General features: G+C 70.8%; 50 protein-coding genes and 1 tRNA gene (2 of these 51 only partly in view). 21 read left to right on the forward strand and 30 right to left on the reverse strand.

The window, feature by feature from the left end; translation table 11 throughout:
- The 3 genes from ACFQRJ_RS01030 to ACFQRJ_RS01040 form a co-directional block, all read right to left on the reverse strand.
- On the reverse strand, positions 1–805 hold the 5' portion of the coding sequence (locus ACFQRJ_RS01030; protein WP_377016107.1) for a transglutaminase N-terminal domain-containing protein. Its footprint begins 275 nt before the window's first position; the window shows 805 of its 1080 coding nt (coding positions 1–805); its start codon is at positions 803–805; its stop codon lies off the left edge, out of view.
- Entirely contained in the window at positions 798–3152 is a 2355-nt protein-coding gene (locus ACFQRJ_RS01035; RefSeq protein ID WP_377016109.1) for a circularly permuted type 2 ATP-grasp protein, read from the reverse strand. The genes ACFQRJ_RS01030 and ACFQRJ_RS01035 overlap by 8 nt, the downstream gene beginning before the upstream one ends.
- 69 nt (positions 3153–3221) lie before the next feature.
- Positions 3222–3905, reverse strand: coding sequence for an AIM24 family protein (locus tag ACFQRJ_RS01040; RefSeq protein WP_377016111.1), 684 nt, complete (start codon positions 3903–3905; stop codon positions 3222–3224).
- A gap of 208 nt (positions 3906–4113) precedes the next feature.
- Here ACFQRJ_RS01040 and ACFQRJ_RS01045 point away from each other — a divergent pair, with 208 nt between their 5' ends.
- Positions 4114–6309: a protein kinase gene (locus ACFQRJ_RS01045; protein ID WP_377016113.1), complete on the forward strand. Its 2196-nt coding sequence runs from the start codon at positions 4114–4116 to the stop codon at positions 6307–6309.
- 192 nt (positions 6310–6501) lie between these two features.
- Positions 6502–7317, forward strand: coding sequence for a DsbA family protein (locus ACFQRJ_RS01050; RefSeq protein WP_377016115.1), 816 nt, complete (start codon positions 6502–6504; stop codon positions 7315–7317).
- 241 nt (positions 7318–7558) lie between these two features.
- Here ACFQRJ_RS01050 and ACFQRJ_RS01055 read toward each other — a convergent pair whose 3' ends face one another.
- The 3 genes from ACFQRJ_RS01055 to ACFQRJ_RS01065 all read right to left on the reverse strand — a co-directional run bounded on the left by ACFQRJ_RS01055 (position 7559) and on the right by ACFQRJ_RS01065 (position 9469).
- On the reverse strand, positions 7559–8347 hold the full coding sequence (locus ACFQRJ_RS01055) for a hypothetical protein (protein ID WP_377016117.1): 789 nt from the start codon (positions 8345–8347) through the stop codon (positions 7559–7561).
- A 5-nt stretch (positions 8348–8352) separates the two neighbouring features.
- Positions 8353–8826 carry a hypothetical protein gene (locus ACFQRJ_RS01060; RefSeq protein WP_377016119.1) on the reverse strand — a complete coding sequence of 158 codons (474 nt, stop codon included), beginning with the start codon at positions 8824–8826 and terminating at the stop codon, positions 8353–8355.
- A gap of 163 nt (positions 8827–8989) precedes the next feature.
- On the reverse strand, positions 8990–9469 hold the full coding sequence (locus tag ACFQRJ_RS01065) for a hypothetical protein (RefSeq protein WP_377016121.1): 480 nt from the start codon (positions 9467–9469) through the stop codon (positions 8990–8992).
- A gap of 675 nt (positions 9470–10144) precedes the next feature.
- On the opposite strand from ACFQRJ_RS01065, the gene ACFQRJ_RS01070 reads away from it, so the two are divergent.
- Positions 10145–10216 (forward strand) — tRNA-Thr (locus tag ACFQRJ_RS01070).
- A gap of 300 nt (positions 10217–10516) precedes the next feature.
- Here the strand turns inward: ACFQRJ_RS01070 and ACFQRJ_RS01075 are convergent.
- A complete protein-coding gene (locus tag ACFQRJ_RS01075; RefSeq protein ID WP_377016123.1) occupies positions 10517–11791 on the reverse strand; it encodes a hypothetical protein in 1275 nt (424 codons plus the stop codon).
- Between the two features lie 318 nt (positions 11792–12109).
- Positions 12110–13909, reverse strand: a complete 1800-nt coding sequence (treS, locus tag ACFQRJ_RS01080) for a maltose alpha-D-glucosyltransferase (protein ID WP_377016125.1) — start codon at positions 13907–13909, stop codon at positions 12110–12112.
- Positions 13910–14035: 126 nt separating this feature from the next.
- Between treS and ACFQRJ_RS01085 the strand changes: the two genes are divergently transcribed.
- On the forward strand, positions 14036–14722 hold the full coding sequence (locus ACFQRJ_RS01085) for a hypothetical protein (protein WP_377016127.1): 687 nt from the start codon (positions 14036–14038) through the stop codon (positions 14720–14722).
- A gap of 81 nt (positions 14723–14803) precedes the next feature.
- Here the strand turns inward: ACFQRJ_RS01085 and ACFQRJ_RS01090 are convergent, their stop codons facing one another.
- Positions 14804–15487, reverse strand: coding sequence for a uracil-DNA glycosylase (locus tag ACFQRJ_RS01090; RefSeq protein WP_377016129.1), 684 nt, complete (start codon positions 15485–15487; stop codon positions 14804–14806).
- Between the two features lie 77 nt (positions 15488–15564).
- Here ACFQRJ_RS01090 and ACFQRJ_RS01095 point away from each other — a divergent pair, with 77 nt between their 5' ends.
- The 6 genes from ACFQRJ_RS01095 to ACFQRJ_RS01120 all read left to right on the forward strand — a co-directional run bounded on the left by ACFQRJ_RS01095 (position 15565) and on the right by ACFQRJ_RS01120 (position 21917).
- On the forward strand, positions 15565–15894 hold the full coding sequence (locus tag ACFQRJ_RS01095) for a DUF3263 domain-containing protein (RefSeq protein ID WP_377016131.1): 330 nt from the start codon (positions 15565–15567) through the stop codon (positions 15892–15894).
- Positions 15895–15990: 96 nt separating this feature from the next.
- Positions 15991–16611 carry a LytR C-terminal domain-containing protein gene (locus ACFQRJ_RS01100; RefSeq protein ID WP_377016133.1) on the forward strand — a complete coding sequence of 207 codons (621 nt, stop codon included), beginning with the start codon at positions 15991–15993 and terminating at the stop codon, positions 16609–16611.
- Between the two features lie 382 nt (positions 16612–16993).
- Positions 16994–18643: a chaperonin GroEL gene (groL, locus tag ACFQRJ_RS01105; protein ID WP_377016135.1), complete on the forward strand. Its 1650-nt coding sequence runs from the start codon at positions 16994–16996 to the stop codon at positions 18641–18643.
- A 279-nt stretch (positions 18644–18922) separates the two neighbouring features.
- Complete coding sequence (locus ACFQRJ_RS01110; RefSeq protein WP_377016137.1) at positions 18923–20005, forward strand: TRAP transporter substrate-binding protein; 1083 nt, start codon at positions 18923–18925, stop codon at positions 20003–20005.
- Complete coding sequence (locus ACFQRJ_RS01115; RefSeq protein WP_377016139.1) at positions 20005–20586, forward strand: TRAP transporter small permease; 582 nt, start codon at positions 20005–20007, stop codon at positions 20584–20586. The genes ACFQRJ_RS01110 and ACFQRJ_RS01115 overlap by 1 nt, the downstream gene beginning before the upstream one ends.
- Before the next feature lie 2 nt (positions 20587–20588).
- A complete protein-coding gene (locus ACFQRJ_RS01120) occupies positions 20589–21917 on the forward strand; it encodes a TRAP transporter large permease (RefSeq protein WP_377016141.1) in 1329 nt (442 codons plus the stop codon).
- Positions 21918–21977: 60 nt separating this feature from the next.
- Here the strand turns inward: ACFQRJ_RS01120 and ACFQRJ_RS01125 are convergent, their stop codons facing one another.
- The 4 genes from ACFQRJ_RS01125 to ACFQRJ_RS01140 form a co-directional block, all read right to left on the reverse strand.
- Positions 21978–22808, reverse strand: a complete 831-nt coding sequence (locus tag ACFQRJ_RS01125) for an energy-coupling factor transporter transmembrane component T family protein (protein WP_377016143.1) — start codon at positions 22806–22808, stop codon at positions 21978–21980.
- A gap of 31 nt (positions 22809–22839) precedes the next feature.
- Positions 22840–24660: a DUF3744 domain-containing protein gene (locus tag ACFQRJ_RS01130; RefSeq protein ID WP_377016145.1), complete on the reverse strand. Its 1821-nt coding sequence runs from the start codon at positions 24658–24660 to the stop codon at positions 22840–22842.
- Complete coding sequence (locus ACFQRJ_RS01135; protein ID WP_377016147.1) at positions 24657–25211, reverse strand: ECF-type riboflavin transporter substrate-binding protein; 555 nt, start codon at positions 25209–25211, stop codon at positions 24657–24659. Before ACFQRJ_RS01135 ends, ACFQRJ_RS01130 begins: the two co-directional genes overlap by 4 nt.
- Before the next feature lie 81 nt (positions 25212–25292).
- Positions 25293–26132 carry an S-adenosyl-l-methionine hydroxide adenosyltransferase family protein gene (locus ACFQRJ_RS01140; RefSeq protein WP_377016149.1) on the reverse strand — a complete coding sequence of 280 codons (840 nt, stop codon included), beginning with the start codon at positions 26130–26132 and terminating at the stop codon, positions 25293–25295.
- Positions 26133–26225: 93 nt separating this feature from the next.
- Here ACFQRJ_RS01140 and ACFQRJ_RS01145 point away from each other — a divergent pair, with 93 nt between their 5' ends.
- Positions 26226–27044, forward strand: coding sequence for an endonuclease/exonuclease/phosphatase family protein (locus ACFQRJ_RS01145; protein WP_377016151.1), 819 nt, complete (start codon positions 26226–26228; stop codon positions 27042–27044).
- Between the two features lie 152 nt (positions 27045–27196).
- Here ACFQRJ_RS01145 and ACFQRJ_RS01150 read toward each other — a convergent pair whose 3' ends face one another.
- A complete protein-coding gene (locus tag ACFQRJ_RS01150) occupies positions 27197–28222 on the reverse strand; it encodes an LLM class flavin-dependent oxidoreductase (protein WP_377016153.1) in 1026 nt (341 codons plus the stop codon).
- Positions 28223–28327: 105 nt separating this feature from the next.
- Here ACFQRJ_RS01150 and ACFQRJ_RS01155 point away from each other — a divergent pair, with 105 nt between their 5' ends.
- Positions 28328–29299 (forward strand): MsnO8 family LLM class oxidoreductase, encoded by a 972-nt coding sequence (locus ACFQRJ_RS01155; protein ID WP_377016155.1) that lies wholly within the window; start codon positions 28328–28330, stop codon positions 29297–29299.
- An 11-nt stretch (positions 29300–29310) separates the two neighbouring features.
- On the opposite strand, the gene ACFQRJ_RS01160 is transcribed toward ACFQRJ_RS01155, so the two are convergent.
- From ACFQRJ_RS01160 to ACFQRJ_RS01190, 7 genes are all read right to left on the reverse strand, one after another.
- Positions 29311–29670, reverse strand: a complete 360-nt coding sequence (locus ACFQRJ_RS01160) for a hypothetical protein (protein WP_377016157.1) — start codon at positions 29668–29670, stop codon at positions 29311–29313.
- Between the two features lie 46 nt (positions 29671–29716).
- Positions 29717–31111, reverse strand: a complete 1395-nt coding sequence (locus ACFQRJ_RS01165; protein WP_377016159.1) for an FAD-binding oxidoreductase — start codon at positions 31109–31111, stop codon at positions 29717–29719.
- Positions 31112–31389: 278 nt separating this feature from the next.
- Positions 31390–32286, reverse strand: coding sequence for an ectoine hydroxylase (gene thpD, locus ACFQRJ_RS01170; protein WP_377016161.1), 897 nt, complete (start codon positions 32284–32286; stop codon positions 31390–31392).
- Positions 32287–32526: 240 nt separating this feature from the next.
- Entirely contained in the window at positions 32527–33543 is a 1017-nt protein-coding gene (locus ACFQRJ_RS01175; RefSeq protein ID WP_377016163.1) for a cation diffusion facilitator family transporter, read from the reverse strand.
- A complete protein-coding gene (locus ACFQRJ_RS01180; RefSeq protein WP_377016379.1) occupies positions 33540–33917 on the reverse strand; it encodes an ArsR/SmtB family transcription factor in 378 nt (125 codons plus the stop codon). The genes ACFQRJ_RS01175 and ACFQRJ_RS01180 overlap by 4 nt, the downstream gene beginning before the upstream one ends.
- Positions 33918–34058: 141 nt before the next feature.
- The gene (locus tag ACFQRJ_RS01185; protein WP_377016165.1) at positions 34059–34502 is read right to left on the reverse strand and encodes a rhodanese-like domain-containing protein; all 444 of its coding nucleotides are present in this window, start codon (positions 34500–34502) and stop codon (positions 34059–34061) included.
- The gene (locus tag ACFQRJ_RS01190) at positions 34499–35956 is read right to left on the reverse strand and encodes a DEAD/DEAH box helicase (RefSeq protein ID WP_377016167.1); all 1458 of its coding nucleotides are present in this window, start codon (positions 35954–35956) and stop codon (positions 34499–34501) included. The genes ACFQRJ_RS01185 and ACFQRJ_RS01190 overlap by 4 nt, the downstream gene beginning before the upstream one ends.
- A 271-nt stretch (positions 35957–36227) precedes the next feature.
- Here ACFQRJ_RS01190 and ACFQRJ_RS01195 point away from each other — a divergent pair, with 271 nt between their 5' ends.
- The 4 genes from ACFQRJ_RS01195 to ACFQRJ_RS01210 all read left to right on the forward strand — a co-directional run bounded on the left by ACFQRJ_RS01195 (position 36228) and on the right by ACFQRJ_RS01210 (position 41344).
- The gene (locus ACFQRJ_RS01195; RefSeq protein ID WP_377016169.1) at positions 36228–37244 is read left to right on the forward strand and encodes a LacI family DNA-binding transcriptional regulator; all 1017 of its coding nucleotides are present in this window, start codon (positions 36228–36230) and stop codon (positions 37242–37244) included.
- 116 nt (positions 37245–37360) lie between these two features.
- Positions 37361–39424, forward strand: a complete 2064-nt coding sequence (locus tag ACFQRJ_RS01200; protein ID WP_377016171.1) for a glycoside hydrolase family 2 protein — start codon at positions 37361–37363, stop codon at positions 39422–39424.
- Positions 39425–39501: 77 nt separating this feature from the next.
- Positions 39502–40257: a class I SAM-dependent methyltransferase gene (locus ACFQRJ_RS01205; protein WP_377016173.1), complete on the forward strand. Its 756-nt coding sequence runs from the start codon at positions 39502–39504 to the stop codon at positions 40255–40257.
- Between the two features lie 46 nt (positions 40258–40303).
- On the forward strand, positions 40304–41344 hold the full coding sequence (locus ACFQRJ_RS01210) for a GNAT family N-acetyltransferase (RefSeq protein ID WP_377016175.1): 1041 nt from the start codon (positions 40304–40306) through the stop codon (positions 41342–41344).
- A gap of 10 nt (positions 41345–41354) precedes the next feature.
- Here ACFQRJ_RS01210 and ACFQRJ_RS01215 read toward each other — a convergent pair whose 3' ends face one another.
- Positions 41355–42365 (reverse strand): alpha/beta fold hydrolase, encoded by a 1011-nt coding sequence (locus tag ACFQRJ_RS01215; RefSeq protein WP_377016177.1) that lies wholly within the window; start codon positions 42363–42365, stop codon positions 41355–41357.
- Between the two features lie 133 nt (positions 42366–42498).
- Here ACFQRJ_RS01215 and ACFQRJ_RS01220 point away from each other — a divergent pair, with 133 nt between their 5' ends.
- The 4 genes from ACFQRJ_RS01220 to ACFQRJ_RS01235 all read left to right on the forward strand — a co-directional run bounded on the left by ACFQRJ_RS01220 (position 42499) and on the right by ACFQRJ_RS01235 (position 46413).
- Complete coding sequence (locus ACFQRJ_RS01220; RefSeq protein WP_377016179.1) at positions 42499–43533, forward strand: zinc-dependent alcohol dehydrogenase family protein; 1035 nt, start codon at positions 42499–42501, stop codon at positions 43531–43533.
- Between the two features lie 77 nt (positions 43534–43610).
- Entirely contained in the window at positions 43611–44630 is a 1020-nt protein-coding gene (locus ACFQRJ_RS01225; protein WP_377016181.1) for an RNase H family protein, read from the forward strand.
- Positions 44630–45859 (forward strand): DUF418 domain-containing protein, encoded by a 1230-nt coding sequence (locus ACFQRJ_RS01230; protein WP_377016183.1) that lies wholly within the window; start codon positions 44630–44632, stop codon positions 45857–45859. Before ACFQRJ_RS01225 ends, ACFQRJ_RS01230 begins: the two co-directional genes overlap by 1 nt.
- Entirely contained in the window at positions 45856–46413 is a 558-nt protein-coding gene (locus tag ACFQRJ_RS01235) for a DUF4031 domain-containing protein (protein ID WP_377016185.1), read from the forward strand. Before ACFQRJ_RS01230 ends, ACFQRJ_RS01235 begins: the two co-directional genes overlap by 4 nt.
- A 39-nt stretch (positions 46414–46452) precedes the next feature.
- Here the strand turns inward: ACFQRJ_RS01235 and ACFQRJ_RS01240 are convergent, their stop codons facing one another.
- The 5 genes from ACFQRJ_RS01240 to ACFQRJ_RS01260 form a co-directional block, all read right to left on the reverse strand.
- The gene (locus tag ACFQRJ_RS01240) at positions 46453–48078 is read right to left on the reverse strand and encodes an ATP-binding protein (protein ID WP_377016187.1); all 1626 of its coding nucleotides are present in this window, start codon (positions 48076–48078) and stop codon (positions 46453–46455) included.
- Between the two features lie 3 nt (positions 48079–48081).
- Entirely contained in the window at positions 48082–48801 is a 720-nt protein-coding gene (locus tag ACFQRJ_RS01245; RefSeq protein ID WP_377016189.1) for a response regulator transcription factor, read from the reverse strand.
- 54 nt (positions 48802–48855) lie between these two features.
- Positions 48856–49407 (reverse strand): lipopolysaccharide assembly LapA domain-containing protein, encoded by a 552-nt coding sequence (locus tag ACFQRJ_RS01250; RefSeq protein WP_377016191.1) that lies wholly within the window; start codon positions 49405–49407, stop codon positions 48856–48858.
- A 213-nt stretch (positions 49408–49620) separates the two neighbouring features.
- On the reverse strand, positions 49621–51276 hold the full coding sequence (locus ACFQRJ_RS01255; protein ID WP_377016193.1) for a DNA repair helicase XPB: 1656 nt from the start codon (positions 51274–51276) through the stop codon (positions 49621–49623).
- 134 nt (positions 51277–51410) lie between these two features.
- Positions 51411–52286, reverse strand: a complete 876-nt coding sequence (locus tag ACFQRJ_RS01260; protein WP_377016195.1) for a hypothetical protein — start codon at positions 52284–52286, stop codon at positions 51411–51413.
- Between the two features lie 305 nt (positions 52287–52591).
- On the opposite strand from ACFQRJ_RS01260, the gene gndA reads away from it, so the two are divergent.
- Positions 52592–54055, forward strand: a complete 1464-nt coding sequence (gene gndA, locus ACFQRJ_RS01265; RefSeq protein ID WP_377016197.1) for an NADP-dependent phosphogluconate dehydrogenase — start codon at positions 52592–52594, stop codon at positions 54053–54055.
- A gap of 134 nt (positions 54056–54189) precedes the next feature.
- Here gndA and ACFQRJ_RS01270 read toward each other — a convergent pair whose 3' ends face one another.
- The 3 genes from ACFQRJ_RS01270 to ACFQRJ_RS01280 form a co-directional block, all read right to left on the reverse strand.
- Entirely contained in the window at positions 54190–54459 is a 270-nt protein-coding gene (locus ACFQRJ_RS01270; protein ID WP_377016199.1) for a hypothetical protein, read from the reverse strand.
- Positions 54460–54635: 176 nt separating this feature from the next.
- Positions 54636–54926, reverse strand: a complete 291-nt coding sequence (locus ACFQRJ_RS01275; RefSeq protein ID WP_377016201.1) for a hypothetical protein — start codon at positions 54924–54926, stop codon at positions 54636–54638.
- Positions 54927–55134: 208 nt separating this feature from the next.
- Positions 55135–56445 carry the 3' portion of a helicase-associated domain-containing protein gene (locus tag ACFQRJ_RS01280; protein ID WP_377016203.1) on the reverse strand. It continues 852 nt past the right edge of the window, so 1311 of the gene's 2163 nt are visible here — the last part of the coding sequence; the start codon falls outside the window, past its right edge; its stop codon occupies positions 55135–55137.

The raw sequence follows: 56445 nt of genomic DNA on the forward strand, positions 1-56445 counted from the left end.
CTTCGGCCGACGGGGCGGTGCGGAGGTATCCCGAGACGTATCGGGCGGCGAGTCCGGCGGCACGCACCGCGGCCACCCCGACGTGGGAGAAGTCCTGGCAGACGCCGTGCCGGGCGGCCAGGACGTCCTCGAGAGTGGAGGTGACGGTGGTGGCACGGGAGTCGTAGGTGAACTCGGTGTGGATCAGCGCGGTCAGCTCGGCCAGGCATTCCCCGATGGGGCGCTCGGGGGTGAACACCCGCTCGGAGATCTCGCGCGCCGCGGTGCCGCCCGGGATGCGAGGGGAGGAGTGGACGAAGTCGATGCTGGAGGCCGGCAGCAGGGGACCCCAGTTCTCCGGTGTGCACAGTTCCCAGGGGCGGGACATCGGCTCGAGGGGATAGCGGCGCTCGGCGACGGTGACCCGGGCGTGCGAATGCACGTCGAGTCGTTCGTGCCGCTCATCGACCAGGAGATAGGTCGAGGAGTTGCCGTAGAAGTCGGTGTGCGCGGTCAGCCGGGCCGGCGCCGGGTCCACGACGACCTCGTGGGACAGCACCCGCTGATGGGGCGTGGCCCGGGGCTCGACGTGGGCGCGGCCGTAGTTGCGCGAGACGGGCTTGGCGTACCGGTAGGAGGTGAGGTGGTGGACGCGGTAGTGGGCCGCCTCGGCCGGCTCCTCGGTCTCGGTGCGCAGCGGGATCTCCGGGGCAGGCGGTGGCGCCGCCGGTGACGCCGCTGGTGATGCGGAGGCCGGCGCGGCTCCCGGTCGCAGAGGTCCGCGTCCGTCCTCGGACTGTTCGGGCCGGTCGGTCTGCTCAGACATCATCGACTCCCCACAGGGACGTGGACTCCGAGGGACGGAAGAAGCGGTTCTCGATGGCGGTGGCCAGCTCGCGCAGCGAGGCGATCGCGGCGTCGGTCTCCTCGAGCAGGGCTGTCGGGGCGCCGTCGGAGGTGTCGGCGCCGCCGGCGTCCTCGGCCGGTCGCAGCAGGTCGCGCGGGGCCCAGGAGGCGATGCGGGAGCGCAGCGCGGTCAGCGGCGCGCGGAGCTCGGGGGAGGGGGTGACCTCGGGCAGACGGTCGAGGGTGGCGTGGAGCCGGTCGAGCTGGAAGGCGATCGACCGCGGCAGGGTGACGTCGCTGAGTAGCAGCTCGACCAGCAGCTCGGACTGGACGGCCGCATGGTAGGAGCGCCGGTAGGAGGCCCCGGACTCGGTGATCGCGGCGACGGCTCCGGCGATGCGGACCTCGGCGGCGCGAGTGCGGCGTCGGCCGAGGGTGGCGCGCAGGAGCGCGAGCAGGCCCATGGTCCGCTCGATCTTGCGGCCGGCCTCGGTGAGGTCCCAGCCGAAGTTGCGGGGCATCGAGTCCGCGACCGCGCCGGAGAGGGTCAGGCAGCCGTCGACGATGTCCGTCAGCCCTTCCTCGAGCGGCTGGGTCTCGGGGCCGGCGAGGGTGCGCAGCCGCTCCCGCATCCGGGCGATGACGGGCCAGACGTCGTCGGAGATGAAATCGCGCAGGGTGCGGGTGGTGTGAGCGAGCGCGGCGTAGGACTGGGCGAGTGAGCCCGGGCGGCCGAGATCCGTGAGCAGGCTGGTGATCTCGGTGCGCACCGCCTCGGGATCGTGCGGATCCAGGGCGAGGAACCCGGGATAGGTGGTGGTCACGTCGGTGACTGCTCTCAGCAGCACGGACTGCGCGACGCGCGCGGTACGGCCCCGCTCCGAGCCGAGATCGTTCGAGGTGTCCAGCACGGTGCGCAGCAGCCGGGCGGTGGAGTCGACCCGTTCCAGGTAGCGGCCGAACCAGAATAGGTCCGAGCCGATCGAGCGGGTCATGGCCGGGTAGGCGCTCAGCACGCCGCGCGGAGCGCTCGCGGCGGTGGCCTCCGGCAGCTCGGACCCCGGCGGGTCCTCACCGGGTCCTCCCGGCAGGGCCGAGGTCTCCGGGACCGCGACCCAGACGTCTTTGAGGGCCTCGGGCCCCTCGTCGTCGGTATGCGCCACGCCGCCGGGCAGCACGTCGAACCCGTCCTCGGAGGCGATCACCAGCAGACGGATGCGTACCGGCCGCTCGACGAGCTCGTCACCGCCGTCGGGGTCCAGGGAGAGCCAGCCGGCCCGCTCCGCCGCCGCGGAGGCCGGTGGCGCCGCGGTATCCGGCGTCGCTGCCGTTCCCGGCGCGGGATCCCCGCCCGCGGTCGGGCCCGCCGGGCGCAGCTGGAGATCCTCGTGGAGGATCTGACGGCACAGGTCCGGCAGTGCGGCGCGCAGCGCCGGGTTCTCGAGCAGACCCGCACCGAAGGGGTTGAACACCTCGACGTCGCCGCAGCGGGCCGCTTCGACCAGACCGGTCACGCCGCCCAGCGGCGTCGGCCCCAGGTCCAGGGGATCCAGCAGCGGGGAGGGCAGCAGACGGATGATCGCGTCGACCGCGTCACCGGGATCGGATTCCAGCCCCGGCAGTCGCAGTGCGAGGGTGCCGGAGCCCGTGCGCAGGTCCCCGGCCGAGACCACCGGGGCGCCCAGCAGGTTGGCCAGCCAGCTGTGGTCGAAGGCGCGCAGGGGATCGTCGGCGTCATCGGTCAGAACCACCGTGCGCCCCGCTCTGCCGTCGGTGCGGGTGCGGTGGTGCAGGCCGGTGCGCACGGCGTCGAAGAAGGGGTGCAGACGGCGCAGCGGGGTGGTGCGGTACAGCGTCGGCGCGCAGCGGGAGAGCACCCGCCGCATCTCGAGCGCGGTCCCGGCGCCGCCCGGCACGTCGACCGAATCCTCCAGCACCACCCAGGTCCCGTCGGCGCCGCGGGTCAGCGTGGAGGTCAGGGCGAACAGGTGATGGGCGCCGCGGGAGGGAATGCCGACGGCCGCCCGCAGATAGGCCGGGTCGCGCAGCAGATCGCCGACCGGGGCGACGTCCGTGCCCAGCACGGTGCGCGGCCCGTACAGGTCGGCGTAGAGGGCGTCCAGCAGACGTGCCCGCTGGATCAGCCCGGTCGAGATCTCCTCCCACGCCTCGGCGTCCAGGACCACCGGCACGGGGTCGACGACGGGCGCGGAGACGGAGACGTCGGCGGCGATCATCGACGCCGCCGACGTCGCGGCCCGTCGACGACCGACGGGGCCCAGGGCGGCCAGCTCGTCGACCAGCGCCTGCGGGGGTGCGATGCTCACCGGGCCATCGTAGGCGCGGCGAGCTGTGCGGTGGACGGTTCGACCGCGGTGATCAGGACGAGCAGATGATCAGGACGAGGAGGAGCTGACCACCGGCATGCCCTCGGAGGGCTGGACCACCACAAAGCCCGGGCCGTGGAAGCCGAGCTGGAAGGACTCGCCGGAGCCGCGGCCGATCAGCGATCCCATCTTGAAGTCGTTCTTGATCTGCGGCTGGAGGTTCGCGGACCAGCACACCGCCGCCTGCGGATCGACGAACGTGGGCTGCTGGGAGCAGTCCAGAAGCATGGGCGGGCCGTCAGAGGTGACCGCGACCATGCCCTGGCCCTGCAGGAACAGGTTGAACAGGCCGCCGGCCATGAAGCCCGCACCGCCGAGGGACTTGATGTCCCACTGGATGGAGCCGTCGAAGGCCAGCATGTTCTTCGTGTTCAGCGTCAGCGCCTCGCCCTCGAGCTGGATCAGGAAGATCTCGTTGGCCTGGCGGGCGTAGAAGATCTCGCCGTGGCCGGTGGTGCGCATCATGTTCGCGCCCTCGCCGGTGGCCATCTTCTTCAGCAGCTTCATGCCGCCACCGGAGCCCTGGTAGGAGAAGTCCATCTGGCCCTGGTAGGCGACCATCGCGCCGGCGGCCGAGATGATCTCGGGCGCCTGCGGGTTCAGCGCGCAGCGCAGCAGCTTGGAGGACTGCAGCGCCCACCGGTCGTTGGTCTGTCGTTCCTGGTTGGAGGCGTCGAACAAGTTGGAGCGCATGGAGGCCCTTCCTCTCGGCAGCCGGGCGGTTGCCCGGGGTCGCAGGGCGGCGCCCACCGCGCCGCAGGGGGATCTTCTCACGCGGGACGGCGGGCGGGAATGGATTCCCGGACTTCCCCGTGCGGTGCCTCGGCGCCGCTGTGCGGGCTCTGTGCGGGTCCGGTGAGGATGACCCGGAGGTCAGGCGGCGCCTCGTAGCATGGCGCTCATGGCTCAGACCGATTCCTCCCGCAGCGCCCGCCGTGACCCGCGGCTGATGGCGCTGGCCGAGGAATCCGGCTACGAGGTCCTGGGCCGGATCGGCGCGGGCGGCATGGGCATCGTCTACCGGGCCCACGACGCGGACGGACGGGACGTCGCCCTGAAGCTGCTGCGTCACGAGATCTCCGATGACCCTCGAGCCCGTGAGCGCCTCGCGCGCGAGGTCGCCGCCCAGAAGCTGGTGCGCAACGAGAACATCGTGCGGATCCTCGATGCGGAGCTGGACTCCTCCGACGCCTTCGTGGTCACCGAGTTCGTCCCGGGGCCGACGCTCGAGGATGCCGTGCGCGCCCATGGTGGCCTGCACCCGGAGGCAGTGCGGGAGCTCGGCCTGGTCATGGGCGAGACCCTGCGCGACATCCATCGCGCCGGTGTGATCCACCGCGACCTCAAGCCCAGCAACGTCCTGCTGCGCGGCGCCTCCGAGGAGGACCTGGCGGTCTTCGATCCCGACGGGGACCGGTTGGACCCGGTGATCATCGACTTCGGGATCGCGATCGCCGCGGAGGAGTCCCGCCTGACCTCGACCGGTCTGGTGATGGGCACGGCCGCCTATCTGGATCCCGAGGTGATCCGCACCGATCGCGCCGGGGAGGCGGGGGACTGGTGGGCGTGGGCCGCGCTGCTGGCCTTCGCCGCGACGGGCCGCGAGCCCTACGGCAGCGGCCGGGCGGACCTGGTGTTCCTGCGCGCCGAGCGCGGCGAGATCGACCTCGAGGGCATGCCGAGCGAGCTCGGCGAGTTGCTGCGATCGGCCCTGCAGTCCGATCCCGCGCAGCGGCCGGATCCCGACGACCTGCTGGCGCGGCTGGCCGAGCTGGATCTGAGCTACTACGACGACCCGGGGCCGACGGAGGCCCTCGATGCGAACGGTCGTACGGCGGTCCTGCCCGTCGTCGGCGCCGATGCGGCCGGGCAGACCGATGCCGAGCAGGAGGCCGCCGGGCAGACGGACGCCACCGCGCCGGTCGGCAGCTCCGCGGGCGAGGGCACCGGCCCTGCGGGTACCGCCCGGCAGGCCCCGCCGGCCGGCGGCGCACAGGGTGACCCGGCCACGGAGGTGCTGCCGGCGGTGCCGGACGGTGAGCGGGCGACGCAGAGCCTCCCGCGCGTGAGCACTCCCGTCGAGGCACCCACGGAGGCGCTGCCCCGCGTCGAGTCGCCGTCCGAACCTGCCACTGAGACGCTGCCGGTGACAGGGCCACCCACCCGCCGGTTCCCGGCCGTGCCCGCCCCGGAGCAGAGCGCCACCGGCCCGGGGCAGGGCCACGCCGGGCCGGCGGGAGCCGCCGGACGCCCCGTGCAGCGTGCCCCGCAGCAGTCGATCCCGCCCTCTCCGACGAGGCAGGCATACGCCGAGCGGCCGTACCCGCCGCAGGCATACGCCCAGCAGCCGTATCCACCCCAGTCATATGCCGGACAGCAGGTCGCGGCGCCGACGCAGCCCGCTGATCACCCGCAGCCCGCAGGCCAGCCGCAGTACCCGGGCCAGTCGCAGTATCCGGGTCAGTCGCCGTACGGCGCCGGCGCGCCGCCCATGCCCGTGCCGCCGCCCCGCAGGCCGCTGCTGGTGTGGATCGGGCACCTGCTGATCATCACCCTGGCTGCGGTCGCCCCGTACGTGTCGCTGGCCCTGATGCTGCTGCTCGGCGCGCTCGCCCGCACGTGGGAGAGATCCCACCGGTCCGTCGAGCGGAAGCGTCTGCGCGGCTCCACGGGCGCGGGTCCCCGGTGGGCCGCCGGTCTCTCCGCACCGTTCGGGTTCGTTCTCGGGCTGCTGGAGATGGCGCTGCAGGCGCTGTTCCCTCTGATCCTGGGTGTGCTGGTGGGCGTGGCCGTGGATGCGGCATGGACCCTCGCCCAGGGCACGCCACCGCCCGACGGCGTCGCGTTCGCCATCGCGATCACGGTGACGCTGCTGATCACGTGGGTCGGCCTCGGCAGCCGCACCACCCGCACCGGCGCGCACCGGATGCTGGACGCGGCCGCGCCCGACCTCGTCTGGAGCGCCGTGGTGGTGGGCCTCCTCCTGCTCCTGCTGGCCGCAGTGGTCACGACCCTGCTCGCGCGAGAGGGAATGGTGGACTACTTCCCCTTCCCGGCCGGGCCACGGCTGGACGACATCGGCCTCTGGCGCGGCTGAGTCGCGCAGGCGAGACCGAGCGCACCGACGGCGCCGAGCGCACCGGTGATGCCGAGCGCACCGGCGGCGCCGACGTGCATGCGCTCGCCGGCAGCAGCCGCGTCGGCGTGATCAGCAATGCTCAGACTCGGGCAGTTAAACTCCCTGCGACCTGTCTTCCACCGCAGCCCCGGTCCGGGGGCAAGGAGCATCATGGCCGCGTCCGGTTCGTCGAAGTCCGCGCAGGAGCGCCGCGAGGCCCAGCGAGAGGCTCTGCGCACACAGCGTCAGGCCGAGCTGCGCCGCCAGCGCTCGGTACGGACGGTGGTCATCGCCGCGATCACTGTGGTGGCACTGGCCATCCTCGGCGGGCTCGGCTACCTGATCTACCAGTCGCAGCAGCCGGCCGGCCCCGTCGCGGTCCCCGAGGGCATGAGTGCCGACCAGCCGTACCTGGAGCTCGGCGCCCCGGAGGACTCCGGGAAGCCGGTCGTCGAGCTGCACCTGGACTTCATGTGCCCCTATTGCGGGCAGTTCGAGGAGACCAACGGCGAAGACGTCGCCACCATGGTGGAGAACGAGGAGGCCACGCTTCATCTGGTCCCGCGCCGCCTGCTCGACACCCAGTCGACCACCGGTGACTTCTCCTCCCGCGCGGCCAGCGCCCTGGTGTGCGTCTACGAGGACAACCCGGACAATGTGATCCCCTTCCAGCAGCTGATGTTCGCCAACCAGCCGGCCGAGGGCTCGGCCGGCCTCACGGACGAGCAGATCTGGGGCTACGCGCAGGAAGCCGGTGCCTCGGCGGAGGTGGAGAGCTGCATCACCGATGCCACCTATCAGCCGTGGGTGCGACAGGTCGCCGATCCCTACGGGGCGGAGGCCGGAGGCGGCACCCCCTACGTCGCGATCGACGGCACGGCGTTCGAGGACTGGTCCACGCCGGGCGCCCTGCGCGAGGCGGTGCTGGCCGCGGGCGGCAGCTCCGCCTCCGACGCCGGCGGCGCCTCCGACGCCGGCCAGGGCTGAGCGGCCAGCTCAGCCGAGCAGGCAGATGCGCGTGGTAGCGCTCACCGCGTGGTAGCGCTCGGGCCACCTGCTCTACACTTTCGGGGCCGGTCGATTCGTCGGCCGGCCCCACCCGCTGGAGTGGCGCAACGGTAGCGGGTGTCAGCGTTGCGGGAACAGTGTGACGGTGCGGGAACCGCATTGATGGTCGCCGGTCCGAGATTATGGGGACGCTATGGGGGCCGCGGACAGTCGAGACGCGTCAGGCTAAGGCCGGAGCTTCTAGCCTCACGAGCGCTTGTTCAAGGTCATCCGGCCGCCTGAATTGGACGACGGTACCTGTCCTCTCGATGGCAGAGAGGTCAGCTTCGGGCCACGTTGCCGAGCGCATGTCGACGACCGCCAGCTTGGCTTCACGCTCTGCGTCAAGCTCGCTGAACATGTAATAGGCGTGCTCGACTGCAGCGTTTCGGTCTGAGAGAGCCAGCGCCTGAACGTACCCAGTGCGCTTGCCCACGTTCACCGTTGCGGTGAATCGACGTTCCTGTCCTCCCCGCAAGTGGACGCGCGCGTTCGCTCGGCTGTTCCAGTGATGTCGTCGCGCGATCTGTTGGGCTTCCGCAATGACGACATCACGATAGGGCTGGGGCGTAGGTTCCTTCATGGTCCAACGCAAGTGTTCGATACTCTGAGCGACCCGGGCGACATGGAGGATTCCTGCCGCTAGCGTGGCCTGTGAAACGTAGTCGGCCACTTCGAGTTCGTGCGCGTCGACGGGCGAAAGTTGCGCCCGTCGACGGAGCATGTCGATTAGTTCTGTCGTGCGGTTCGTCTTGGCTAGGCCGACGCCAGCCTCGCCGAGTCGGTCGATGGCCTCGGCGCGGTCTGTGACACGGAACCCGCCGCCGAGAGGGAACACGCCGATTGTCACGGTGTCTCCGTCGGAGTACGCCAGAGGGGTGTCCACGAGGAAGCCCTCGCCGAAGGGGCGGACCCGAGTCTCTTCGAGAAGCTGCCGCATCAGTGCGGAGGTGATGCCGTTGGAGTCCATCGAGATCACGCTCCTTCCCACGGTGATGCCCAATGGAACGTCGAGGGTACGACAATCGTGCACTCGGCGACGAAGGCCCTGAACACTGCCTCGTAGGTCCCGGGCGGCACATCGGGCTGGACGAGAACCGGCGGGATGTCATCGGGCTCGTAGCAGTCTTCTGCTCCTGCAACGATACGGTGCTTGTGGGTGCCGTCAATAGGTCTGTGCTGCTTGTTCACGCAGAGTCGTCGGATCCAGCCCGCCCGGCATACGAAGCTCGCGAAGAACCGCTCCGGACGCATGGGCGTCACGTGCAGTTCCACCCGGAGCTCCTCCCAGTCGCCCTTGGGTGCATCGACGGCGACGACGCCACGGACCGTGGTGGTCTCCGTCTGCGTCCAGATCAGGTCCCCTTCTAGTGCGGTGGGGGTGCTGGGATCGACTAGGTGCATGGTCTGTTCGTTGTCGATCCAGCTGCCCGACGGTCCGCGGGTCACGATCTGCTGCCCTCTGCTTCGTGGTCCTGCCGCTCGTGCGAGAGCAACGACAGCGACACGGCCGCGCCCCGCCGTACCACCGTCGACACGGCCGCGCCCCGCTGTACCACCGTCGACACTCCGGCGCTCACACCGGACGCCGCGAGCATTCCATCCTCGTTGCTCACAGCTCCCACTCCACGACGAGCTCCCCATCCACTGGTTCAGCCTCCACCGTCTTCTCGAACTCGTGCGACTCGATCTTAAAGATCCCCCCGTCGCCCTTGAGGGCGAGTGTGTAGAAGTCAGACGCTGGCACCTCTCCCACGAGTGTTGGCATCGTGCATCCATCCTCGGTCCACGATCCCGACACCGAAACGTCAGCGGTCCCCACTATGGTCCCGTCCGCATCGCGCACTGTGATCTTCGGATGCTGGGCTCCCTTTTCCGAAGCCCCTACGGTCACCGCGGAGGGATAGCACTCTTTATCGTCCTTATTCGTCGCGATCTGTAGCGGCACGACGTCTGTGACGTTTACCGTCAGCACCAGCGGCGGCGGGGTCGCAGTCTCGGAAGTGGCTGAGTTCACCGGTTTGGATGAGCCCGAAGTGCAGGCCGCGAGCGCAAGGGATGCGAAGGCCAGGGTGAGGAAGCGGGCACGCATGAGACTGATCGTATGGGCGGCCGTCCGCGCGGAGTGGCGTGGTGACCGAACCGTGACTAGTTCGCATAGACGTAGTAGCGTCCGTTCGCGCGCCATACCCGGTAGATTGCGCTCGCCGTCGCATCCACTGCTCGTTCGCAGTAGCAGCCCTCTGTTGACGCGCCGTCGTCTGCTCAGTCTCGACTTCAGCTTCGCAAGCCTTCGCTCGGTCTGATCGCGCCTCAGCGCGCGCAATCGCGCATCCATGCGACTGATCTGCCGCTCCCGCTATTCTCCGTACCGCGTCCCCGGAGAGTAGTTGACTGAGCTTGTCACCGCATCCGTACCAGTCCCTCGACCCAGTCCCGACCTGCCCGGTGCACTCGACGGCGGTGCGGTGGCCGCACTCGACGCATATCCATGTTCGGTGGCAGCTCGGCGTGGGCCGCCGCCGCATTTGCACGAAGCCCACCCGACGACGTGCCGTCGGCTGTCGCAGTCGGATGCTGGTGGCCGGAGCATACCCATCCGCGGGCGTGTGCGTCGGCCGGGATCCTATTGGGAGCGGCATGCAGCGATGGTGAAATGGGCGCGGTACGCTCTTGCAGGCTCAACCCTCTGGGGCGATGTGTTCAAATCCCTGCGCGGATCCGCAGGTGGTCCTGATACGCTTGTGACCAGGCAGTACAGCCACCCGCTGGAGTGGCGCAACGGTAGCGCACCTGTCTTGTAAACAGGCGGTTGCGAGTTCGAATCTCGTCTCCAGCTCGAAACCCCGTCACGGCGCCCCGCACCGGGATGTCTTTCGGAGCGATCGGTATCAGGGGAATGCCGTGAGGTGCCTGTCACCTGCGTCCGCGCAGCCGTGACGAGGCCGATCAGATGATCGCCCAGGTCCTCGAGGACGGGCGCCGGGTGATCGGCAGGCACGGCCCGCATTCCGTCTTCTGGATCCCGATGGAGATCATCGGGATCCTCGCGGTGATCGGCGGAACCGTGCTGACGGTGGCATCCCTGGCCGGGGGGCTGAGCAGCTGCGACCTGCAAGCACTGACCTGCCCGGGCCGCTCAGAACGTCTCGTACGTCGAGCGGCTGACCATGAATCCCTTGCCGGTCTTCGTGTTCCAGCACGTCATCCCGTCGGACCTGCTGGTGCACGCGACATCGCCGTTCACGGCGCTCTGACCGTATTCGAGGGTCTGGGGCGAGCTGCCCCCGTAGGTCTGCCCGCAGTTGCGGACCGGGGAACCAGCGGCCACCGCTATGGCGAAGGATTCGTCGCCGCAGTCCTCGAGTCCTGCGTCGGAGTAGTGCTCCTCGCCGAGGGAGCAGCCGACGCTGTCCTCGCCGAGCCGGCACGAGATGTTCCCGGTGGGCGAGCTGATCGTCTCCAGCTCCTGGGCATCCTCGGGAGCGGGGGAGACCGGCTCCTCCTCCGTCGTCTCCTCCTCGGTGGGTTCCGCCGTCTCCGAGGGCTCCTCGGAGGTTGTCGGGCTTGCCGTGCTGCGGTCGTAGTCCCCGGAGTCCTCGGTCAGCCAGGCCCGGCCGACAAGGCCTGCCACCACGAGCAGGATGAGAGCCAGCACCAGGCATCCGCCGCAGGCGAACCAGGCGCGGCGTCGATCCGGGGGATCCTCGTCGGGCGGGGCGGTGCCGCCGCCGGTGCCGACCTCGAGCGGCCCCGGGCCGCTCGCCGCGCCGCCGGCGACACCAGCTGCGGCGGCAGGCCCCCACGGGTTCTGGGGTTGCGGCTGGCTCTGCGGCGGCGGGGGCTGTGACCCTGGTTGGGCCTGCTGCGCCGGCACAGGGGCGGGGGTCACCGGGCTGGTCTGGCCCAGCGGTACTGCGGAGCTGCCGGCAGCGAGACGCACGGTGGGGCTCTCGCCGGTGCGGCCGGCCGCCGGGCCGGGCTGTGCCGGCGACGATGCCCCTCCCTCTGACCCGCCCGCGTCGGCGAAATCGCCCCACACCGAGGTGGCGTAGGGGTCGTCCTCGGTGGGACTGGCTGCCGCCGGTGTGGCTGAAGTAGGTGTCGCATCGGCCAGCGGCGGCAGGGCTGCGGTGCTCGCCCCCGTCGCCGCCTCGCGGGTCGCTACCTCGTCGTCGGACTCCGTGCTGTCGGCGGGCACCGTACGGGTCGGAGCGGTATCGGACTCGGCGTCGAACGAGTCCTTCGCCCAGGGGTTGGTCGCGAGGATCCACTGACGTGCCACCTCGGGGCACGACGGGTTGCGCACGACGAGGCCGTGGAGCTGGGGGTGGCGCTGCGTGATCTCCAGCAGCCGCTCCGGCGACGTGTTCGGATCCTGGGCCTCCTCGGCCCTCGATCGTGGTGTCGTCACCGTCGCCTCCCGTTCACTCGTACCGCGGCCCGGATCGGACCCTTACCGACCGCGCACGATACCGCCGCCGGCTCCGGGACGCTCGAACGGAGCGTTCTCGATGGTCGCGACGTGGGCAGCGGCACGTCGGCGGCAGTTCCTCATCCGAGGGCTGCGGGCGTGCACGCCAGCGCGCGAACAGGGTCGGGGCGTGTGGCGTGTGGCGTGTGGCGTGTGGCGTGTGGCGTGTGGCGTGCGGCGTGCGCCGTGTGGCCTGTGGCCTGTGGCCTGTGGCCTGTGGCCTGTGGCGCGAGCGTACGGAGCGCGTGCCCGCGAGCATCAGATGCTCGAGGAGGCGTCCTCCTCCTCGGGCACGACGGGCAGTGCCGTGGTGACCGTCATCGGCTCCCCGTCGGGATGGAGGGGGCGCACCTTCAGCCAGTAGTAGCCCTGGGAGCCGAGCATGACCATGAGCTTCCCGTCGTCGCTGATCGGCGGGAACTCGTGGCCGCCGAACAGGTCGCGCACCGTGCGTCGGCCCAGCCCGCCCAGCTCGAGCGTGGTGGTCACGGGGTGCGGGGCCAGGTTGAACACGCACAGCAGCGTCTCGGCGTGCTCCTCGGCGTCCTCGCCGTACTCGGCGCCGTCGTAGGTGCGGGTGAAGGCCAGCACCCGGTCCGAGTCGGCGGGGATGTTGCGATAGCTGCCCATGCCGAACGCGTCGTGCTCACGTCGCACCGCCAGCATCCACCGCACGAAGTGCAGCATCGACCCGGAGTGGGCCATCTCCGCCTCCACGTTGGTGGTGGCGTAGTGGTAGACCAGCGACTGGATCACCGGGAGGTAGAGCTTGCCGGGGTCGGTGATCTCGCTGAACCCGGCGTTGCGGTCCGGGGTCCACTGCATCGGCGTGCGCACCGCGTCGCGATCATCGAGCCAGATGTTGTCGCCCATGGCGATCTCATCGCCGTAGTAGAGGAACGGTGAACCGGGGAGCGACAGCAGCATCGCGTGGATCAGCTCCAGCTCGGAGCGGGAGTTGTCCAGCAGCGGAGCCAGCCGCCGGCGGATGCCGACGTTCGCGCGCATCCGTGAGTCAGGGGCGTACCAGCCGAGCATCGCCGAGCGCTCCTCACCGGAGACCATCTCCAGCGTCAGCTCGTCGTGGTTGCGCAGGAAGGTGCCCCACTGGGCACCCGAGGGGATGTCCGGGGTGTCGGCCATGATCTCCACGATCTGACGGGCGTTGCCCTCGCGCAGGGCGTAGAACAGTCGTGGCATCACGGGGAAGTGGAAGCACATGTGGCACTCGGGCCGTTCCTCGGTCCCGAAGTAGGCGACCACGTCGCGCGGCCACTGGTTCGCCTCGGCGATGATCACCTTGCCGGGCCAGCGGGCATCGACGAAGGCCCGCAGCTCGGCGAGGAACTCGTGGGTGGCGGGGAGGTTCTCGCCGTCGGTGCCCTCCTCCTCGTAGAGATAGGGCACGGCGTCGGCCCGGAATCCGTCCACGCCCTTGTCCAGCCAGAACTTCACCACGTCGAACATGGCCTCGCGGACCTTGGGGTTCTCGAAGTTCAGGTCGGGCTGGTGGGAGAAGAAGCGGTGCCAGTAGAACTGGCGGCGCACCGGGTCGAACGCCCAGTTGGACTCCTCGGTGTCCACGAAGATGATGCGGGCCTCGGAGTACTTCTCGTCGGTGTCGGACCACACGTAGAAGTCGCCGTAGGGCCCCTCGGGATCCGACCGGGACTCGAGGAACCATGGATGCTTGTCCGAGGTGTGGTTCATCGGCAGATCGATGATCACGCGGATCCCGCGCTGGTGGGCCTCGGAGACCAGGCGTTCGAAGTCGGTGATCGAACCGAACTCGGGCAGGACGGCCTCGTAGTCGGAGATGTCGTAGCCGCCGTCGCGCAGCGGGGAGGCGAAGAAGGGCGGCAGCCACAGGCAGTCGATGCCCAGCCACTGCAGGTAGTCGAGCCTCTCGATGAGGCCGGTGAAGTCACCGCTGCCGTCACCGTTGCCGTCGGCGAAGCCGCGCACGAGCACCTCGTAGAACACGGCCTTGCGGTACCAGTGGGGGTCGTAGTCGACCCCGGGTCCCTGAGGGGAGAACTGGGCGGCATTGAGGGGCATCGTTCCTCCGCGGCGGTAGGGCGGGCTGTCGCTCGACGTGCCACCACACTAGTGCGCTCCGTACCATGGTCCCGAACCCGCGGGCGGTGCTGTCGGCGGGTGTCGATCTCGGGGGCAGGAGGGACCATGGGGCAGCCACCCCACACAGGGCACGGGGGAGTGCCGACGGGCGGGCAGATGCCGCCGCCGGAGGCCGCGGGGCCGCAGCAGGGCCGGCGGACGGGGATGTGGGTCATGCTCGGCTGCGCCGGGCTGGTGATCGTGCTGCTGCTGCTCGCCGTGACCGGCGGAGTCATCTATCTCGCCACGCAGAGACGCGACCACGGATCGGGCACGGAGACCACTGCCGCCCAGGCCCAGCGCCTCGAGGAGGAGACCTTCAGCCTCGAGTACCCGGCGGGGTGGATCGCGGGCGAGGTCACCTCGGAGGAGGCGGAGACCGGGCTGCTCATCCAGCTGCGCGACGAGGAGATCGACGAGGAGGACTACGAGGCCTACGCCGGCAACTCTCTGGACGTCTACCTCTTCTCGAGCGACCTCCACGCCCAGGCGGAGTGCCAGCAGCAGTCCGCGTTCCTCGGTTTCAGCTGGGACGAGACCGGCGACGCCACTGAGATCGATCCCGTCGAGCTCGATGGTCAGGAGCTCGTGGCCTATCGCGCCACCGGGACGCATGAGGACCAGGACGTGGTCTCGGAGACCTACTGCGCCGATGTCGGCGACCAGGTGATGCAGATCGTCGTGGAGACCTACGGCAGCACGGAGATCTCCCCGGAGCTCCGGCAGATCCTGGAGAGCTGGACCTGGGCGTAGGGACACCGTCCGCAGGCCGCCCCGGCCCGGTCCACGTCTCGGGACGCACTGCGCCGACCCCGGGATGCGACAGACCCGGGGTCAGTCCGGCTGCTCCACGCGCCAGTCGATCGGTGCGGCGCCCTGCTGCTCCAGCAGCGCGTTCGCCCGCGAGAACGGCCGGGACCCGAAGAAGCCGCGGGAGGCCGACAGCGGGCTGGGATGGGCGCTGGCGATGTGCGGCACGCCCCCGAGCATCGGGATCAGCGACTGGGCGTCGCGGCCCCAGAGGATCGCCACCAGCGGACCGCCGCGTGCCACCAGGGCGCGGATCGCGAGCTCGGTGACCTCCTCCCAACCGCGCCGACGGTGGGAGGCGGGGCTGCCGGGTGCCACTGTCAGCACCCGGTTCAGCAGGAGCACCCCCTGGTCCTGCCAGGCGGTCAGGTCCCCGTGCACGGCGCGGGGAATCCCCAGGTCGTCCTCGAGCTCGGTATAGATGTTGGCGAGCGACCGGGGCAGCGGACGCACATCGCGCTCGACGGCGAAGGACAGGCCGATCGGATGTCCCGGCGTCGGATAGGGATCCTGGCCGACGATCAGCACCCGCACGTCGGCCATCGGGCGGGTGAAGGCGCGCAGCACCCGGTCGCCGGAGGGAAGGTATCCCCGGCCGGCGTCCACCTCGGCGCGCAGGAACTCGCCCAGGGCATGGATGCGGTCCTCCACCGGGGACAGTTCGCGGGCCCAATCGGCACTGATGATCTCGGTGAGCGGCTGCGGCATGTGACCAGTCTTCCATCCGCGCCAGGGGTGCGGCGCGCCGCCGATGACCGGCGCCTCGGGAGCCGTACTGTCGGTCCATGCCTTCCGACCACGACGCCTCTGCGGAGCCCGACGCGGCCCGTCAGGGCTCGCAGGACGCCCCGCCGACCGCCTCCTCGGAGCTGTCGGATCTGGATCAGCGCATCCTCGCCCTGGAATCGCGGACGTTCCGCTACGTCGGCTCCAAGGAGCGCGCGATCCGCGAGGAGATCGGGATCTCCAAGGTCGGCTACTACGTGAGGCTGAACACGCTGCTCGACGAGCCGGCGGCGCTGAGGGCGGCCCCGGCACTGGTGAACCGGCTGCGCTCGCAGCGCACCTCCGAGCACGGCGCCGTCCCTGCGCGCGGCGCCGATCGCGTGGCCTGAGCGAGGACCGACCCGGGCCGAGGCGGGTCCGTGCCGAGCCGACGTGCGGGGCGTGTGCTCCGACAACCTGCCGCCCGGAGCAGGTTTAATGGGGCCGTGGCTGATTCCCAGTATCCCTACCCGCCGGACCGTTTCGACGAGGAGGCGGACAGCGCCTCCTTCCACGGCGCCCACCGCGCCGAGGAGCCGTTCTGGCGCCAGAACCTGCTCTACATCATCATCATCGGCGCTGCCGTGGTGATGCTGGTCGTGCTGCTCTTCCTCATCGGCGGCATGGGCGGCAACGGGGACGAGCGGGCCGAGGACCCCACCACACCCGCCGCGAGCGAGTCCAGCGAGGAGGCCCCCGCCGACGGCGAGGAGGCGACCACCGAGGAGGAGCCGGCCCCGGAGCCGGATCTGTCCACTCCCGTGCTGGTCGTCAATGCCGGCGGCATCAACGGGCTGGCCGGAACCTGGGAGGAGACCCTCGAGGGCGAGGGATGGACGGAGGTCGGCGTCGCCACCGCGGACAACACGCAGGAGGAGCCCGTCGTGTTCTACCGCGACGAGGCCGACGCCGAGAGCGCGCAGGCGCTCGCCCAGCAGGTCGGTGCCGGGGAGGCCCGTCAGAGCGATGAGTACGACGCACGCATCACCTTCGTGGCTGTCGACGAACCCGGCGCGGACGCCGAGGGCGAGGACGGCGGCGGCGAGGACGGCGGCGGCGAGGGCTGAATCCCGCAGGCCGAAGGCCTCTCACGCATGCAGGGCGCGCGTCGACCCCCGATCCGGGAGGGCGGCGCGCGTTCTGCATCGTCGGGCGAATGGACTCCCCGGAGGTTCCGCTGCCAGAAGAAGCCGCCTAGGGTTAGCACTCTCCGGGTCGGAGTGCTTATGATGATCTGGCACTCGATGATCGAGAGTGACAGCGCCGATCGGCGAGGCCGCCCTCGAGAGTCGTGAGCCTGTCCGGGGAGCAGTCCGCTGCTTCGCCGGCCACCAACATTCCGGCCCCGTGAGGGATCCGGCGCCGTGGGACATGAACACGGCGTGGGGTGCCGTCCGTCGCGGGCACGAGGGTCGGGTGGACACCACACCACACGGGAGAGATTCCACAATGGCCAAGCTCATCTCTTACGACGAGGAGGCCCGGCGCGGCCTCGAGCGGGGTATGAACCAGCTCGCCGACGCCGTCCGAGTCACCCTCGGCCCCAAGGGCCGCAACGTCGTGCTCGAGAAGTCCTGGGGCGCCCCCACCATCACCAACGACGGCGTGTCGATCGCCAAGGAGATCGAACTCGACGATCCCTACGAGAAGATCGGCGCCGAGCTCGTCAAGGAAGTCGCCAAGAAGACCGACGACATCGCCGGTGACGGCACCACGACCGCCACCGTCCTCGCCCAGGCCCTGGTCAAGGAGGGCCTGCGCAACGTCGCCGCCGGCGCCAGCCCGATGGCGCTCAAGCGCGGCATCGAGAAGGCCGTCGCCGCGGTCTCCGAGACCCTCCTGTCCCAGGCCCACGAGGTCGAGACCAAGGAGCAGATCGCCAACACCGCCGCCATCTCGGCGGCCGACCCGGCCATCGGCGAGCTCATCGCCGAAGCCCTCGACAAGGTCGGCAAGGAAGGCGTGATCACGGTCGAGGAGTCCAACACCATGGGCCTCGAGCTGGAGCTCACCGAGGGCATGCGGTTCGACAAGGGCTTCATCTCGCCCTACTTCGTCACCGACTCCGATCGCCAGGAGACGGTCCTGGAGGATCCCTACATCCTGCTGCTCAGCTCGAAGGTCTCCTCGGTCAAGGACCTGCTGCCGCTGCTGGAGAAGGTCATCCAGTCCAACAAGCCGCTGGCGATCATCTCCGAGGACGTCGAGGGCGAGGCCCTCGCGGTGCTCGTGGTCAACAAGCTGCGCGGCTCCTTCAAGTCCGTGGCCGTCAAGGCTCCCGGCTTCGGCGACCGCCGCAAGGCGATGCTCGAGGACATGGCGATCCTCACCGGCGGCACGGTCATCTCCGAGGAGGTCGGCCTCAAGCTGGAGACCGCCGAGCTGGACCTGCTGGGCCAGGCTCGCAAGATCGTCGTGACCAAGGACGAGACCACGATCGTCGAGGGCTCCGGCGACGCCGAGCGCATCGCCGGCCGCGTCTCCCAGATCCGCACCGAGATCGAGAACTCGGATTCGGACTACGACCGCGAGAAGCTCCAGGAGCGCCTGGCGAAGCTGGCCGGCGGCGTGGCCGTCATCCGGGCCGGCGCGGCCACCGAGGTCGAGCTCAAGGAGCGCAAGCACCGCATCGAGGATGCTGTGCGCAACGCGAAGGCCGCTGTCGACGAGGGCATCGTCGCCGGTGGTGGCGTGGCGCTGCTGCAGGCCGGTAAGGACACCTTCGACAAGCTGGAGCTCACCGGCGAGGAGGCGACCGGCGCGAACATCGTCAAGGTCGCCGTCGAGGCCCCGCTCAAGCAGATCGCCGTCAACGGCGGTCTCGAGGGCGGCGTCGTGGCCGAGAAGGTCAAGAACCTGCCCGTCGGCCACGGCCTCAACGCCGCCACCGGCGAGTACGAGGACCTGGTCGCGGCCGGCATCATCGACCCGGTCAAGGTCACCCGCTCCGCGCTGCAGAACGCCGCGTCCATCGCGGGCCTGTTCCTGACCACCGAGGCCGTCGTGGCCGACAAGCCGGAGCCCAAGGCGCCGGCCGGCGGTGGCGGCGACGACATGGGTGGCATGGGCGGTATGGGAGGCATGGGCGGCATGATGTGATCTCCTGATCACCTGCCGCACGGCTCATCCCGTGTCGCTCGTCCCGTGCGAGTGCAGGGCCCCGATCCTCCTGAGGGAGGGTCGGGGCCCTTCGCATGCTCCGGTCCCGGGCATGTCCGCGTCCCTGCCGGCCCCGGCCCCGGCAACGCGTGGCAAGGGTTGATGCCGGATTCTGCGCGCCTGGCACGCTGATCCGGCTTCACGGCCCTCGGGGGTGCGCACATCGCGCCCCGAGCGCCGCGGCATGTCCATTCGAGGAGGAATGCAGTGCGAACAACGATGTCTCGTCGACGAGACGTCCCCCGCGCCACCGCGGGAGAGCGGCCACCCGGGAAAGGCTTCGGGCGTCGTGGATTCCTGACGGCGCTGCCCGTGGCCGGTGCCGGAACAGCGCTCCTGGGAGGCTGCGTCTCCCGCGCCGGAGCAGTCACCGACGTCGACCGGATCCTGTCCGTCTCGCTCGGCCAGGCCGAGGACCATCCCAGCTACGGGGCCCTGCTCGACTTCGGGGAGCGTCTGGCCGCCGCGACGGACAACCGGTGGGGCGTGCGCGTCTATGCGAACAACTCGCTCGGCGATCAGCAGGAGACCGTCCAGCTCGTCTCGGACGGCGCGATCGACATGGCGGCCATCTCCGGAACCCAGATCGAGAACTCCTCGCCCCGGTTCCTGCCGATGAACGTCCCCGGCGTCTTCGACGACATGGACCACCAGAACCGGGTGATGCTCGACGACTCGATCGTGGGGGAGCTGTTCACCTCCCTCGAACCCGACATGCGGCTGACGGTGCTCGGGGGCTTCACCCAGGGCAGCCGCCACCTCTACACCGCCCCGGGCCCGATCGAGTCCCCCGACGACCTCTCGGGGCTGAAGATCCGGGTGCAGGAGTCGAAGATCTTCCTCGACCTGATCAACGCCATGGGCGGGGTCCCCACCCCGATGGCCTACAGCGAGGTCTACACCGGCCTGCAGGCCGGTGTGCTCGACGGCGCCGAGAACAACGAGATCAGCTACGTCACCCAGCGCCACTACGAGGTCGCCACGCACTACACGCTGACCAATCACCTCATCGGCTTCGACTTCTTCCTGGCCAATACCGACCTGCTCGAGGAGATGGGTCCCGAGGACTCGCGCGCGCTGCGAGAGACGTTCACCGAGACCCAGAACGCGTTCGTGGAGATCTGGCGGCAGGAGACGGAGAAGGCCACCGAGCAGATGCTCGAGCGCGGGGTGGAGATCCACGAGCCAGATCCCGCAGCATTCGCGCCGATCATCGAGGAGACCGGCTACGCGATCCTCCAGGACGAGGCGGACATCGCGATGTACGAGGCGATCCGCGCCGCATCCGAGGAGGCGCCGTGATGGCACGAGCACGATCCGGACTCCTCGCCGCCCTCAAGGTCCTGTGCATCGCGCTGTTCGCGGTCCTCGTGCTCGTGGTGGTCTGGCAGGTCTTCACCCGCCAGGTCCTCCAGAGCCCCAGCGCCTGGACGACGACCACCGCGCAGTACATGTTCGTCTGGCTGGGCCTGTTCGCCATGACGCTGGTCTTCGGCGAACGCGGCCACGTCGCGGTCGACATCATCGCCGAACGAGCACCGCAGCGCCTCCAGCACCTCTTCCGCATCCTGGTCCAGCTGGCCACCCTGCTGTTCAGCCTGCTGGCGATGGTCTGGGGCGGGCTGCGCGGCACGGCGATCTCCTGGGAGCAGACCATCCCCGGCTTCCCCTTCTCCGTCGGCCAGATGTACCTGGCGCTGCCCATCGCAGGCCTCATGATCGCGGCCCTGGCGACCGAGGATCTCGTCCGTGTGGTCCGCGGGGAGCGGCTCGAGCCCACCGCGGAGGCCGGCGACGAGCCGCCTGCGGGGCCGGAGGACGCGGCGCTCCCGACGGGCGCCGCCCGAGCGGCCGACACCGACGACGACACGAAGGGGCGGTGACCATGGATCCGGCACTCCTGGCCAGCATCATCCTCATCATCGGCGTCGTCATCCTGATCGCGGTCGGCGCGCCGATCGCGATCGCGATCGGCCTGCCCTCCGTCATCGCGCTGCTGGCCGTCGTCGGCCCCGAGCCGGCCGTGTTCGTCTCCGCCCAGCGGATGTTCACCGGCGCGAACTCCTTCACCCTGCTCGCGATCCCGTTCTTCGTGCTCGCCGGTCAGCTGATGAACACCGGCGGCGTCGCCGCCCGCCTGATCGACGCCGCCAAAGTCCTGGTGGGACGCATGCCGGGCTCCTTGGCGCAGACCAACGCGGTCGCCAATGCGCTGTTCGGATCGGTCTCCGGCGCCGGCGTCGCCTCCGCGGCCGCAGTGGGAGGGATCCTCGGTCCACGCCAGCGCAAGGACGGGTACGACCCGGCCTTCGCCGCCGCGGTCAACGTGGCCTCCGCACCCTCGGGGATGCTCATCCCGCCCTCGAACACGCTGATCGTGTACTCGCTGGTCTCCTCCACGTCGGTGGCCACGCTGTTCGCCGCCGGCTACGGTCCGGGCCTGGTGTGGGTCCTGGCGTGCGTGGCCACGGTGCTGCTGGTGGCGCTGCGGCGGCGGTCCCTGGTGGGCCACGACGGCGGCGGTGCGACGGGCGGCGTGGGCCTGCGGCTCGGCGTGCTGACCCTGCTGCGCGCCATCCCCGCCGTGTTCATGATCGTGATCGTCATCGGCGGTCTTCTCGCCGGTGTCTTCACCGCGACCGAGTCCGCGGTGATCGCCGTGGTGTACTCGCTGATCCTCGGGTTCATCTACCGTCAGCTCACCGCGAGGAAGCTGCCGGAGGTGTTCCTCGCGGCCACCCGGACGACCGCCGTGGTGCTGTTCCTGATCGCGGTCTCCTCGGTGCTCAGCTGGGTCCTCGCCTACGCGACGATCCCGCAGTCCATCGCCGAGGCGCTGCTGGGCGTCTCGACCTCACCGACGGTGATCCTGCTGCTGATGATGCTGGCGCTGCTGCTGGTGGGGATGTTCATGGATCCCACCCCGGCGATCCTGATCTTCACACCGATCTTCCTGCCCGTGGCCCAGGAGCTCGGGATCGACCCGATCCACTTCGGCATGATGATCACCTTCAACCTGTGCCTGGGGACGATCAGCCCGCCGGTCGGCGTGATCCTGTTCGTCGGCGCCCGGATCGGGCGGGTCAAGGTCGAGCCGGTCATCCGCCGCCTGCTGCCGTTCTACGTGCCGCTGGTGGCCGGGCTGCTGCTGGTCGTGTTCGTCCCGCAGATCTCCCTGTTCCTGCCCGACCTGCTGGGGATGTCCAGCGAGTGAGGGTGCCCGCCGCGGTAGCGGGGCTCGAGGGTCCCGGTACCGCGGCGTCGCCGGTTCGGCTCAGGCAAACGGGTTCCAGAACCGCCCGCCGTTGATCACCAGCAGCACGACCGGGACCACCACCAGTGCCAGCGCGGTGAGCATCACCGCCACGTCGCGGCCGCGCAGCGGGGTGCGCACCGACCAGGTGCGCCCGCGCTCCCGCCCGAACCCGCGCAGCTCCATGGCGGCAGAGACCGACTCGATCCGGTCGAAGGTGCCCAGCAGCAGGGGCATCAGCACGGCGCTGAGATTGCGCACCCGCGCCCTCAGGGGAGCATTGCGGGAGGTGTCGATGCCTCGCGCCTGCTGCGCCTGGGAGATGGTGCGGAACTCGCGCTGGACGTCGGGGATGTACCGCAGCGCGAGGGAGACGGCGTAGGCGATCCGCGCGGGCACCCCGATGCGCGCGAGCGAGGAGGCGAACTCCGGTGGCCTCGTGGTGGCAACGAACAGCAGCACTGCGGGCAGCACCGCGACGTACTTCAGGGTGACGGCGAGCTGGTAGAACAGCTGCTCGGTGGTCAGATCCCAGCGCCAGGGCCCCTCCAGCAGCACATGGCGGGTGCCGAAGAGATCCGTGCCGTAACCGGGGGCGAACAGGAAGATCCCGATGTTGTTCAGGGTGATGAAGACGAGGATCAGCCACAGCACCACCGCGAAGTCCCGCAGCCGGACCCGGGAGACGGCCCAGAGCACGACGGAGGCCAGAGCCACGACGGCCAGGTAGCGCACATCGAATCCCAGCATCGCACCGATCACGACGCCGAGGACGAGGACGAGCTTGGAGACCCCCGAGAGCCTGTGCAGCGGACCGGGGCGGTCCACGTAGCCCAGCAGCGGGGCGCTCAACTCGCGGCTCCGACCGTGAGGGGACCCGGGATCATGCTGCACTCCGGGTGGCGCGATCGACCTCGACGAAACGGCGCACCAGGGCGTGCGCGTCGGCGAGACCGCTCTGCTGCGCCAGCGCGTGCAGGCCCGTGGTCACGAGGTCCGCCCGCCGGGTCAGCTCGGGGTCGGTGAGCACGGCGGCCGGATCGTCATCGGCGAGCAGGACGCCGTCGGACATCACCAGCACGCGGTCGGTGTACTCCAATGCCAGGTGCATGTCGTGGGTGATCAGCACGACGGTGGTGCCGGTCGTGTTCACCTGCCGCAGGAACTCCATGAACTCGGTGTAGTGGGCGAAGTCCTGCCCGGCGGTGGGCTCGTCGAGGATCAGCACCTCGGGCTCGAGCGCCAGCACGGAGGCGATGGTGACGCGCTTCTTCTGGCCATGGCTGAGGGCGGAGACGGGCCAGGAGCGGAACGGGCGCAGCCCGCACACCTCGAGCACGGCGGCGGTGCGGCGGGTGATCTCGTCCTCCGCCATGCCGCGGGCGCGCATGCCCAGCGCGATCTCCTCGGCCACCAGCGGCTTGGAGATCATCTGGCCCGGTTCCTGCAGCACGAAGCCGACGTGCTCCCCGCGCTGGGCGAGGGTCCAGCCCGTGGCGTCGAGCACCCCGATGCGCACGGTGCCGCCGTTGGCGCGCTCGAATCCGCAGATTACGCGTGCCAGGGTGGACTTGCCGGCTCCGTTCGAGCCCAGCACGCCCAGCATCTCCCCGCGGCGCACCCGGGCGGTCACGCCCTCGAGCACGGCGGTGGTGCTCTCGGGGCCAAGGGGTATCTCGCAGCGCACATCCTCGAGGGCCAGGGCCGTCGTACCGGAGCGGGGGAGATCCGAATCCGTGCTCGTCCCTCGGCTCCCAGTGGGGATCGTGCCCGACGGGCCGGGACCCGATCCCATCGCGCTGTCGCCGCCGCTGCGGCCGACCCAGTTGCGCACCGCGCCGATCTGCTCCTCGCTGAGCGCGATCGTCTCCACTCGAGCGGGTCGCTGCTGAGCCGTGACCGGCGTCCCGGCGTAGCGCAGCGCGGCCACGTGCAGCGGCGGCCGGATGCCGTGCTCCTCGAGCAGCCCGGAGGCGACGACCTCGTCGGGCGAGGCATCGAGCACGATCCGACCGCCGGCCATCAGCACGATCCGGTCGACCTCCCGGTGCAGGACATCCTCGAGACGATGCTCGACGAGGACGATCGTGCGGCCGTGATCGCGGTGGAGCGTATCGATCAGCTCCACCGCGGAGCGGCCGGTGGCGGGGTCCAGGTTCGCCAGGGGCTCGTCGAACAGCAGCACCTCGACGTCGTCGACCAGCACGCCCGCGATCGCGACCCTCTGCTTCTGGCCGCCGGAGAGGTTCTGCGGGGCATCCTCCAGGCGATCACCGATGCCGGCCAGGGCCGCGGCGCGGGCCACGCGGGCAGGCATCTCGGCGTGGGGCACCTGCTGGTTCTCGAGGCTGAAGGCGATGTCCTCGCCGACGGTGAGGCCGACGAACTGGCTGTTGCTGTCCTGGAGCACTGTGCCGACCCCGGCCGCGGTCTCCACCAGCGGCACCGCGGCCGGATCCTTGCCGAGCACCCGGATGCTCCCACCGGCCTCGCCGCGGTGGCGGTGCGGGATCAGGCCATTGATCGCGCTGATCAGCGTGGATTTCCCCGAACCGGAGGCACCGACCACGGCGATCTTCTCCCCGCGCCGGATCCGCAGGTCGATGTCGTGCAGCGTCGGCTCGGACTGCGCGCGGTACTGGAAGGAGTACCCGCGCAGCTCGATGAGCACATCGCCGGCGCTGGATGGGGACGGCGCCGTCACTGGTCGTGGCTCAGCGACCCGGTCCTGGTGCGGGTGCGGGCGTAGATCGAGAGGATGATCGTGCCGATGATGCAGGCGGTCAGTGAGTTCGAGACGAAGGCCAGGGTGCCCTGCGCCCACACCTTGCCGGCCGGCTCGGCGTAGATCAGCACGTCGCCCAGCGGTGCGATGAGGAGCCAGGAGAGGGCGTTGGCGAGGATGATCGCGAGGTTCACGCGGATCGCGGTGCTCCTGCCGAATTCGCCGTCCCCGATCGCATGGCGCAGCACGAGCAGGCCGACCACCAGGCCGAACACGCCCGAGGCCAGCTCCCAGCTGATCCAGATCCCGAACCCGGTGGCATCGATCAGGAGGTGACCGAGGAATCCGGCGAGCGCCCCCACCAGCGGCCCGTAGAGCACGGCGAAGACGGCGAGGATCGCGTACTGGATGCTGATGGAGGTGTTCGGGACGAACGAGGGGATCGCGACGAAGCGACCGAGCACGAAGAACAGGGCGGCACCGATGCCGATCGCGACCACCTGGGTCACCGGCGAGTACGTACGGTTCATGAGGGTTCCTTCGGGAGCGGCGGGCAGGAGGATGAGGCGAGTCGGGGTGCCGGGGAGGCACGTCGGAGGAGCATCGCTATGTCAGCGCACCGGCACCAGGGTCACGCGCCAGGAGGCGCCGGTGCCGAGCGCGAAGGCGCGCGCGTAGTGGCCGCGATTGATGGCGATCGCCATCCGGTCCAGGGAGTTCACGTACAGCAGCGACTCTCCCACCTCGACCGCCGCGAAGGATCGGGCGTAGGTGACCTGGGCGGCGTGGACGACGGTGTCGTGATGGTGGACGCGGACGGTGACCCGATCGCCGGGCTCGACACCGAGCTCGCGGAACAGCGGCCGCGGGATCGAGGTCCACAGCGAGCCGTAGCGCACGTCCAGGGTGTCGATGGTGCCGACGACGGCCCCCTCGGTGAGCTCCGGCTCGATCACCGGCAGACGGACCAGGGTCGAGAGATCCAGACTCGGGCCCACCTCCTCGTAGGTGGTGGTGCCGGAGGCCAGCCGTGCCCCCGTGAACGCATAGATGTCGCGGCCGTGGAAGGTGTAGGACTCCTCGGAGCCCGGCCGCCGGTTCCTGGTCTCGTCGATCTCCCTCAGCTCGGTGATCCCGAAGAGCTGGTCGAGGTGGGTGAGCGTGCCGTTGTCGGGCGTGACCACGTAGTGGCCCGTCGCGGTCCGCGCGACCACGGACAGCCGGTCCGAACCGACACCCGGGTCCACCACCGAGACGAACACCGTGCCCGCCGGCCAGTAGGTGAGCACCTGGGCGAGACGGTAGGAGCCCTCCCAGATGTCGTACGGCGGGATGTTGTGGGTGACGTCGTGGATTCGCAGCGTGGGATCGACGCCCACGGCGACGCCGTACATGGCGCTGACCGCGCCGTCGTCGAGTCCGAAATCCGATTGCAGCACCAGAGCGTTCATAGGCGAATTATGCGGGTTCGCCGCTTCGGCGTGCGGGGCGTCCCACGGACGGCCCCTCGTCACGAGCGTGAGGCGTGAGACATGATGGGGAGCATGATCCTCCCGTCCGCGCAGCCGCCCGCCCTGAGCGTCCTGACCCAGAACATCCGCCTGCACCGCCCCGGCACCGTGGCCGGCCAGGCGGATCACTGGGACGACCGCGCCCCGGTGCTGGTCGATCTGCTGCGCTCGGCCGACGCCGACGTGGTCGGCACCCAGGAGGTGCTGGCCTCGCAGATCCCGGTTCTCGACGAGGCCCTCGCGGCGAGCCACCTGCGGCTGGGGTACGGCCGTGAGGGCGGTGGCCGCGGCGAGCACAACCTGCTGTTCGTCCGTCGTGAGCGGTTCGAGCTGCTGGACTGGGACCAGTTCTGGGTCTCCGAGGAGCCGGAGCTGATCGGCTCGGTGGGTTGGGATGCGCACTGCCCGCGGATCGCCGTGTGGGCGCGCGTGCGCGACCGCGCCGGCGGTGGTGACCTGGTGCTGGCGGTGACGCACCTCGACCACGCCGGGCACGTGGCCCGCGAGAAGGGCGCCGGGGTGATCGCCCAGCGGCTGCGCGAGGTGGCCGACGGGATCCCCGCCGTGCTGATGGGCGATTTCAACGCCGCCGCCGGGGAGAGCACCCCCTGGCGCGTGCTGCGCGATGCCGGCTTCGAGGACGCCCACGACGAGACGGGCGCTCTCGAGGGCGAGGACATCGGCACGTTCCCGGACTACCGGCGACCCGAGGCCGGGGCCGCGCGCATCGACTGGATCATGACCCGCGGGCTGACGGTCGAGGCCTACGCCGCCCACGTCCACGACATCCAGGGCGTGGCCGCGAGCGACCACGCCGCCGTCACCGCCGTGGTCCGTCCCGACCAGGCCTGAGCACCGCTCTCCCCGCCTCCGCCGCGGGGTCGTCGATCGCTCCGGATCGGGTGTCCCGTCGGCGCCTGCACGTCCTGCGGGGCGCGACCATTGCCGTCAGGCGTCAGGCGTCAGGCGTCAGGCGTCAGGCGTCAGCCGTCAGCCGTCAGCCGTCAGCCGTTGGCCTCCGTGCCGAGCCCCCAGGCCTCGGCCAGCAGCTCAAGTCCCTTGAGCCGGTCGGCGGGGTCGTAATAGTAGGCGGTGAGGATCAGCTCGTCGGCCCCGGTCGTCGCCACGATCTCCTCCAGCTGGCGCACGACGGTGGCGGGGGAGCCGACGGCCCGGATCGAGAGTGTCTGGTCGACCTGCTGGAGGAGATGATCGGCGGCGACCTCCTCGATCGGCCGCGGCGGCTGGATCTTCTGCCGCTGGCCGGTGACCACGCCGAGGAACATCTGCTGCAGCGTGGAGAAGTGCCGCTGCGCCTCCTCGTCGGTCTCGGCGACGACCAGGTTGACCCCGACCATGGTGTGCGGGCGCTCGATCTGAGCGGACTTCGCGGACGGATCGAACTCCGAGCGGTAGGTCTCCAGCGCCTGCAGGTACTGGAACGGCGCGAAGTGCGAGGCCACCGAGAAGGGCATGCCCAGCTGTCCGGCCAGGCGCGCCCCGTTGGCTGTCGAGCCCAGGATCCACATGGGCACCTCGGTGCCCTGGGCGACCGACGCACTGATCGGCAGGCCCCCGGCCGAGGGCTCCTCCCGTGACCAGTCGCGCATCTGCTCGACCGCCGCGATGAAGGCCTGCGGTTCGGCCGACGTGCGGGCCAGCAGCTGCGCGGTGAGCTGGTCGGTGCCGGGTGCCCGCCCGAGCCCGAGATCGATGCGGTCGCCGTGGAACTGGGCGAGGGTGCCGAACTGCTCGATCACCGCCAGCGGGGAGTGGTTGGGCAGCATGATCCCGCCGGAGCCCACTCGGATCCGCTGTGTCATCGAGGCGGCGCGATCGATCAGCAGCGATGTCGCCGAGGAGGCGAGGGACTCGGTGTTGTGGTGCTCGGCGAACCAGTAGCGCTCGTAGCCGAGCCGGTCGGCGGTCCGGGCGCCCTCCATGGACGCAGAGATCGCCTCCCGCACCGTCATGCCTTCCGAGATGGAGACGAGGTCGAGGATCGAGAGCGGAACGTGAGGCGCAGTCATACCTCGAGCGTATCGACGTGCATCGGGCCGGACCCCGCTGATAGTTGAGATTTTTCAGACCTCCGGATCGGGAAGCTCAGCGGCGTGGCCCGCGTTGATCACGGCATGAGGCTCTCCCTGCTCGACCGCTCCCGCACGCGCAGCGACGAGGAGGAGGGCACCGCTCTCGTCCACACGGTGGAGCGGGCGCAGCAGGTCGAGGCGGCCGGCTACCACCGCTTCTGGGTCGCCGAGCACCATGCGGTGCCGGGCATCGCGAGCGGCTCCCCGGCAGTGCTGCTGGGCGCTGTCGGCGCTCAGACCTCCACGATCCGTCTCGGCTCCGGCGGTGTCATGCTGCCCAACCACCGCCCGCTCGTGGTCGCCGAGCAGTTCCAGATGCTCGAGGGTCTCTATCCCGGTCGTGTCGACCTGGGCCTGGGTCGTTCGCTCGGCTTCACCGAACCGGTGCGCCGCGCGCTGGGGCGCCTGGAGTCCGACACGGAGAGCTTCGCCGCGGAGATCGCGGAGGTGCGCGCCCACCTCGCCGGGGAGGCCGACGTCACCGCGCATCCTCGCCCCACTGCGGAGATCCCCCTGTTCGTCCTGGCGACCGGCGCGGGCCTGGAAGTCGCCGCGCAGCTCGGCCTGCCCGTCGTGATCGGCGGGCCCATCCTGGATGCACCGGAGCTGCCCGAGCGCCTGGCCGCCTACCGCCGCGCGTTCCGGTCCCATCACGGCAGCTCGCCGATGGTGATCGCCTCGGCCGACGCCCTGATCGCCGACACCGACGCTGAGGCCCGCGAGCTGGCCCTGCCCGAGGTGTGGGCCATGGCCCGCTCGCGCACCACGGGGATGTTCGAGGCGCTCGAGCCGGTCGCGCAGATCCGTCGGACCACCTGGAGCAGCAAGGAGCGCCAGCGCGTGGAGAAGGGCCTGGACGCGACCATCACCGGCACGGCGGAGACCGTGAGCCGCCGCCTCCAGCAGATCATCGAACGCACCGGGGCTCAGGAGATCCTCTCGAGCGCCTCGACCTATGACCGCGCAGCGCTCGCTGACTCCGACGTGCGCCTCGCCGAGCTGTTGCTGGATTGACGGAGAATAATTCACTCCGAATCCGACGAGGACTCCGGCTCTCGGCTCGATCGGCCTCTCCACGCTGCCTGACCGAGCAGCAGCGTCGGCGTGATCAACAGCGCCGAGATCGCAGTGTTCCGGGTCCGGACCCGTTCGCAGGCGCGATGCAGCCGTTCCTGGTCGCCCCCGCTCCACTCCGTCGGATCGCTGGCGTTGTGGGGCTCCCTGGGGAGGAGATAGGCATCCTCCACCGGCTCTAGGACGGCGAAGCAGGGTTGTCGGTCATACAGGTGGCTGTACGTCACGGTGGGACGCCACAGCAACAGCCACAGGATCGCGATCGCTCCCACGGCCGCCAGGACACCGAAATAGATCGCCTGCTTCCTCATCGTGAACCCTCGAATTCTTCAGAGTGGTCGAAACGCGGTCGATTCGTCACAGCCCCTTGCCGGGATTGAGGATCCCGGTGGGATCGAAGACGTCCTTGAGGCGGCGCTGGAGATCACGGGAGACGTCGGAGAGCTCGAGGTCGAGCCAGCCCTGTTTGGCGGTGCCGATGCCGTGCTCGCCGCTGATCGTCCCGCCCAGGGCGAGGGCGGCCCGCACCATGTCGTCCGCCGCAGCGAGGATCGGGGCCGGCAGCTCCGCGGCCGCGTCATGCTCCCCGCGCGGCAGCGACAGCGCCGGATGCAGGTTCCCGTCGCCCGCGTGGGCGACGGCAGAGGCGCGGATCCCATGGGCGCGACCGATCGCCTCGAGCTCGGCGTAGGCCTCGGCGAGGCGGGACTTGGGCACCGCCACGTCCTCCCCGAGGCGGAACCGGCCGGCGCCGGAACCACGGGCAGTGCGGCGCAGCTGCCACAGCTGCTCGGCCTCGGCCTCGTCGTCGATGGGGGACACCTCGGCTCCGGCGGCGGTGAGGGCGGCCACCAGATCCCGGGTCTGGTCCTCGATCCCGTAGCCGTCGAGCTCGATCAGCAGCACGGCCGTGGCGCCCTGGCTGATCCCGGCGCCGGTGCGCTCGTCGATGTCCTGCAGCGTCCCGGCGTCCATCAGCTCGGTCGCGGCCGGTCGCACCGGGCTCCGCGAGATCGCCCCGACCGCGGCGGCGGCCGCCGTGGTGGAGGGGAACCGTGCGAGCACGGTCCGGCGTGCGACCGGCACCGGATGGATGCGCAGGGTCGCGGCGACCACCACGGCCAAGGTCCCTTCCGAGCCGACCAGCAGCTGCGTGAGGTCCAACCCCGTCACGCCCTTGATCGAGCGGTGGCCGGTGCGCAGGAAGGTGCCGTCGGCCAGCACCACGTCCAGTGCCAGCACGGATTCCCGGGTCACGCCGTACTTGGCGCAGTGCAGACCGCCGGCATTGGTGGCGATGTTGCCGCCGATGCTGGAGAGCGTGGCACTGGCGGGATCGGGAGCGTAGAAGAAGCCGTGGGGCGCCAGCGCTGCCGAGAGGTCCGCGGTGACCACGCCCGGCTCGACCACGGCGACCTCGTCGATCGGATCGATCTCGCGGATCGCGGTCAGTCGTTCCAGGCCCAGGACGATGCAGCCCTCACCCGCGCTCGCTCCGCCGGAGAGTCCCGAGCCCGCTCCGCGGGGCACGACGGCGGTGCCGGTGGCGTGGGCCAGCCGCAAGGTCGCCTGCACGCCCTCGACGTCGTGGGGGAGGGCCAGGATGAAGCCGAGGCCCGGCACGCCGGGGACCGCATAGTCACCGCCGTACCTGGTCTCGGGGTCCTCGAACACGGCGTCCGCGCCCAGGTCGGTGCGCAGGAGTGCGGCGAGATCGTCGAGATCGGTGCCGGATGCCGGGGGACCGGTCATTCGAAGCTCCTCGTCAGGGCTGGAAGGTCGTCGCCCATGGTGGGCTCTTCCTGCCACGGTGGTGTGTGCTCCCCATGGTGGGACACCGTGCGCGGAGGCGCGAACGGTGCTCATCCCGCGCCCGGATCCAGGTCGGTGCCCGGGAAGCCGGGCCCTACCTCGTGCGCACCGCGAGCACGGTCTCCATCGCCTGAGCAGGGCGGGCGCATCCCGTGGACGGCAGGAGCGGGGCACCCGGTCATCACCGGGTGCCCCGCTCCTGCCCTTCGCCGGTATGGTCAGCGCAGCGGCTGAACGTCCCGGTGGGCGATGTGGTCCGGGCGCGGCGCGGAGGCCGCGAACGGTTCCTGGAGCTCGTTCTCGACGCTGTTGAACACCATGAAGATGTTCGAGCGCGGGAACGGAGTGATGTTGTTGCCGGAGCCGTGCATGATGTTCGAGTCGAACCACAGTGCGGAGCCGGCGGGACCGGTGAACTGGTCGATCCCGTGCCGGTGGGCCATGTCGGTGATGACCTCCTGGGAGGGCACGCCGACCGTCTGCTCCTTCAGCGAGGACTTGTGGTTGTCCTCCGGGGTCTCACCCAGGCTCGGCACGAAGGTGCGGTGGGAGCCGGGCATCACCATCAGCCCGCCGTTGTAGGGGAAGTTCGGCGTCAGCGCGATCGAGCAGCTGACGGCGCGGGGCAGCGGCATGCCGTCCTCGGCGTGCCAGGTCTCGAAATCCGAGTGCCAGTAGAACCCGCTGCCCTTGAACCCGGGCATGTAGTTGATCCGGGTCTGGTGCAGGTACACCTCGGAACCCAGCAGCTGACGCGCGCGATCCAGCACCCGCGGGTCGCGGGCGAGCTGGTCGATCAGGTCGCTGAGCTGCTGGACCGCGAAGATCGAGCGGACCTCGCCGGAGGCGCGCTCGGTGATCACCCGCTCGTCCTCGCGCAGCGACTCATCGCCGGTCAGCCGGTTCAGCTCCTGCCGATAGGTCATCACCTCATCGGGGGCGATGAAGTCCTGCAGGATGGTGAAACCCCGCTGCTCGTGCGCCGTCAGCTCCTCGGCGTCGAAGGGGCCGTCGTCCGGGGTTCCCCAGACGGTGGGGTGCTCACGGGCGTAGGGCTCCATCACCTCCGTGAGTCGGGTGCGGTAGTGATCGTCGGTCATGGTCGCCGTGGACATGGTTTCCTTTCCTCGATCGTGCTCGCATCGGCGGCATGCCCCACGCCGATGGCACGACCCGGGACATGCCGATGCCGGGCGGGAAGCCCGGCAGTGTCGGGAGGCTACATGGCAAGGCGCGAGTGTTCTACCTGGTCGTCGCTTCGCCGGCTCAGTTGATGGGGTGGAGATGCCGGCTCGCAGCGGGGGTGGGGACCCTGCGGCGGCATCTGCTGCGCCTGGTGCCGGACGGATGGACGCCTATGCAGTCCCGTGGCCGGTGCCGTCGCTGCCATGCTGCGGCGGGCGGGTCGGATCGTGCTCGTCGTCGTGGATCTGGACGTGGGCCGTGGGGATGTCCTCGTAGGAGGCCGGATCGGAGATCGGCTCGAGGTGGGTGAGCACGGTGAGGTCGGGCAAGCTCTCGCGCAGCTCGTCCTCGAGGCCCTCGATGTAGTCGTGCCCCACTTTGACGGTCCACTCGTCGGGCACCAGCACGTGGACGTTCATGTACTTCTGCTGGCCGGCCTCGCGGGTCTGGAGCCCGTGGAAGGTGACGTTCCCGTCGGTGCGGCGACGCAGGACGTCGGTGATGACGTCGTGGTCCTCCTCGGGCAGGGCCTTGTCCAGCAGCCCGGAGACCGATTCGTTGATCAGGCCGATGCCGGTGACGATGATGTTCACGCCCACGGCGAAGGCGATGATCGGATCCAGACGCTCCCAGCCGGTCAGCGCCACCAGACCGACCCCGATCAGCACGCCGGCGCTGGTGACCACGTCGGTCATGAGGTGCTTGCCGTCGGCCCGCAGGGTGATCGAGCGGTGCGCCTTCCCGGCGCGCAGCAGGACCAGGGCGACGCCGCCGTTGATCAGGGAGGCGAGCACCACGATGATCAGGCCGATGCCGAGGTTCTCCAGCGGGCGCGGGTTCACGAAGCGCTCGACGGCGGTGACCAGGATGACCGCAGCCGCCACGAAGATCATCACGCCCTCGACCGCGGCGGAGAAATACTCGGCCTTCGCCCGGCCGTAGAGATAGCGCTCGGTGGCGGGGCGGGCCGCGACCGTCAGCGCGATCAGGGCCACCACGGCCGCGACCAGGTTCACCGTGGATTCGGCGGCGTCGGAGAGCAGGCCGACGGAGTCCGTCAGCGCCCACGCCCCCGTCTTCAGCGCGATCGTGAGGATCGCGGCGATGATCGAGAGCCACGCGTACCGGCGCAGGTCGACCTTCGTGGGCTCGGCCGCAGCAGGGCTCTGCGGGGGTGGGGGCGTCATGCGGGGGAGTCCTTCGGCGGGGGGTCGGGGGCGAGCGTCCCGTCGGGCGCGATGTGCTCGAAGATCTGCTCGACCAGGGAGAGCACGTGCGGATCGTCGACGGTGTAGTAGCTGTGGCGGCCCTCGCGGCGGGCGGAGACGATGCCGGCCAGGCGCAGCTTGCTCAGATGCTGACTGGTGGTGGGCAGGCTCAGCCCGACCCGCGCAGCCAGGGTGCCGACGTCCAGGTGGCCCGAGCTCATGAGCTGGACGAGGTGGAGACGGGCGGGGCTGGCGAGCATCGCGAAGGTGTCGGCGGCCGCGGCGAGTTGCGGTTCGGTGGGTTCCGCGTGCTGGCGGTGGCTGGCCGCCTCGGCGGCCGGACCGGACGTCATCGGGGTGTGCACGTCGGCGAGTCTGCCGTGGATTGCATGGTTGCGCAAGGAACGAAGTGTCGGCTGTGATCCCGGTGATAGTTCCGGACATGCAGGAGGGGCGGCGCCGTCTCGGCACCGCCCCTCCTGGGTGGTCGATCCTCAGTCCACGTAGCGCGCGGGCTCATCCTCGACGGGCAGTCCCGCCGCCCGGTAGGCGCGGAAGCCGCCGGCCAGGTCCGTGGCGCGGTGGAATCCGAGATCACGCAGGTCGCGGGCGGCGAGCGAGGAGTAGTAGCCCTCGTTGCAGACCACGACGATCTGGTCGTCGTAGCCGGGCCCCTCGTCCATGCGGTCGGCGCTCTGGGGATCGAGTCGCCACTCGAGGACGAGTCGCTCGATCACCGTGGCACCGGGGATGTGCCCCTCGGGTTCGCGCGTGACCGCGGAGCGGATGTCGATCACGTGGACGCCCTGATCCAGGAGCGTCGGCAGCTCGACCGGCTCGACCTGCTCGTGGCCCTGGCGGGCGGCGGCGAGGATCTCGTCGATGCTGTGCCTGGTGGGGGCCTCGGCCCTGCGCCGTCCGGCGCTCGCCTCGGTCATCGGTTCCGACCGGAGGAGTAGGCCGCGAGGCCGGAGCCGCTCGAGCCGCCCTGGCGTCGTGCGCCGGAGCCCGCGGGAGCCGCCTGGCCGCCGCGGCGTCCGCCGCCCTCGCCGCCGCTGCGGCCCTGGCCGCCGGAACGACCACGTCCGCCGCCCTGACCGCGGCCGCCCTGGCCGCCGCGTCCCCCGCCGCGACCGCCCTGGCCACGGCCCTGACCGCCACGTCCGCCACCGGAGCGCTGGGATTCAGCGGCCGGGGCGGGGTCACGGGGCTCGTGCATCTCCGTGCGCTCGCCGGGGGCGAGCACGGTCAGCACGGGGCTGGTGGGGACCACGCTCGCGTGGAAGGTGGGCTTGATGCCCGCCTTGCGCATGAGGTCGTGGACATCGCGCTTCTGGTCCGGGGCCTGCACGGTGATCACGGTACCGCTCTCGCCGGCGCGGGCGGTGCGGCCGGAACGGTGCAGGTAGGCCTTGTGCTCGACGGGCGGGTCGGCGTGGACCACGACGGCCACCTCGTCGACGTGGATGCCGCGGGCGGCGATGTCGGTGCACACCAGCGTGGTGTTCGTCCCGGAGCCGAAGGCCTCGAGGTTCCGGGTGCGGGCGTTCTGCGAGAGGTTGCCGTGCAGGTCGACGGCGTCCACTCCGCGCGCGGCGAGCTTGCGGGCGAGGTTCTTCGCCCCGTACTTGGTGCGCGTGAACATGATCGTGCGGCCCGGCGCCGCGGCGAGGTCGCGCAGCACGTCGAACCGGGTGGCGGCGTCGACCTCGAGCACGTGGTGCTCCATGGTGCCGACGGGGCTCGTGGCAGGGTCCGCCGAGTGCGTCACGGGGGAGGACAGGAACTGCTTGACCAGCTTGTTCACACCGGCGTCGAGGGTGGCGGAGAACAGCATGCGCTGGCCCTGCTTCGGCGTCGCATCCAGGATGCGGCGCACCATGGGCAGGAAGCCCATGTCGGCCATGTGATCGGCCTCGTCGATCACGGTGATCTCGACGGCACTGAGGTCCACGTGGCCCTGTCCCATCAGGTCCAGCAGCCGGCCCGGGCAGGCGACGACCACGTCGACGCCGGCGGCGAGCGCCTTGACCTGGGGATTCTGGCCGACGCCGCCGAACACGACGGCGCTGCGCAGCCCGGCGGCCGCTTCCAGCGGCCGCAGCGACTCGGAGATCTGGGAGGCGAGCTCACGCGTGGGGGCGAGGATGAGCGAGCGGGGCCGGCGCGCGGCGCGGCGGCGGGGCTCGGCGATCAGGCGTGCGACCAGGGGCAGGCCGAAGGCGTAGGTCTTGCCCGAGCCCGTGCGGCCACGGCCGAGGATGTCGCGCCCGGACAGGGAGTCCGGCAGCGTCGCGGCCTGGATGGGGGTGGGCTGGGTGATGCCCTGGGGCGCGAGCGCGTCGACCAGGACGGAGGGCACGCCGAGGCGTGCGAAGTCAGGGGAGGTCACGGGAATCCGTTCTGAAGGTGCAGATCCCGCCCGGTGCGTTGCGCCAGGCGCTGCCATGGCAGCGACTCGAAGCCTGCGCTGTCACCACCATACGAGGTGGGACCTGTGCCGCGGCGGGATGACGGCACGCTCCGACAACACTAGACCCGCCGCTGTCCAGGGAGGACGATCACCGCACCGGATGTGACATACACCTGTTCCGGCATCGGCTGCGAACACGCCGGTATTGTCGCCAGAACAGTTCACGACGGGGAGACGGAGGAGTCCGCGAATGGCGCGCAGGGTGAGCATCAAGGACGTCGCCCAGCGCGCCGGGGTGTCGTGGAAGACGGTCTCCAACGTCGTCAACGACCGCCCCGTGGTCCGGACCGAGACCCGCGCGAAGGTCCTGGAGGCGATCGACGAGCTCGGCTACGTGCCCAACCACGTGGGCCGGGAGCTGCGCGGAGGCCCCACCCGGTCGATCGCGCTGGTCGTCCCCGAGCTGCAGAACCCCTACTTCGCCCGCCTGGCGGAGCGGGCCCAGGCCGCCGCCCGCGAGCGCGGCTACACCGTCAGCGTCGAGGTCTCCCTGCACAGCGCCGAGACCGAGCGCGCCCACGTGCACGGCCGCACCGCCCGCCCCGTCGACGCCGTCATCATCTCGCCCTCCGCCCTGGATCCGGCGGACCTGGCCGGGCGTGAGTCCGGGCCTCCTGTGGTGCTGCTGGGGGAGTCCTTGCCGGCCGCCCCGAACGTGGTGCACGTGGCGATCGACAACGCCGCCTCCGCGGCCGAGGTGGTGCGGCACCTCGCCCGCGGCCGACACCGGCGACTGCTGTTCCTCGGCGCCGAAGGCGCCGAGCGCTCCACCGGCGCGGACCGGCTCGCGGGGTTCCGGGCCGCCAGGGACAGTGCCGGGCTGCCCCGGGACCCCGAGCTCGTCCGCGCTGTCAGCTCATGGACCCGCGAGGCCGGGTACCGCGCGGTGCAGGAGGTCCTGGCCGAGACGATCGACGTCGATGCGGTCGTGGCCGGCAACGACCTGCTGGCCCTCGGCGCCCTGAGCGCCCTGGCCGATCGCGGCGTGGCAGTGCCGGCAGAGGTGGCGGTCGTGGGCTGGGACGACGTGCCCGAGGCCGCGTGGTCGCGGCCGTCGCTGACCACGGTGGCCCCGGATCTCGATGCCCTGATCGCGGCCGCGTTGGACGCAGCCCTGGCGGGCACGGCGCACGAGGACGGGGCCGAGACCGTGATCCCGCACCGCCTGATCGAGCGCGATTCGACGCGGCCGCCGGGCCACCACTGATTCCCACGTTGCAAGCGCGTCGCGGGTGCGCTTGACTGGGTCCTGAACGATCCGTGCCGGTGCCTCGAGAGCGCCGGTGACTCAGCGCCGAGCCCCGCCGATCCCAGGAGCTGTCCGTGAACGCCCAGAACCCCGACCTGCCGGAGCACCTCAGCTCCCTGTTCTCCCGCGCTGATCAACTCGCCGCGCAGCTCGATGCACCGCTGTCCGCCGCCACCGACGTCCCGAAGCCCGAGCACCCCCGGCCTCAGCTGCAACGCCCCGCCTGGCTGAACCTCAACGGCACCTGGCAGTTCGAGATCGACCAGGGCGACACCGGGCGCGAGCGCGGCCTCGTCGAGCGGGAGCTCGCGGGCACGATCACCGTGCCCTTCGCGCCGGAGACCGAGGCCTCCGGCGTCGGCAACCGAGATTTCCTCGAGGCCGTCTGGTACCGCCGTACCGTCACCATTCCCGCCGATTGGCAGGGTCTGCGCCCGATCGTGCGCTTCGAGGCCGTCGACCACGACGCCACCGTGTGGGCGAACGGCGTCGAGGTGGCCCGCCACCGCGGCGGCTTCACCCCCTTCGCCGCCGACCTCTCCGGCGTCCCGGGTGCCGAACCCGGCGCGGAGGTCGAGATCGTGGTGCGCGCCCGCGACCCGCACACGGGCCCCCAGGCGCGCGGCAAGCAGGACAGCAAGTTCCGTCCCACCCACGCCAATTACCACCGCACCACCGGCATCTGGCAGACGGTGTGGCTCGAGGGCGTCCCGGCCGACGAGATCCGCTCGCTGCGGATCCTGCCCTCGCTCGCAGGTCGCTGCTTCGCGATCGACGTGCCGCTGTCGCGCACCACGCCCGGCACGCGCCTCGAGGTCGTCGCCTCGGTGCCCGGCGGCGAGGAGGTCGCCCGGGCGGAGGTGCGCGCCGACCTCGATCTCGCCCCGCACCTGGAGCTGACGATCCCCGAGGACGCTGTGCGGATCTGGGGCCCCGGCGCTCCGGAGCTCTACGCCCTCACCGTGCGACTGCTGGATGCGGACGGCGGCGCACTGGACGAGGTCCGCTCCTACGCGGGCCTTCGCTCGACCTCGCTGCGCGACCATGAGTTCCGCATCAACGGCACGAAGGTCTTCCAGCGCCTGATCCTGGACCAGGGGTACTGGGAGGAATCCTTCATGACGGCGCCGGCGGACGAGGCGCTGACCACGGACATCCGCCTCTCCCTCGAGGCCGGCTTCAACGGAGCGCGCCTGCACCAGAAGGTCTTCGAGCAGCGGATGCTGTTCTGGACCGATCTGCACGGCTACCTCACCTGGGGCGAGTTCGGCGACTGGGGTGTCTCCGGCTACGGCCCGCTCGGCGACAATCAGCAGCCGCCCGCCAATTTCGTCGGGCAGTGGATCGAGGCCGTCCAGCGCGACCTGAACCATCCCTCGATCATCGGCTGGTGCCCGCTGAACGAGACCCACCAGGTCCTGCACGACCGCTTCACCCAGCTCGACGACGTCACCCAGGCGATGTACGACGCGACCAAGCTCGCCGACCCCACGCGGCCGGTGCTGGACGCCTCCGGCTATTCCCACCGCGTGCGCGGCGCCGACATCTACGACTCCCACTCCTACGAGCAGGACCCGGAACGGTTCCGCGTCGAACAGGCCGGCCTGGCCGACGGCAGGCCTCACGTCAACCGGCACGATCTCGGCCCCGACGAGATGCCCTTCGCCGACGGGGCCTTCTCGCTGCCGTACGCCGGCCAGCCCTACTTCGTCTCCGAGTACGGCGGCATCTGGTGGAACGAGCAGGAGGCCCGAGAGGCGGCCGAGGCCGAGAAGGCCGGGAACAATGCGGCCCAGTCCTGGGGCTACGGCGAGCGCATCCGCAGCGAGGAGGAGCTCTACGAGCGCTTCGAGGGACTGACCCGCGTGCTGCTCGAGGATCCGCTGATGTTCGCCTACTGCTACACGCAGATGACCGACGTGTTCCAGGAGAAGAACGGCATCGTCGACTTCGCCCGCGGTCGCAAGCTCGACCTGGCCCGGCTCCGCGCCATCCAGGAGGAGGTCGCAGCGTACGAGGCCACGGAGAACGGGCCGACGCAGGACGAGCCGGACACGTCGGCCGCGGCTCCGGACGGGGCGCGATCCCGCCGCGAGAAGCCCGGCCGGAGGTGGTGGGCCCCGGGCTCCCGGCAGTGATGAGCGCGTGCCGGCGCGAGGGCCGCTGAGGGGAAATGCCCGCGACAGGAGGCCTCGCACCGGCGCACGATGAGTCCATGGTCGATCAATCACGTCTGTGGGACGAGCATGCCGCCGCCGGGTACGACACCCCCGGCGAGGGCATGTTCGCCCCGGACGTGCTCGGGCCGACGGTCGAGATGCTGAGAGACCTCGCCGCGGGCGGGCGCGCCGTCGAGTTCGCCGTCGGCACCGGACGGGTCGCGATCCCGCTGCGCGAGTCGGGCGTCGAGGTCGTCGGGCTCGAGCTCTCGGAGGCGATGATCGCGCGGCTGCGCGAGAAGGCCGACGAGCAGACGATCCCCGTCGTAGCCGGCGACATGACGACAGCGAGCGCGGGGGAGGGCTTCTCTCTCGCCTATCTCGTGTTCAACACGATCTCGAATCTGCTCACCCAGGAGCAGCAGGTCCAGTGCTTCCGCAACGCCGCCCGGCACCTCGCGCCCGGCGGCTGCTTCGTGATCGAGCTCGGCGTGCCGGATCTGCGCTCACTGGCGCCGGGCAAGGACGGCACCCTCGAGGTCTACGAGGCCGGGTACCTGCTGGTCGACACCATCGACCCCCTGACCCAGCAGCTCGTCTCCCACCACGTCCGCTTCGATCCTGCGGTCGACGGCTCCCGCGAGGCCAGTATCGACCGCACCCCGCAGCGCTACATCTGGCCCAGCGAGCTGGATCTGATGGCGCAGCTGGCGGGCTTCTCCCTCGAGTCCCGGTGGGCCGGCTGGGACCGCTCCGAGTTCACCGGTGGCTCCCGTTCGCACGTCTCGGTGTACCGGCTGCCGGCGCGATGACGCCCTGCGGGACCGCTCGCGCGCCCAGCACTCGTAGACTGCGCCGGTGACCTCCCTCGATACTCTCGCCGCTCTGTCCTGGACGCCGCTCACCCTCGAGGACGCCCCCGCCCTGACCGCATTGCTGAACCGGATCGACGCGGCCGAGCAGCGTCAGGAGCCGGCGGAGGAGCCGACCATCCGCGACTGGCTCTCCATGCCCGGGCACGACCTCGGCGCGGACAGCTTCGCCGTGCGCGACGGGGAGCGACTGGTCGCCTTCGGACTGGTCGATGTCGCCTCCGGTCTCGATCGCGACGGCCGGGCCCGATGCGAGCTCAGCGGTGGTGTCGACCCCGAATACCGGCGCCGTGGGCTCGGCACGGCACTGCTCGAGCGCGGCGAGGAGCGTGCGGCCCAGGTGGCCGCCGACCGGCATTCGGGAGCCGACGCGATCGTCCGCGTCTCCGGAGGCCGCGACCCCGAACCGTCGGACGGTGACGGTGACGGTGACGGTGACGGTGACGGTGACGGTGCCGGCGCCGCGGTCGCGGGTGGCGCCGATGTCCGGCCCGTGCTGGACCGCCGCGGGTACCACCGTGCGCGCAGCTGGTTCTCGATGGGGCGCGGCCTGCCCGCCGCCGACATCGAGTCCCGTCAGCTCCCCGGCCTGGATCTGCTCGCGCCGGCGGAGGACCATCTCGAGCTCACCCGCCTCGCCCACGTGGCGGCCTTCGCCGATCACTGGGGCTCGGCCCCGGTCACCCCGGAGCGGTGGCGGGCGCTGTGTACGTCGCACACCGCCCGGCCGGCGCTGTCCACCATCGCGGTCGATGCCGAGGGGACCGTGCTCGGCTATGCCCTCGCCACGGAGGACCGCGCCGGAGTCCTGCACATCGCCCTGGTCGGCACCCGACCGGAGGCCCGTGGCCGGGGCATCGCGCGCGCCGTCATCGCCCGCAGCCTCGACGCCGCATCCCGCGCCGGCTGCACCACCGCCGAGCTCGAGGTCGACACGGAGAGCCTGACGGGCGCGACCCGTCTGTACGAGGCGCTCGGATTCACCCGCCGCCACGTCGAGACCACCTACGAGAAGCCGCTGCGCTGAGCCGTGCTGCTCAGCGGTGCCACTCGGTCAGGCGCTTGGCCAGCCGTTCCTCGCTGTCCTGCTCTGCCTGCTCGTTCGCCTCCGCGGTGCCGCCGTTGCGCAGCCCGCCCACGACCTCGCCGGCGGAGAACACGTGACCGGCGTCGGGGTAGACGTGCACCTCCGCCTCGGGCACCAGCTCACCGATCTCGTACGCGGCGGTGTCCGCAGGCCACATGCGGTCGTCCCCGCCGGCGAACACCAGCAGACCCCCGTCGACGGCTGAAGGGTCGAGGCGCGCGGCGTCCTCGTCCTCCGCGGGGGAGTTCTCGATGATGCTCTCGTCGGTGGAGCGATAGGTCACCGGGTAGTTGAACGCGGCGGCGGACAGCTGGTGGACCAGGTCACCGGCGCTCGCGGAGCGGAACGAGAGGAAGGGGACCTCCTCGCCGGCCAGCGTCCACGAGGAATGGGACTCGCGCCCGACCACGAGGCTCTGATTCACGTGCATGGTGGGAGCGAACAGGACCACGTTGTCGATCTGTTCGTAGTGCTCGGCGAGCAGCAGGGCGAGCTCGGCCCCCTTCGAGGTGCCGATCACGGTCAGCGGCCCGGGGGAGCGAGCAGTCTGCTCGATGCGATCCGTGGCCTCCTCGAAGAACTCGAGCGGCACGCGATCCAGTGCGGGCTGCTGGTTCTCCTGGCCGAAGAAGAACAGCGAGTACACCTCATAGCCCTGCTGGGCTATCCGCACCGCCTGCGCGTACGCCGGGCCGCCGTCCGAGCCGCCGAAGGTCACCACGACGCCCGCAGCCGCGGGACCGTCGGTCGGGAGCAGATGGAATCCGGCCAGGTAGTCGCCGGTGACGTGCTCGATGTCGAGCCCGTCCTGCTCGAGGTCATAGGTGGCGAGGTCCGTCGGATCCGGAGCGTCCCCGTCGTCGAACCTCCAGCCGTTGACGGCCCGCACCGCAAGGACCAGCAGGGCCAGGACGACCAGCGAGGCCACCGCGCGCACGAGGAATCGGCCGAGGCGCTTCATGCGCGGAACCGTCGTCCCGAGGGCACTGGAGGCATGCGACCAGCCTAGAGGTGATCTAAGTCTCATGGCAGCGGAAACGATCCGAACCTGCGGACGGCGAGGGCGGGCCCGGCGAGCGCGGGAGAATGTCCCCATGAGAGCAGTGCGCTACGACGCCTTCCAGCAGCGGCCACGACTTCTCGAGGTGCCCGATCCCGAGTGCCCGCCGCACGGGGCTGTCGTCACCGTGCACGCGACCGGCGTGTGCCGCAGCGACTGGCACGCCTGGCAGGGGCACGACGAGTCCGTCGGCCTCCCGCACATCCCGGGCCACGAGTTCGCCGGAGTCATCGAGCGGGTCGGTGTCGAGGTGACCGGATTCGCTCCCGGGGACCGGGTGACGGCACCGTTCATCCTCTCGTGCGGACGGTGCGAGCAGTGCCTCGCCGGGGCGCCGCAGGTGTGCCCGCACCAGCGTCAGCCCGGATTCGACCTGCCCGGCTCCTGGGCCGAGCAGGTGGTGGTGATCGAGGCCGACCACAACCTGGTGGCCCTGCCCGCGGAGATCGACATGGTGCTCGCCGCGGGGCTGGGATGCCGGGTGGGGACCGCCTACCACGCCGTCCGCGTCCAGGCCGCCGTGGCACCCGGGGAGACGGTCGCCGTGTACGGCTGCGGCGGCCTGGGCCTGGCGTGCGTGATGGTCGCCCGCGCCGCCGGGGCCGACGTGGTCGCCATCGACGTCTCCGAGGGCGCCCTCGCCCGCGCCGCCGAGCTCGGTGCCACCGCGATCCCTGCCGGGGACGACGTCGCCGAGCGCGTCCGGGACGTCACCGGCGGAGGGGCCCACGTCTCGCTGGATGCGCTCGGCTCCGCCGGCACGGCGCGGTCCGCGATCAGCTCGCTGCGGCCGCGTGGCCGTCATGTCCAGGTCGGGCTCCTGCTCGGGGAGGATGCTGATCCGTCCTTGCCGATGGGCCGGGTCATCGGCCAGGAGCTGGCGATCCTCGGCAGCCACGGACTCGCGGTCAGCGAGTACCGCGACCTGCTGGCCGACATCGCGGCGGGACGGCTCGACCTCGAGGGGACCGTCGGCCGGGTGCTGGCGATGGAGGATCTGCCCGAGGCGATGACGGCCATGGATGCCCCGCCGGTCACCTCCGGGATGACCGTCGCCCGGCTGGTCTGAGCGGACCGGCGAGGCACGGCGCACGTCACCGCCGCAGGCGCCCGGACCCGTCCCTGCGCTGTGGAACCATGGCGACCATGACGATCACCGCTGCTGCCGACGGCTCCGCCCTCGGGAATCCAGGCCCCGCCGGGTGGGCCTGGTACATCGACGAGAACACCTGGCGCGCCGGGGGCTGGCCCCACGGCACCAACAACATGGGTGAGCTCAAGGCTGTCCTGGACCTGCTGGAGTCGACCGCGGTGGATGCCGACCAGCACCTGCTGATCCTGTGCGACAGCCAGTACGTCATCAACTCGGTGACCAAGTGGATGCCGGGCTGGAAGCGCAAGGGCTGGCGCAAGAAGGACGGCAAGCCCGTGCTGAACGTCGAGCTGCTCCAGGACATCGACCGCGCCCTGGCAGGTCGCAGCGTGGAGTTCGAATGGGTCAAGGGCCACGCCGGTCACGCCCTGAACGAGGCCGCGGACCAGCGTGCCAACGCCGCCGCGACCGCCTTCTCCAAGCGCCAGGACCCGGTCATCGGCCCCGGTTACCGCGGGGAGGCCGTCTCCCCGGCGGCCGCCGCCCCGACGGCGCCCACACTGACCGCCGAGGCCGCCGCGGCCGACGACCTCTTCAGCCTGTTCGACGAGCACGGCGCAGAGCCGGCTCCTGCCGCTCCCGCGAACGCCGGAACCCGCGCCCCCGGGCCGACCGGTGCACCCGCGTCTGCCGGGCCCGAGCCCACCGGATTCGCCGCCGACGCGCCCGGCGCCACCGACTTCGAGCAGGTCACCGCGCGCGAGCAGGCCCTGCTCAGCGACACCCTGCGTGCCGCGACAGACGAGGCCGCCGAGTTGCTGCACCCCTCGTTCACCGAGATCGGCGCGAGCGGGCGGCACTATGACCGCGACGCGTTCCTCGCCCAGCTCGAGCCTCTGGACAGGGTGGAGGCCGACGCATTCGTCGCCGACGAGATCGCCCCCGGCGTGGTGCTGCTGCAGTACACGACCTCGTCGCCGGAGGGCGCGGTCGCGCGCAGCTCGCTGTGGGTCCGACAGCAGGACCGCTGGCTGCTGCGCCACCATCAGGGCACGCCCCTCGAGCGACCCTGATGACGCTGATCGCGGGCAGCGGCTCGGTCCCTCTGACCCGCCGCGCCGGCGGGCCCGACCTCGCCCGCGGCCTCGCCCTGCTCGGGATCGGCCTGGCCAACACCATCGGCTGGCTGCACGGCTCGCAGTGGACGGTGCTGCTGAAACAGGTCGATGCCACCGTGATCGACCGGATCGCCGACGTGCTGATCGGGCTGCTCGCCGACAACCGCGGCTTCCCCCTGTTCGCGATGCTGTTCGGCTACGGCATCGGGGTCCTGTACCGCCGCTCCCGCGAGCACGGTGAACCGTCCCGGCGCTTCCTGATGCGCATGCTGCGCCGCCACGTGGTGCTGCTGGCGATCGGCATGGCCCACGCTCTGCTGCTGTTCAGCGGCGACATCCTCGTCGCCTACGCGATGGTCGGCATGTTCTGCGTGCTGCTGGTGACCCGGCACCGCATCGCCCTGCCGATCGCGGCCGTCCTCGCGCTGCCGGCGCTCGGGGTGTGGGGATGGACGGACGGCACCATCGGCCTCTCCTCGGCCGACGGGTACGCCGCCGCCTCGGCGCCCGACTATCTCACCGGCCTGCGCCTGCGCGCTGACGCGGCGGTCTACGACATGATCACCGCTGTGCTGTCGGACATCGGACTGCTCTCCCCGATGGCCATCGGGGCCATCGCAGCGCGGATCCGCCTGCTCGAGCTGGTGACGCCGAACCGGGACCTGCTGGTCCCGATCGCCCGGTGGGGCCTCGGGATCGGACTGATCGGTGCCGTGCCGCTGGTGACCGTGCTGGTCGTCGATCCGGCGCACCGACTGCTCGAGGCGGAGCTCCCGCTCGGGATCCTCGGCGTCCTCCACCAGTACACGGGCGTGGTCGGGGCGGCCGGTGCGGCGGCCGCAGCGGCACTGGTCGCCGACCGCGTCACCCGCTCCGAGGGGATCGGCATGGGGCAGGCGCGGCAGCTGGGCCATCTCGCGGTGCGCGGGATCGAAGCGCTGGGGGCCGTGTCCCTGAGCGCCTACGTCGCCCAGTCAGTGGTGTTCATCGCCCTGTTCCCGCCGTACACGCTGGACCTGGGGGCCCGGCTCGGGACCGCGGGCGCCGCGGTGATCGTGGTGGCGGGCTGGCTGGGGATGATCGTGCTCGCCGTCGCTCTGCGGCGCCGGGGCCGACGGGGCCCGCTGGAGTGGGTGCTGCGCCGTCTGGCGGGCTCGACCACGCATCAAGGAGCTCGCGCATGACCGTCTTCGCCGATACCCCCAGGTGGCCCCGCCACGGCACACTGTGGGGCCACCTGATCTCCGACACGTCCCTCGAGGAGCTGCACGCGGTCGCCGCGCGGGCCGAGCTGCCCCCGCGCTCCTTCGACCTCGACCACTACGACTGGCCCGAAGCCGCCCGGCCGCGCCTGGAACGGGCGGGCATCAGCTTCGTCGACAACCGGCAGCTGACGCGGATCCTGCTGGCCTCCGGGCTGCGCATCCCCCTCGTGGACCGGCCCGCCGCCCGTGCTCGACGCAGCGCCGAGCACGCCGCCGCGCTGGGGCTGGAGCCGGTCCCGCGGGATCTCATCGTGGGGCCGATCGGTCATGTCGACCCGTTGCCGCCGGTCGAGGACGCAGGCGCCGGAGCCTACCGTCTGACGCGCGATGCCCCGTCGGCCCCGCCGCGCATCGAGGCGCACGACGCGACGGGACACGCCGCCGCGCACGAGATGCTCGAGCAGCTCGACGTGCTCGCGCGCCGGCGGGGGGACGCGGGGTTCGTCGGGCAGGTCCTGGCCGACGGAGCGTGACCCAGGGCCGGACGTCTTCGTCCGGCGCGGCGTCCGCCTCTATCGTTCGTCGTCCGGTCGCCGACCGGTCGACTCGTCGCTCTCCCCGTCGGCCCCGCCGGCGCTGCTCTCGCCGTCCTCGGGCTCGGTCAGGGCCCGGACCTGATCGGGCTGGGAGCGGTGCTCCGCGTCGATCTCGGCGGCCGGCAGCTCGACCCAGAAGGTGGAGCCGCCGCCCGGGGTCTCGTGCACGCCGATGGTGCCGCCGTGCTGCTGGACGATGGTCGCGGCGATCGACAGGCCCAGGCCCGCACCGCCGCCCTCCGTGGCCGAGCGGACGCGTGAGGGATCCGTGCGGTAGAAGCGCTCGAAGACCCGCTCGCGGTGGTCGGCGTCGATCCCGTGCCCGTGGTCGCGCACCTCGATCATCACCGTCCCGCGCTCGGTGTAGCCCACCGCGATCTCGACCGGGGTGCCCTTGGGCGTGTGCCGGTTCGCGTTGGCCACGAGGTTGAGGATGACCTGGCGCAGTGAGGCCTCGTCGCCGAGGACCCCGATGCACAGGTGCGGCTGGACGGAGACCGGCGTGCCGGACAGCGAGGTCACCATGACCTGCCGTGAGGGGTCCAGGGCGCGCAGATCCTGGGCGGCGTCGAACAGGGCGTCGGTCAGGTCGACGGGCTCCATCGGCAGGTCCGGGTTCTCGTCGAGGCGGGCCAGCCGCAGCAGGTTCTCCACCAGCGACCCCATCCGCCGGGCCTCGTCCTCGATGCGGCGCATCGCCGAGGCGACATCCTCGTCGCTGCGCAGGGCACCCATCCGGTACAGCTCGCCGAATCCGCGGATCGCAGCCAGCGGGGTGCGCAGCTCATGGGAGGCGTCCCCGACGAACCGGCGCATCTTGGCCTCGGAACGGGTGGCGTGCTCCTCGGAGGCCTTCTGTGCGGCGAAGGACTGCTCGATCCGCACCAGCATCTCGTTCAGCGAGACCGCCAGCGCGTGCACCTCCAGGCTGGTGCTCGTGACCGGGACGCGCCGGGAGAGATCGCCGCCGGCGATCTGAGAAGCGGTGGATTCCACGTCCTGGAGCGGTTCCAGCGAACGATGGGTCATGTAGCCGCCGAGCCCCATGCCGACCAGCACCACCAGCGTGCCCACCAGCACGATGATCAGCGCCATCTCGTGCATGGTGCGGTCCACGCCGTCCAGCGGCAGGGCGACGTACACGCTGCCCTTGTCCGGGCCGGTATTGAGCATCGCCACCGCGCGCCACCGGTTCTCGGCGGAGTCGACCACCGTGAACGGCCGGCCGCCGCGCTGGACGATCTGCTCATCGGTCAGGTCCGGGAACGGGATGTCGACGTCACGGTCCTCGTAGTCGATCACGACCTTCTTGACCTGGGTCCCGTTCTCGTCGCGGACCTCCACGGCGTACTGGACCGGGGTGTAGGGGCTGTTCTGGACGGAGACGTCGTTGCCGGCCAGCTCGTGCTCGGCCAGCTCGAGCATCTCGCCCATGCCGTTGTGGAGGTTGTTGTCGACCGACTGGATCAGGGTGCGGTTGAGCAGGAACAGCGAGAGGCTGCCGGTGAGCACGGTGCCGAGGACCAGCAGCAGGGAGATGAGCGCGACGATCCGCGTCCACAGGGACACGGGCCGGTCGGGGCGCGGACTCGGCAGGGCCAACCGTCAGGAACCTTCGGCGGCTCGCAGCACGTAGCCGATCCCGCGCTTGGTGTGGATCATCGGCTCGCCGATCACGTCGATCTTGCGACGCAGATACGAGATGTAGGACTCGACGATGCCCACCTCGCCGGACCAGTCGTAGTCCCACACGTGATCGAGGATCTGCGTCTTGGACACCACGCGGCCGGCGTTGAGCATCAGGTAGCGCAGGAGCTTGAACTCGGTGGGGGAGAGCTCGATGGTGACGTCACCGCGATAGACCTCGTGGGAGTCCTCGTCCAGGCGGAGGTCGCCGACGACCAGCGAGCTGTCGACCGTGGGGTCGGCCCCGCCGTGGGTGCGTCGCAGCACCGCGCGGATGCGCGCGACGACCTCCTCCAGGCTGAACGGCTTGGTGACGTAGTCGTCGCCGCCGACCGTGAGGCCCGCCACCTTGTCCTGGGTCTCGTCCTTGGCGGTGAGGAAGAGGATCGGGTACTGCTCTCCGCGGTCGCGCAGTCGGCGGGTGACGGTGAACCCGTCCATGTCCGGGAGCATCACGTCGAGGACGACGAGATCGGGCTGGTTGTCGGTCGCCTCGCGGATCGCCTCGTTGCCGGTCGCGGCGGTGAACACCTCGAAGCCGGCGAAGCGCAGCGACGTCGCGAGCAGGTCGCGGATATTGGGCTCGTCGTCGACGACGAGCAGTCGTGCCTCGAAATCCTGGTCTGCAGTCGTGGTCATGGCGATACGGTCCTCCCCGGAGTTGGGAGGTGGCTGGACGTCGGCTGGGCGACGTCAGCGGGTCGCACGATGGATCTTCTCCTGTGCCTTGCGCAGGCGGCGGATCGTCCAGCTCATCTGGATCATGCGCACCGATCCGACCAGTGCCATCACCAGCGCGCCGGCGATCGCCGCGAGCAGCATCGCGACGCCGAGCGGCAGGTCGAACTGGGCGTTGAAGTACTCGAAGGCCGCGGTCTCGCTGTTCTGGATGACGAAGATCAGCAGCAGCACCAGCACGATGGCGCCGAGGATCAGCGCGATCCACAGCCCGGCCGTCGTGCCACCACCGGAGGGCACCGTCTCGGCGGGCTCCTGGGACGGCTCCTCCGCGGCGCGCTTGCCGGTGCCGGTCTGCTGGGGAGCGGTGACCCCGGGCCGCGAGCCGGTGCCGTCGTCGCCGACGGGCTCGCCGGCTCGACGCACTGACGAGGGGGTGCCGGCCGGCTGGGACGCGCCGGGGCCGGTGGCAGGCACGTTCTCGCCCGCGGCGGGCCGCACCGGCTCGGAGCCGGCCTCAGGTGCACGGCTGACGGGACGATCCGGGTCCTGGGGTCCTGTGCTCATGGTCGCTCCTCGATATCGGGGCCGGGGGAAGTGCCCTCGGCGGCCTCGTCCTCAAGGCCGCCGCACACCCCACTCTATCGATCCTGGGAACTTCCGGAACATACGTCCTCCGTGTGCGCCGACGGGCCGGTCGGTCGGCCTGCCCTGCGCGAGCAGCCTGCCGCGCTCCGGCCTGCCCTGCGTGAGCAGCCCGCCGAGCTCCGGCCTCCTCGCTCAGCTGGCGTCGGCCGCCCGCTCCAGCTCGTCGGCGTCCACGATCGTGTACGCGTAGCCCTGCTCGGCCAGGAACCGCTGGCGGTGGGCGGCGTAGTCCTGATCCTGGGTGTCGCGCATGACCACGGTGTAGAAGTGCGCGGTGCGCCCGTCGGCCTTGGGGCGCAGCAGGCGTCCCAGGCGCTGAGCCTCCTCCTGGCGGGACCCGAAGGCGCCGCTGACCTGGACCGCGACGGAGGCCTCCGGCAGGTCGATGGAGAAGTTCGCGACCTTGGAGACCACCAGGCGCGTGACCTCCCCGGCGCGGAAGGCATCGAACAGCTCCTGGCGGCGCCTGACCGGCGTCTGCCCCGTGATGAGATCGGCGCCCAGCTGCTCCGCGAGCTCCTCGAGCTGGTCGATGTACTGGCCGATCACCAGCATCGGCTCACCCTCGTGGCGCTGCGCGATCTGCTGGACGACCGGGATCTTCGCCGGATGGGCGGCCCCCAGGCGGGGCCGGTCCTCGGCCTCGGCCATGGCGTAGGCCATCCGATCCTCCGAGGGCATCGCGACGCGCACCTCGGTGCAGTCGGCCGGGGCGATGTACCCCTGGGTCTCGATGTCCTTCCACGGGGCGTCGTACCGCTTGGGGCCGATCAGGGAGAACACCTCGCCCTCACGACCGTCCTCGCGCACCAGCGTCGCCGTCAGCCCGAGCCGCCGGCGAGCCTGCAGATCGGCGGTCATGCGGAAGACGGGGGCGGGCAGCAGATGGACCTCGTCGTAGACGATCAGTCCCCAGTCGCGGGCGCTCATGAGCTCGAGGTGGGGGTGGATGCCCTTCCGCTTCATCGTGAGCACCTGGTACGTCGCGATCGTCACCGGGCGGATCTCCTTCGAGGCACCGGAGTACTCTCCGATCTCGTCCTCGGTCAACGTGGTGCGCCGCAGCAGTTCGGACTTCCACTGCCGGGCGGAGACCGTGGAGGTCACCAGGATCAGCGTGGTGCGCTGCATCGCGGCCATGGCGCCGGCGCCCACCAGGGTCTTCCCGGCACCGCAGGGCAGGACGACCACACCGCTGCCGCCGTGGCGGAACCCGTCGACGGCCTCGGCCTGATACGGGCGCAGCTGCCAGTCGTCCTCGCGCAGCGCGATGGCGTGGGCCTCGCCGTCGATGTAGCCGGCCTGGTCCTCCGCGGGCCAGCCGAGCTTGAGCAGCGCCTGCTTGAGGGCGCCGCGCTCCGAGGGGTGGACGATGACTGTGGCCTCGTCCAGGCGGGCACCGAGCATGCCCTGGACCCGCTTCGCCCGCGAGACCTCCTCGAGCACGGTCCGGTCGACCGCGTGCAGCACGAGGCCGTGCGTGGGATGGGACTGCAGCTGCAGCCGGCCGTAGCGGTCCATCGTGTCCGCCACGTCGATCAGCAGGGAGTGGGGGACCGGGTACCGGGAGTTGTCCACCAGCGCGGCGACGACCGATTCGGCGTCGTACCCGGCGGCGCGGGCGTTCCACAGGCCGAGGTCGGTGATGCGGTAGGTGTGGACGTGCTCCGGGGCCCGCTCGAGCTCGGCGAAGGCGGCGATCGAGGCCCGCGCGGCCGGCGCTTGCGGATGGGCGACCTCGAGCAGGAGTGACTTGTCGCTCTGGACGATCAGGGGGCCATCGCTCATCCCCTCAGGCTACGCCGCGACCGGCGACAGCTGGCCGGCCGGGTGAGGCGGGACTCGTCCGCCGCCCGGCCGCGGTGGGAGCGGTACGAGGCGTGCCCCGGTCTCAGGCCGCGGCCCGGACCGGCTCGCGCAGCTCATGCCCCTCGCGCGGGGTCCGGCAGCTCCCGGCCCTTGAGCCGTTCGTACATGCCCAGCTCGAACAGCAGCGAGAAGGGAAGCACGACGAGCAGGGGGATGATCAGGGAACCGGCGACGGAGGCGATCACGCTGAGGATCAGGTAGGTCACGATAGTGGTGGCGAGGTTGCTCCCGGCCAGCTGGAAGCTCTCCTTGACGGCCTCGACCGGGGAGGCGCCGCGAGCTGCGGCGGGCACGGCGAAGACGAGCGCGACGGCCGCGACCAGGCCCGGGATGTAGAGCAGCAGGGTCCCGACGAGGGTGATCGCACCGACCAGCAGGGCGGTCAGGAGCACTCGACCGGAGCCGATGAGGGCCTGCCGGATCGTCGGCCGACCGCCTTCGAGGATCACCTCCGCGGCCCGGGCGGAGCCCGACTGCCACAGCAGCGCGAACGGGACGGCCAGCAGCGCGACGGCGAAGAAGCCTGCGTAGAACAGCAGGATCTCGCCCATCGGGACGGTCCCGGCCGGCTCCGTGACCTGCCATTGATGCATCCGCGAGATCATCACCGTTATCCCCGCGGCGATCCCGCCGAAGATCAGGACACCGATGATCACGGAGTAGATGAGTCCGACGACCAGATAGGAGACCGGGTTGCGCAGCAGCGCATTGCCGGCGAACTTCATCGCCGCCCCGAGGTCGGAGGCCAGGTCGGTGCCCGGCAGCGGCCCGCGCACTGCAGCCGGATGCCCGGCCTGGGCCGGCGTGCCGTGAGGCGCCGGCTGTCCGTACCGCCCCGGGGTGCCCTGCGGCGCGGCGCCTGAGCGCGACGACGGATCGGAGCCGGGATGCGGATCGGCCGGCTCGTGCGGCGAGGAGGGAACGGTCATCACGGGGTTCTCTTTCGCAGGGCTCTGGTGCCGCGCCGGACGGCCGGCAGTGACGCGCACGGTGGACGCGCAGCGCTCGGGGACGGCTCTACCGTACGGGGACCGGCGGGCGGCGGACCATCCACGACGGTCCGGGAGCCGTGGGGTTATCCGTGGGGTTGACAGCGGCAAGGATCGGCACGCACCGGAGCAACCTGCCCCGCATCCCTAGAATGGACGACGATGGACCGGGACCCGCCCTCGGCCGACGTCGTCGGCCCAGCGGTCCGGCCCGGCTCGACTATCACTCGACATGAGGAGATCCCATGGCAAGCTTCGATCCGTCCCCCGCCGATGTCGCGGACATCGGCGTCACCGGAATGGCGGTGATGGGCTCGAATCTGGCCCGCAACTTCGCCCGCAACGGCTTCAAGGTCGCCATCCACAACCGCAGCGTGGGCAAGACCGAAGCGGTCATCGCCGAGCACGGCGGCGACGGCGAGTTCTACCCCTCCGAGTCCATGGAGGACTTCGTCGCCTCGCTGCAGAAGCCGCGCGTCGCGATCATCATGGTCAAGGCCGGCGGTCCCACCGACGCCGTGATCGATGAGCTCGCCTCCCTGATGGACGAGGGCGACATCATCGTCGACGCCGGCAACGCCCTGTTCACCGACACCCGCCGCCGCGAGGCCGCCCTGCGCGAGCGCGGCCTGCACTTCGTCGGCTCCGGCGTCTCCGGAGGCGAGGAGGGCGCTCTGAACGGCCCCTCGATCATGCCCGGCGGTACGAAGGAGTCCTACGACCGCCTCGGCCCGATGTTCGAGAAGATCTCCGCGCACGTCGACGGCGAGCCCTGCTGCACCTACATCGGGGCCGACGGCGCCGGCCATTTCGTGAAGATGGTGCACAACGGCATCGAGTACGCCGACATGCAGGTCATCTCGGAGGCCTACGACCTCATGTCCAAGGCCCTGGGCATGGGCGCCTCCGAGATCGGCGACCAGTTCGACGAGTGGAACAAGGGGGACCTCGAGTCCTTCCTCATCGAGATCACCGCCGAGGTGCTCCGCCACACCGACGCCACCACCGGCAAGCCGTTCGTCGACATCGTCCGTGACCAGGCCGCTCAGAAGGGCACCGGCGCCTGGACCGTCCAGACCGCACTGGACCTGGGCGTGCCGGTCACCGGCATCGCCGAGGCCACCTTCGCCCGCTCCGTCTCCGGCTCCGTCCCCCAGCGCGAGGCCGCCCGCGGTGTCCTGGCCGGCGAGACCCAGCAGCTCGAGATCGAGGATCGCGCCCAGTTCATCGACGACCTGCAGAAGGCCCTGTACGCCGCGAAGCTCGTCTCCTACTCGCAGGGCTTCGACGAGATCGCCAAGGGCGCCGACGAGTACGGCTGGGACATCACCCTCGGTGACATGGCCAAGATCTGGCGCGGCGGCTGCATCATCCGCGCCCGCTTCCTCAACCGCATCACCGAGGCGTACGAGCGCGATCCGAAGCTGGCTCTGCTGCTGGCCGACGACTACTTCGCCACCGAGATCGCCAAGTGCGTCCCGGCCTGGCGGCGGGTCGTGGCCTTCGCGGCCGCCAGCGGCTACCCGGTCCCGGTGTTCGCCTCCACCCTGTCCTACTACGACGCGGTGCGCGCCGATCGCCTGCCCGCAGCGCTGGTCCAGGCCCAGCGCGACTACTTCGGGGCGCACACCTACCAGCGTGACGACGGCGAGGGCACCTTCCACGTCGAGTGGTCCGAGGACCGTCGGGAGACGCGCCAGGACGGCTGATCGACCCGCTCGATCTCACGCCCCGCTCCGAAAGGCAGCGTTCGCGCGCCGCTGTGCAGGGCACGTGCCATCCAGAGCGCACAGAAAAGCCCCGGACCGCTGTGGTCCGGGGCTTTTCCCCTCGACGATCCCGATCACATCTGCGTGGAGGCACCCACGACGAGGAAGATGATGACGAAGTACGCGATGACCAAGAGGATGGCGAGAGCCCAGGCGATCGCGAAGGCGATCCAGGCCCACTTGGTGAACTTCCTCGCTGTCTCCGGCTCCTCGTCGGCCTTCAGGTAGCCCAGGAGGCCGAGAACGCCGGAGATGACGCCGCCGCAGACGAATCCGACGATGGTCGCGATGAGGGCGTTCTTCTTGATCTGCTCGACGTCGGGGCCGGAGATGGGTGCGGTCATGGGAGAGCTCCTTCTTCCTGATGATCGTGCGCCGGACGCTGTATGCGCGCGGTCCCCAGGTCAGGCGTTTTCGTCGTTCCGTTCCTGGCAGACGGAATGGTATCCGAATGCCTGCGGGCCCGCCCATGGGGACAACTCCCCATGGGCGGGCCCGCAGGCGAAGTGCCCGAGCGCTGTCAGTACGTGGTCGGGGTATTCGCGATCATCGCGCCGATGAAGACGAAGTAGGCGATGATGCCCAGGATCCACAGGACGACGCCGATCGCATAGGCGATCCAGCCCCACTTGTAGTACTTGTTCGCGGTCGCGAGGTCTTTGTCGGCGTTGACCAGGCCGAGGATGGCGAGGATCAGGGTGACGACGTTGCCGAGGCAGACGACGGAGAGCACCAGCTGCACGATCCACTTGGTCTTGCTCACAGGAGCCTGGCCGCCGCCTGCGGCGTAGGTGAAGTTCTGGTCGGTCATGAGGTGGTCCCTTCGTCATTCCTGCGGGGTGGGTTCTGTGCCCGCGGCACTGCATTCGTCGCGGGCTCGCTCCGCTCGGAGGCCGAGAGGAATCATAACCAGGGTCAGCGCCATCTCCGCCAGCAGAGAACGCCCCACGACAGGACGGGCGTAAACAATTTTTCAATGACTTGTCGGTATCCTCCGGGCCGGGGGATCACCGGGAGGATCAGCCCAGGGTCACTCGATGCACGAGCACGGTGAATTCCTCTCCGCGCCCGGTCTCCCTCGCGCGAAGACGCCCTCCCTCGAGCGAGACCGGACGAGCCTGCTTGACCACGACGCCGCCGCGCCCGTCGACGATGCCCAGCGCGATCTCGCTGCCCTGGGCGATCGCATCCAGCAGGCGGTCGGTGACGGTCAGATCCGTCGCCCCGTCCTCCGCGGCGCGGATCCGGGCCACCGCCTCGGCGGGCGGCAGGCGGAGCTCGGGGCCGTCGACGGTCACCAGGTCGGGGTCGGGCGGCCCGCCGGCGAGCGAGTGGGCCAGCTCCGATCCGGCAGTGCGGCCGTCCGGCCCGACGGCCTGCGGGGAGAGCCCGGCCTGGCGGGCGACCTGGAGCGCGAATCCCGGATCGGAGAGCGTCACGGCGACGGTGGGTGCGAGCCGGCGCAGAGTCAGGGCGGATGCCTCGGGGGCGACCTGCAGCAGATCCAGCACGTCGGCCTCCGCGGTCAGCACGGTGCTCGCCCGCGCGACCTGGACCCTGCCGTGGCGACGCTGTTCATCGCGCAGCAGGTAGTCCAGCCCCTGGGGGATGGGAGATCGCGAGGTCTCCTCGAGCAGCGACCGCAGTGCCTCCGCGTCCCGTCCCGCGGCCAGGGCGCGGCGGACGGACGTGGCGGAGAACCGCAGGGTGAGCGCGCCGCCCCGGGAGACGACGTCGGTCCAGTCCAGCAGCGGCAGCAGGCGTTCGGAGGGGCGGCCGGGCACGACGACGGTCAGATCGGCGTCCAGCAGCACCTCGTCGACCGGCGGCGGAGCGGCGTCGCGCAGGGCCCCGGCGAGCCGGGCGTCGGCCTCGGTGACGTCCTCGTCGAGCGCGGGGACGAGCGCCTGGCCGAGAACGCTCAGGGCGCCGCTGTCCAGGACTCCGAGCGCCTCGCCCTCGCTCAGCAGCGCGGCCGTCTCCTCCTCGATCACGTCGGCTGGGACCAGGGGGAATGCCCAGGACAGGGAGTCGACCAGTGAGTCCTTCGTCGCCGCGATCGTGGGGGAGGTGCGCAGGGTGCGCAACAGGCTGCCGCGGCGGGTGCGCACGCCGTCGCGTCGCGTGTGCTCGGACAGCAGCGGGCGCCCGGTCCCCGAGGCGTCCGGCGTGCCGACCACGGCCGCCAGGTGGTGGCCACGCGCCCATGCCAGCACCAGTTCGGCCCAGCGCTGCTCGGCGCTCTGGACGCGGTGGGTGTCCCAGTCGCGGGTGGGGTGCCATTCCTGGCCGTCGTGCCCGATCAGTCCAGCCTGCCAGGCGGACTGCAG

It is taken from the genome of Brachybacterium sp. GCM10030252 (assembly GCF_042666535.1).
GTDB lineage: Bacteria > Actinomycetota > Actinomycetes > Actinomycetales > Dermabacteraceae > Brachybacterium.

Bases quoted from the DNA above. Each gene is read 5' to 3' on its own strand.
- ACFQRJ_RS01165 (WP_377016159.1), bottom strand. From the start codon at position 31,111: ATGACCGGTCCCCCGGCATCCGGCACCGATCTCGACGATCTCGCCGCA.
- ACFQRJ_RS01120 (WP_377016141.1), top strand. From the start codon at position 20,589: ATGGATCCGGCACTCCTGGCCAGCATCATCCTCATCATCGGCGTCGTC.
- ACFQRJ_RS01230 (WP_377016183.1), top strand. From the start codon at position 44,630: ATGACGCTGATCGCGGGCAGCGGCTCGGTCCCTCTGACCCGCCGCGCC.
- ACFQRJ_RS01050 (WP_377016115.1), top strand. From the start codon at position 6,502: ATGGCCGCGTCCGGTTCGTCGAAGTCCGCGCAGGAGCGCCGCGAGGCC.
- ACFQRJ_RS01275 (WP_377016201.1), bottom strand. From the start codon at position 54,926: ATGACCGACCAGAACTTCACCTACGCCGCAGGCGGCGGCCAGGCTCCT.
- ACFQRJ_RS01180 (WP_377016379.1), bottom strand. From the start codon at position 33,917: ATGACGTCCGGTCCGGCCGCCGAGGCGGCCAGCCACCGCCAGCACGCG.
- ACFQRJ_RS01115 (WP_377016139.1), top strand. From the start codon at position 20,005: ATGGCACGAGCACGATCCGGACTCCTCGCCGCCCTCAAGGTCCTGTGC.
- ACFQRJ_RS01040 (WP_377016111.1), bottom strand. From the start codon at position 3,905: ATGCGCTCCAACTTGTTCGACGCCTCCAACCAGGAACGACAGACCAAC.
- ACFQRJ_RS01150 (WP_377016153.1), bottom strand. From the start codon at position 28,222: ATGACTGCGCCTCACGTTCCGCTCTCGATCCTCGACCTCGTCTCCATC.
- ACFQRJ_RS01215 (WP_377016177.1), bottom strand. From the start codon at position 42,365: ATGAAGCGCCTCGGCCGATTCCTCGTGCGCGCGGTGGCCTCGCTGGTC.
- ACFQRJ_RS01260 (WP_377016195.1), bottom strand. From the start codon at position 52,286: ATGACCGTTCCCTCCTCGCCGCACGAGCCGGCCGATCCGCATCCCGGC.
- thpD (WP_377016161.1), bottom strand. From the start codon at position 32,286: ATGTCCACGGCGACCATGACCGACGATCACTACCGCACCCGACTCACG.
- ACFQRJ_RS01135 (WP_377016147.1), bottom strand. From the start codon at position 25,211: ATGAACCGTACGTACTCGCCGGTGACCCAGGTGGTCGCGATCGGCATC.
- ACFQRJ_RS01045 (WP_377016113.1), top strand. From the start codon at position 4,114: ATGGCTCAGACCGATTCCTCCCGCAGCGCCCGCCGTGACCCGCGGCTG.
- ACFQRJ_RS01270 (WP_377016199.1), bottom strand. From the start codon at position 54,459: ATGACCGCACCCATCTCCGGCCCCGACGTCGAGCAGATCAAGAAGAAC.
- ACFQRJ_RS01255 (WP_377016193.1), bottom strand. From the start codon at position 51,276: ATGAGCGATGGCCCCCTGATCGTCCAGAGCGACAAGTCACTCCTGCTC.
- ACFQRJ_RS01235 (WP_377016185.1), top strand. From the start codon at position 45,856: ATGACCGTCTTCGCCGATACCCCCAGGTGGCCCCGCCACGGCACACTG.
- groL (WP_377016135.1), top strand. From the start codon at position 16,994: ATGGCCAAGCTCATCTCTTACGACGAGGAGGCCCGGCGCGGCCTCGAG.
- ACFQRJ_RS01110 (WP_377016137.1), top strand. From the start codon at position 18,923: ATGTCTCGTCGACGAGACGTCCCCCGCGCCACCGCGGGAGAGCGGCCA.
- ACFQRJ_RS01160 (WP_377016157.1), bottom strand. From the start codon at position 29,670: ATGAGGAAGCAGGCGATCTATTTCGGTGTCCTGGCGGCCGTGGGAGCG.
- treS (WP_377016125.1), bottom strand. From the start codon at position 13,909: ATGCCCCTCAATGCCGCCCAGTTCTCCCCTCAGGGACCCGGGGTCGAC.
- ACFQRJ_RS01095 (WP_377016131.1), top strand. From the start codon at position 15,565: ATGCCTTCCGACCACGACGCCTCTGCGGAGCCCGACGCGGCCCGTCAG.
- ACFQRJ_RS01185 (WP_377016165.1), bottom strand. From the start codon at position 34,502: ATGACCGAGGCGAGCGCCGGACGGCGCAGGGCCGAGGCCCCCACCAGG.
- ACFQRJ_RS01225 (WP_377016181.1), top strand. From the start codon at position 43,611: ATGACGATCACCGCTGCTGCCGACGGCTCCGCCCTCGGGAATCCAGGC.
- ACFQRJ_RS01065 (WP_377016121.1), bottom strand. From the start codon at position 9,469: ATGCGTGCCCGCTTCCTCACCCTGGCCTTCGCATCCCTTGCGCTCGCG.
- ACFQRJ_RS01155 (WP_377016155.1), top strand. From the start codon at position 28,328: ATGAGGCTCTCCCTGCTCGACCGCTCCCGCACGCGCAGCGACGAGGAG.
- ACFQRJ_RS01140 (WP_377016149.1), bottom strand. From the start codon at position 26,132: ATGAACGCTCTGGTGCTGCAATCGGATTTCGGACTCGACGACGGCGCG.
- ACFQRJ_RS01220 (WP_377016179.1), top strand. From the start codon at position 42,499: ATGAGAGCAGTGCGCTACGACGCCTTCCAGCAGCGGCCACGACTTCTC.
- ACFQRJ_RS01175 (WP_377016163.1), bottom strand. From the start codon at position 33,543: ATGACGCCCCCACCCCCGCAGAGCCCTGCTGCGGCCGAGCCCACGAAG.
- ACFQRJ_RS01195 (WP_377016169.1), top strand. From the start codon at position 36,228: ATGGCGCGCAGGGTGAGCATCAAGGACGTCGCCCAGCGCGCCGGGGTG.
- ACFQRJ_RS01055 (WP_377016117.1), bottom strand. From the start codon at position 8,347: ATGGACTCCAACGGCATCACCTCCGCACTGATGCGGCAGCTTCTCGAA.
- gndA (WP_377016197.1), top strand. From the start codon at position 52,592: ATGGCAAGCTTCGATCCGTCCCCCGCCGATGTCGCGGACATCGGCGTC.
- ACFQRJ_RS01085 (WP_377016127.1), top strand. From the start codon at position 14,036: ATGGGGCAGCCACCCCACACAGGGCACGGGGGAGTGCCGACGGGCGGG.
- ACFQRJ_RS01090 (WP_377016129.1), bottom strand. From the start codon at position 15,487: ATGCCGCAGCCGCTCACCGAGATCATCAGTGCCGATTGGGCCCGCGAA.
- ACFQRJ_RS01205 (WP_377016173.1), top strand. From the start codon at position 39,502: ATGGTCGATCAATCACGTCTGTGGGACGAGCATGCCGCCGCCGGGTAC.
- ACFQRJ_RS01250 (WP_377016191.1), bottom strand. From the start codon at position 49,407: ATGAGCACAGGACCCCAGGACCCGGATCGTCCCGTCAGCCGTGCACCT.
- ACFQRJ_RS01245 (WP_377016189.1), bottom strand. From the start codon at position 48,801: ATGACCACGACTGCAGACCAGGATTTCGAGGCACGACTGCTCGTCGTC.
- ACFQRJ_RS01145 (WP_377016151.1), top strand. From the start codon at position 26,226: ATGATCCTCCCGTCCGCGCAGCCGCCCGCCCTGAGCGTCCTGACCCAG.